Consider the following 55,878-nt stretch of genomic DNA (forward strand, 5'->3'; position numbering starts at 1 on the left):
GCGTGCTGCCCAACGGCCTGTCCCGGCTGCCGGGCCAGCGCCCCGGGTTCACCCCGCACTTCGGCTGGGGCTCCATGGCCGCCCTCGACGGCGGGTCGCTCGCGTACCTGACCATTCGTGAAGGCGAGGACGAGAAGGGCCGGTACTGGGAGGTCGGTGTGATCGGTCACGGCTCGGGCGGCGCCGGCCTCGCCGAGCGCGTCGTGGACGAGATCCGTGCCTGGGACGCGACCGGCGGCAACGACGCCCCCGAACCGGGCTTCCGGATGGCCACCGCCGACTCGCGCGACCGGCTGACGGCGGACGACCCGCGCTTCGTCGTCGACAAGCCCTACAGCCGATTGGTCGTCGACTGGGCGCGCAAGGGCTGAGCCGATGATCCCCGCGATAGCCAGCCGTATCCCTCTGGTCCGCCGTACCAAGGCGCCCGCGCTCCCCTTGGAGGAGCGCATCAACCACCTCACGGGGCTGACCGTCGCTCCCGCAGGTGCGAGCCACCACGACCTGGTGGCCCGCGCCTGCGGGGTACTCAACTACGCCGCGCTGATCGCCTCCGATGTCGGCCTGCCCGACCTGGCCACCGATCTGTGCTGGCGCCAACACCGGGTCTTCGCCGACGCCGGACGCCTGAGCGGACGGGTCGCCGTCATGTCGCTGATGCCGCTGGTCAACCTCTCCCGGCTGCTGACCCGCGACGGCCAAGGGGAAGCCGCCTACGACCTGCTGGTCCGCCTCAACCATGCCGCGCGGCACCAGGAGAAGACCGAGATCGACGGCCGCACCGTCGACCTCTCGGCCCTGACCGGCACGGACGAGGACCACCAGGCGGTGTGCCAGGAGCTGTACGTCACCCTGCTCGTGGACGGCGCCCGCGCCCTCGCCCGCATCGGACGATGGACCGATGCCGCCAACGCCATGGCCCAGCACCGCGGCATCGGAAACCGGCTCCTCGACGGCCGCCAGATCAAGGCCATGGCCCTCATGGAACAGGGACTGGACCATCAGGCCCGCGACCTGATCGACAACACCCAGCCCACCGAGCCCTGGGAGACAGCCGTCGCCCTCCTCCTGCACGCCCACTGCCGACCCGCAGACGCCCCCGTCCCCGAAGCCGACCTCGACCACACCCTTGATGAAGCCGTCCAGCTCCTCGTCCACCCCGATCCGCCGACCGCCGCCTTCCAGACCCGGACGGCTCTGTCAGCCCTGGAGCTGGACCGCACCGGACGCCATGCCGCTCAGATACTCGACGCCCTCGTCAGCGTCGCCCGACTCGACGCCTACGCAGCACGAGACGCGCTGCACCACCCCGGCGCCGCGTCCGCCGTGGACGACCAGGCGACAGCCACACTGACCGCGGTGATCGCCGCGGCCGGACTAGGAGCCGGCGCCCTGTCCGCCCACGACCACGAAGCCCTGACAGGCGCGGTCGGCCACGCCGAGAGGGAGCTGGAGAGGCTGCTGCAGGCCGATCGGGATCCCGGTTAGGAGGGGACGACCGTTGTGCCCCGGCGTACTGCCCACACGGTTTGGCGGTGTCGGCGTTTCGGCCATTTCCTGCCCGCAACCGTTCCAAGCCAGACCTGGGATCGGGCGCCTGCGAGGTCTGCGGACGCAGGAGATAGCGGGCTTCACAGCACGACCGAATGACGTGTGTTCGATATCGCAGCCACGTCGTTAGACCTCACGACTCAGCCGCAGCGACCGTCCTAGGGGGAACGATGACCTCGGCCATTACACAGGACCAGCCTCCGCAACCCTCCAAGGGAACCGCGCCGGACGACGAACAGCAGAGAGCCGGTGTTCGAGAAGAGGAATACCTCTACCGCGACGAGTCGAGGCTCCAGGCCGGCTCCCAACTGACCTCCCGCACCATGGCGCGGCGGCTGCCCGCACTGGTGCGGCGCTCGGTGCAGATGGCCTGGCGCGTGGACCGCCTCGCGACCATCGGCCTGCTCATCTGCCAGATCGGGACCGGAGTACTCGCGGCCCTCGGTCTCCTCGCCGTCACGGGCACGATCACGGCACTGATCTCCTCGGGCGACATCACCGAGCGGCTGTGGGACGCCGCCCCGCAGCTGGCCGTAATCACCGCCGCCGCCGGCCTGCGCGCGTTGCTGGGCATCGCCGTTGTCTGGCTGACCGGCCGTCTGCGCCCGGTGCTCGGACGGGCGGCGGAGCTGACGATGATCGAGGCCGCGCTCGGCGCGGAACTGGCCGCGAACAACAAACCCGGCTACAACGACGCCTACGACATCGCCGACCGCGGCGCCCAGGTCACCCCCGACCTCGTCGAAGAAGCGCAAGACGTCCTCGCAGCCACCGCCACGCTCGCGGCCGGCGCCACCGTCCTGACCGTCCTGCACCCCCTGCTGCTTCCCCTTCTCTTCCTCGCCTGCCTGCCGCAGGCCGCCGCCTACGTCCGCTCCGCCCGTGTGATCTACCTAGCCGGACTCGAGACCTCCGGACGGCGCCGGATGCTGGGCAAGCTGCGCTGGCACATGGCCTATCAGGAATCCAGCGAGGAAATGCGCGCCTGCCTCGCCGGCCCCTTCCTGATCGGCCGGTACCGGCGGCTGGCCGCCTCGGTCAACGCCGCCGAGCGCAAGGCTGCGAACACCGGTGCCTGGATGGGGCTGGCCGGAGCAGTGGCCGGCGGGATCGCCTCGACTGCGGTGTGGGCGGCGCTGCTGTGGCTCCTCGCCTCCGGGCGGATGAGCCTGGCAGCCGGCGGTGGCGCCGTCTTCGCCCTGCAGACCGCCACCGGCTCGGTGCGCGGCATCATCAACGGCGGAGCCCGCCTGGTGCGCACGGGCTGGTACGTGCAGGACTGGCAGAACTTCCTCGACAACGCCCACGGCCAGGCCATGGCCGACTCCCGCGGCGCCGCGACCGTCCCCGCGGCCCCGGAGCGCTTCGAGGTCCGCGACGTCACCTACCGCTACGACGGCGCCCCCAAGGACAGCCTGAGCAACGTCTCCCTGCACGTGCGGCGCGGGGAGATCGTGGCACTGGTCGGGGAGAACGGCTCCGGCAAGACGACCCTCTCGCGCCTGCTGTGCGGACTGCTGCTGCCTACCGAGGGCGACGTCGCCTGGGACCACGCCTCCACCGCGGACCTGGACCCGTGGCGGTCGTGGGAGCACGTCGCCCTCGTGCCGCAGAAGTTCACCTACCTGCCGCTGACGATGCGCGACAACATCACCTTCGGACAGGGCGACACCAGCGACGCCGCCCTGCTCGCCGCCTGCGAGGCATCCGGCGCCGCAGAGATGCTTCCAGGGCTCCGCTCGGGCCTGAACACCCTCCTGACCAGCGAGTGGTTCGGCGGACAGCAGCTCTCCGGCGGGCAGTGGCAGCGTCTTGTCCTCACCCGCGCGTTCCACCGGCAGGCGGCACTGCTGGTGATGGACGAACCCACGGCTGCCCTCGATGCCCGCGCTGAGCACCGGATCTTCGCCGGCCTGCGCGAGCTGGCAAAGGACCGCGCAATCCTGCTGATCACACACCGCCTCACCAACGTGGCTGTCGCCGACCGGATCGTGGTGTTGAACGAAGGGCGGATCGTCCAGGAGGGAACCTACGCCCAGCTCACCCAGCAGCCTGGGCTGTTCCGGACCCTGTGGGAGCTGCAACGCCGGATGAGCGGCGACGCCCCCTGATCACCGGGCCGCGCCAGACCACCGGTCTACCGGGCAGAGGCACCGGCCCGTACCTGCTCCCCTCGCACCACGCCCCAACCGCCCGATCATCCTCGGAAGGAATGCCGTGACGACTTCACCGGCTACCGAAGTGAACGACGCAAGCGAGCTTCGTCGGCAGCTTGTCGAGCAGCTCCGCGCCGACAGCCATATCCGCTCCGCCCCTGTCGAGCGCGCCTTCCGCACCGTGCCCCGGCATACGTTTGCCCCCGAGGTCCCCCTCACCGCTGCGTACGCCAACGACATCGTCGCCACCCGTCATGCACCCGACGGCCATGTAATCAGCTCTATCTCGGCGCCGTGGCTGCAGGCCGACATGCTCGAAGCCGCCCGCATTCAGCCCGGCCAGCACGTGCTGGAGATCGGCTCCGGCGGCTACAACGCCGCCCTCCTCGCGGAACTTGTCGGCCCGACCGGGCAGGTCACCACCCTCGACATCGACCCTGCCGTCACCCGAAGGGCAACCCGCTTCCTCACCGCGACCGGATACAACGGCGTCCGCGTCATCACAGCGGACGCCGAGCACCTGCCCGCCCGGCTGATCCCGGACCGCGGATTCGACGCCATCGTGGTCACCGTCGACACCTGGGACCTGCCCTGGATCGACGCCCTGGCCGAAGGCGGCCGTCTCATCGCGCCACTGCGGCTGCACGGCTACTCCTGGGCCATCGGCTTCGCCAAGACCAAGGGCGCCCTGCATAGCAACGAGCCGCTCATCGTCTGCGGCTTCGTCCCCATGCAGGGCGACGGCGCCTGGAACACCAACCGCCGCACCGTCCCCGGCACCGGCGTCCACCTTTCCTGGGAAGACGGCATCCCGCTGCCTATCGCCCCACTCACCCCCGCCCTCACCCGCGAGCCGACGGTCACCCGCACCGGCGTCACTGTCGGCGGTGAGGAGCCCTTCGACGCCCTCACGCTCTACCTCGCCGGCGCCCTGCCCGGCTTCTGCCGCCTGGACGTCGACCCCGACGGCAACAACGGAGTCCTGAATCCGCCGCCCAAGCACTGGCCCGGAGCCGCCATCGTCCGCGGAGCCTCCCTCGCCCGGCTGGCCACCGAGCGCATCGGCGACGCAGATGGCACGGGCCTGTACGAGTTCGTCGTCCACGGTTACGGCGACCAAGGACACAGTGCCGCTCAGGAGATGGCCGAGCAGGTCCAGCGCTGGCAGCTCGATCACCGCGGGGCCCACTGCCCCCTCATCACCGCCCGCCTGGCTCCTGGCCCCTCCCCGGTGAGCGCGGACCACGAACCGCACGTGTTCGCCAAAAGGCACACCCGCATCTCCGTGGACTGGCCGATCGTGCCCGGCAGCGCTGCCCGCCCTACAAGCCCTGGGAGCTGCGGCGCCGGATGAACGGCGGTGCCTCCTGACCACCGCTCGCTCCTGCGCACTCGCTCGTCCACTGTCGCGAAAGGCAGAGATACGTGCCCTCTCCCGCCTCACCCTCGGATCACGCCACAACGGATGCCGCTGTGCCGGCGGCGCAGTACGCCGCGTCCCGGCATGCGGCGTGGCTCGGCGCGGCCGCGATCATCACCGACGAGATCGGCCGGGTCCTGCTGGTGCACCCCACCTACCGCAAGGACGGCTCGTGGGTGCTGCCCGGAGGCGTCGTCGAAACCGGTGAACACCCCCACGTCGCCTGCCGACGCGAGGTCACCGAGGAACTGGGCCTGAACCTGCCGCTGTCGGCAGTGCTCGCCGTCCACTCCTTCTCCCCGCACCACCCCGATCTTCAGAGGGGCACGCCCTGCCCCGGAGAGATCCGGTTCGTCTTCGACGGGGGAACCCTCACCCCCGACCAGGCGGAAGAGATCCGCCTGCCACGCGAGGAGCTGTCCGATCACGTCTTCCTGGAAACCCGGGACGCGGTGCGGCGGCTGCGCCCCGTGGACGGGCAGATCATGCTCGCCGCCTACCGTGCCCGGCTCGGGAACACCGCCACCGCCCACCTCGCCGACGGCCGGCACATCCTCGGCGTTCCGGCGCTGGACCGCCATGACGTCCACGTCCGATACCGGCCTCTGTGGGACAGTCCTCTTCACCACAGCGCCGTGCCCGAGCGGCTGCCCGTGCGGCAAGCCTGGGCGTGGTGCTTCGTCCCCGACGGCCGGGTCGTCGTTGTGGCGGACCCGGGCCCGCGGGGCGCGCTGCCGATGCTGCCGGGCGGCACCGTGGAAGTGACCGACGCAACCCCCGAGGACACGCTGCACCGTGAAGCGGCCGAGGAGGCCCAGCTCACCCTCACCGATCCTGTACGACTGGGCTGGGTGCTCGACGAGACCGGCGAGGTCTACGGCGGCGTAGGGCCCAACGCGCGCCTCCGCCTGGCCGCCCGGGTCACCGCCATCGGGCCAGCGGCCGTCGACCCCGCCACCGGTCGCCCGTTCGCTCGCCTGCTCGCCACCCCCGCCCAGGCCGCGGCCCTGTTGGGCTGGGGCCCGCCCGGCGCGCGGCAGGCCCGGCTTGCGGCGGAGACGGCACACGAGCGGTGGGGGCTGCCGATCGCGCACACCGCCGCCGTCGAGGAGATCCCGACGGAGGGGATGCGGCTGAGCTGACCCGACCACCGCCCCGCCCGCCTCTCCTCGCGCCCCTTCCCTCTGAGGTAGCCCCATGCCCTTGTCGCACGATCACATCCGCACCACCGTCGATTCCTACCTCGCGCGCCACCCTCACGAGCGCGAGCAGCTCGGCGCCTTCCTGGACGCCCTCGACAGGACCGGCGACGAGATCGCCAGTCGCAGCACCTTCACCGGACACGTCACCTGCGGCGCAATCGTCGTCGACGACCTCGGCCGCGTCCTGCACGTGCTGCACCTGGCGAGCGGGAAGCACCTCGTCCCCGGCGGCCACGCCGAGCCCGCCGACGAGTCCTTGGCCGCCACGGCGCTGCGGGAGCTGCACGAGGAGACCGGGATCCCGGCCCACGCCGTCACGCCGTGGTCCGGCTACGAGACTGTGCCGTTCGACATCGACATCCACGACATCGACGCCCGCCCGGGCAAAGGCGAACCCGGCCACCAGCACTTCGACCTCCGCTTCCTCTTCCGCCTGCACACCACGGCCGACGTGCCCGTCGTGCTGCAAGAGGAGGAGGTCGGCGGTATCGAGTGGCGTCCCGTGGACCGAGTGACCCAACCGCCCCTGCGCGAGAAGCTGCTCAAGCTTCCACTCCAGTCCGGCCAGGAGACGGCCAACGCCTCCGCCCTGATCTACAACGACCGCGGCGAGTACCTGCTCCACCTGCGCGACTACTTCCCTGGCCGGATCTGGGAGCCGGGCATGTGGTCCCTGCTGGGTGGCGGCCGAGAGCCCCAGGACGCCACCTTGGAACACGCTGTGCGGCGCGAACTGGCCGAGGAAGCCGGTCTCGCCATCGACGAACTGACGCCGTTCGGCACCGAGTACGCCTCCGACGAAGCCGGAGCGACCGTACCCATCGCCATCTACGCCGGCCGCTGGAACGGCGATCCCCGCGAACTCCGGCTGACCGAAGGAGTGATGCTGGCCTGGTTCGCGCCCGAGGACCTCCACCGCCTGCGGATCGCGGACACCACCAGCGACGTCGTACGGCGCCACGCCGCCAGCGTCCCGCCCAGCACCGAGCCGCAGAGCGGGTTCTCCTCGCCCGAGGAACGTCGCCCGGCTTCACCGAACGGCACGGTCCTCAACGTCATCGGCGTCCACCTCTACCTGGAGCGCCCCGACGGAACGGTGTTGCTGGGGCTACGCCACCCCGGCTCCGCGTTCGCCCCGTCGACGTGGCACGTGCTGGCCGGCCATTGTGAGCAGGAGAACGCCATCGACTGTCTGATCAGGGAGACACGAGAAGAAGCCGGCCTGCGCATCGAGCGCCAGGACGTCGAACTCGTCCACGTCGTCCACCACATCGACTGCGTCGGGGACCGACCCCGCATGGGCCTGTTCTTCCGCGCTCGCGCCTGGAGCGGCGAGCCGGAGCTTCGCGAGCCCGACAAGTGCACCGAGTGGAAGTTCTGGGACCCCGCCGCCCTTCCCGACGACCTCGTCCCCTACACACGGGTGGCCATCGAGAAGATCCAGAACGGGGAGCTGTACAGCGAGACGGGCTGGCCCGCATGACCGGCACCCCGAGCAGTCCAACGTGGCGTGCGTCCGCTGCAACTGCTGTCGGGCGGCCGGACACCCGCCTCGTCGTCATCCGCGGCAACTCGGCGACCGGCAAGTCCAGCGTGGCCCAGGCCCTACGGGATCACCACGGCCGCGGCATCGCGATCGTGGGCCAGGACGTGATCCGCCGGAACGTACTCAGGGAACACGACACCGCGCGCGGCGCCAACATCTCCCTGCTGGGCAGGATCGCCCGCGACGCACTCGACGCCGGCTTCCACGTCGTGCTCGAAGGCATCCTGTACGCGGACCGGTACGGCCACATGATCACGTCTCTGGTTCGGGACCACCGCGGGGTTTCCAGCTGCTACTACCTGGACCTGCCCCTGGAGGCAACGCTGGTCCGGCACGCGTCGAAGGCGGGCGCCGAGTACCTCGCGCAAGTCACCGACGACCACCTCACCTCCTGGTACCGCGAGCTGGATCTGCTCCCCGGCGGTCTGGAGACCGTGATCCCGGCCGACAGCAACCTGCAGGACACCGTCGCGCGGATCGTGCGCGAAACCGATCTGGCCTCTGGGACCTCCGTCGCGCCAGCGCAGGGCAAGCAGTCGCAGGGAGACTCGATGCCCCCTCTGGTGTTGATGTCCGATCCGCAGGTCGCCGCGATCCCGGTGCGCGAGTGCGGGGAACCGCTCGTCGACATCCGGGACCACGGCTTCCGGGTCGACGCCCGCAAGCAGGATCCGCTGGCCGCTTTCGCCCACGTGCGCGAAGGCGTCCTGGCCCGGCTGAAGCACGCCCGCTCGCTCCTGCCCGCCGGCACCGACCTGCTGTTCATCGAGGGCTACCGGCCGCCTGCCCTCCAACAGCGCTACTTCGCCGAGTACCGGGACGAACTGGCCGCCGGCCATCCCGACTGGACAGCTGAGCAACTGCACCAGGCCGCCAGCCGATACGTGTCGCCGCCGGAGATCGCACCCCACTCCGCCGGCGCGGCCGTGGATGTGACCCTCGTCGACCAGGACGGCCACGAACTCGACCTCGGCACCCGCGTCAACGCCTCCCCGGAGGAGAGTGAGGGGGCCTGCTTCACTCATGCCCCGAACCTCAGCGATCACGCGCGCCACCACCGCACGCTGCTGCTCAACGCCATGGAGACCGCGGGCTTTACGAACTACGGGACCGAGTTCTGGCACTTCTCGGTAGCGGACCGGTACGACGCGCTGATGAGGCAGGCACCGCACGCGCGCTACGGACCGATCGAACGGCATTAGCTCGTTGGCGGATTCGCCCACGTCCTCGCCGCCCGCGCCGATCCGAAGCACAGGAACGCGGCCACCACTCCAAGGCCGGTCGCGACGCATAACCGCGACGGACGAAAGCATCGAACGGAGGCACATATGCCTGACGACACCCTGGCGCTCCAAGCCGTCCCGAGCCCGTCGGCCGGAGACGTACCGCCCGAGCACCACATGCACCTGCTCGGGCGGTCTTACCGGCAAGTGGAAGCAGGCCGCAAAACCATCGAAGTGCGGGTGGCCAGCACGAACAAGCGCAACATCTGCGTCGGCGACACGGTCGTCTTCCACGACCGGGACACCGGACGGGAACTCGACGTCACCGTGCAGCGGATCACCCCGTACGCCTCCTTCGACGACCTGCTCCGCTCGGAGGACGCGCGTCGCATCGACCCGGACGGGCCGCCCGGCACCCTGCTCACCAGCCTCCGCGACATCTACCCGCCGGCCAAAGAAGCCCTTGGCGTTCTCGCTCTCTCCTTCGATCACCAGCCGGCGCGGCCGGGCCGCCCCATGCCGATGACGGCTGAGAAGTACGCGCAGACTGTCCCCCACCACACGGTGTACGGCTGCTTCTACATCCGCGACGAGCTGGACCGGCCGGTCCAGCTCCGCTCGGTCTACGGCTCGAGACTCTGGCAGTTCCCGGGCGGCAACCTCGACTCCCCAGGCGAGGACCCGCTGCAGACCGCCCGGCGTGAGGCGGTCGAGGAGACCGGCCTCGAACTCGGTCTGGACACGCCGCCGCTGCTCCTGACGCACTTCGTGCACGCCGGGCCGCGCCTGCCACTGAACAAGGTGGGGTTCGTCTTCGACGGAGGGCAGCTGACCGCCGACCAACTCCGCCGGATCCGGCTCGACCCTGCCGAGCACGACATGTGGGCCGTCCACAACCTCGGGACCTGGCAGGAGCTGATGGCGCCACGCGCCTTCGCCCGCCTCGACGCCATCGAGCAAGCCCGGCGCGGCGAGGGCCCCGCCTACCTGATCACGCACACCTGACCCCTGAACACCCGCTCACCGGGAGGCGACCGTGCCCACCGAGGACACCAACACCCGCGCCTGGCAGATCTACGGCCAGCGCCAACTCGATCGCGCCTACACCCCACCCGTTCCCGAGCGGCTCGGCTGGACGCCCTGGAAAGGGATCGGACCGGGAGCAGAAGTCCTCGGCGACGTCACCGGACGCCGCGTCCTGGACATCGGCTCCGGGGCCGGCCACCACGCCGTCCACCTCGCCCAAGCACACGGAGCACGCGTCACCGGCATCGAGCTGTCCCCGACCCAGCACGAACGCGCCACCAGCACCCACGCGGACGTGGACGGCGTGGAGTTCGTCCAGGCAGACGCGGCCGACTACCTGGCCGAAGCCGAGCCGTTCGACGCCGCGTACGCGATCGGGACGCTCGCCTTCATCGACCCGCACCGTTCTCTGCCTGCACTGCGCGATGGGCTGCGTCCCGGCGCCCCGCTGATCCTCTCGCTCCTGCACACCGACCTGGACGGCCGCGGGCCGTCCACCGAGGTTGCGCCACGCGAGCAGATGATCCTGCTGCGCGACGACCCGCCCCTGCCGACGCAGATGTGGGTCCTGGCACCGCATTTGTGGGAGGACCTTCTCACCGAGTACGGCTTCCGCGTCGAGGCCATCAATCTGTTCCCGCACCCCGACGAGAACGCCACGGTCATCCAGCAGCTCATCCGAGCCCGGCGCCTTCCCGACCGGCCTGGGCGCGTCTCCAGCAGGCCCCGCAGCACCCGAGCCCCGGTCGCCCACGCAGCCGTCGGCGTCGGCGCGATCCTGCTCAGCGAGCAGGGTCTCCTGCTGGGCCGACACCGTCGCGGCACCCTCGAACTGCCCGGCGGAAGCGTGGAAGCCATCGGGGAGTCCTTCGAGGACGCGGTCGTCCGAGAGCTCTCCGAGGAGACCGGTCTGGTCGCTCGGACCGGTGACGTGGAACTGCTGGGCACGCTCGTCGATCACGTCGAAGGTGTCTTGCGGGTCACCGTCGGCGCGCTCGTCCATGCCTGGCAAGGTCAGCCGACCACGCAGCCGGACGAGAGCGTCGGCGACTGGGAGTGGTACCCGCTCGATCAGCTCCCCGACGGCCTGTTCGTATGCAGCGCTCAGATCCTCACGTGCTGGCGGCCGGACCTTCCCGTCGACCACCCACCGGCGCACTTCACTGCCTTCGCCCCAGCCAAGTAGGGCGCGCTGACACGACAGCCGCCCTAAGCCCTCCCGTGACACGACGAAGGTGCCGCATACCCGGTAGCGGCACCCCCGCTCAACACAAAGCTGGAGTTCTTCATGCCGCATCTCTCCATGCGCCGGTCCATAACCTCAGACAGCGCGGTCGGCACCGACCGACTGCATGATCTGGAGCAGGTTGCCCTACGCCACGGAGTCCCAGTCGAGGACGTGCTGCTGATCGCCGTCAACCTGTACGGGATCACTTCCGACCACGACCGTCACCGGGCCCGGGTCAACCTCCGCCTCGTGCGCCGCCCCGACGCTAACTGGCAGATCATCGTCCCGCTGAACCAGCCGGCCAGCCCGTTCCGGCTCCGTGGAGACGAGTTGTCGCTGAACGGCTCGGTGGTCGCACACGTCGAGCGCATTGACGCCGACGAGGCGGTCGGGGGCTACTTCCGCAACGGCGGAAGGGCCGCGACTCTGAACCCCAACGCCCGCAGTCGGTGTGTCGGATGCGGCTGGTGCCCTAACACCCTGGAGGCCGCCGCCGATCCAAGGATGCAGGAGGACCAGGGACTTGATGCCCTTCTACGGGCCCTCGGCGAACAGCACCCCCGCCGCAACCTGGCCGAGTTGGAGGAGGTCACCGTCTCCACCGGCTGCTTCGAGCGCGAGGGCGCCGCCGTCGCGCACCTGACCGCCCTGCGGCCCGCCCTGGAGCGGGCCGGTGTCACGGCTCGGATCGGCTTCCTCACCTCCGTGCTTCGCAGCGACGAAGCGTTCGAGACCATCGCGTCACAGGTGTCACCGTTCGTGCTCAGGCTGACGGTCGAGCACTTCACACGGCGAGAGGCCCTGATGAAGGCGACCAAGGCCGACCTTCGGCCGCAACAGATGCCGGACCTACTGGCCCGGGCGCGTAGGGCAGGGCTGGACACCTCGTACACGTACATCGTCGGCCTGGACCCGATGGAAGACCTCGCGCGCGGGGTGGACGAGCTGGCCGCCGAGGTCACCGCGTTCCCGAACATCCAGGTCTTCCAGGCCCACACCGTCATCATGCAAGGGATGCGGACTCCGGGCGCGGAGAACCTGGAGTACTACCTGCAGGCACGCACGGTGATCGAGCGGGCCATGGCGCCAACGGGGCTGCGGCCGGTGGGCTGGGAGTGCTACCGGCCGCTGTGGTACTTCACTTTCGCGGGAGAGGACCTCATCGATGGCCCCCGCTAACGCAGTCATCAACCGAGTGCGGGTCGAGCGCCTCGACGAGAGCGTTGCCGGTCCGTGGAAGGCCGGCGACAGTCGGTGCGCGGTGGTGGTCGAAGCCAGCGGGGTGCAGGGGGTGTTCGCCCCGGTCGACGAGATGCCGGCTGCGCTCGTCGCAACCCGGCTCGGCCAGATCGCGCTGGGTCACCCAGTGACAGACCACACGGGCCTTCTGCGCACGCTCCTGGCCGAACTCGGTCCGCACGCGGCGGGGCTCGGACGCTGGGCGGTCGGGGCGCTGGACTGCGCGGTGTGGGACCTGCACGGCCGCCTCGCCGACCTCCCGGTCGCGGCCCTGCTCAGCGACCGGCCCGTACCAAGGGTGCCGCTCTACGCTTCCTGGCTCTCCCTGGACCTGGCCGCCGACTCGGCGGCCGAGTCCGTCAAAGCGACCGCTGGCGAAGGATTCGCCTTCACCAAGTGGGCACTGCGCGGCGGCGCCGAGGCCGCCGAGATGGCGTCGCTGGCCGAACGTGCGGCGAAGTGGGCGGGGCACAGCGTGGCGGTGGACGCCCTGGGCACGTGGGGCCACCTACGGACCACGGAGACCGCGCCGCTCCTTGCCCCGGAGATGGTGCGCTGGGTGGAGGACCCGCTCCCGCGAACCGACCGTGCCGCGTACCGACATCTGCACCGACAGGCGGAAGGTCTGCGAGTCGCGTTCGGTGAGCGGCTGTCTCATGCCGAGGACGCCAACGCCCTGCTGGAGGAGTGCTGGCCCGAGGCGTTTACGTTCGACGCGGTGTGGTGCGGCGGGATCACCGAAGCGCGTGCCTGGCTCGGCGCCGCCCATGAAGCGGGTGTGCCCGTCCACCTGCACGGCCGGGCGTTCTTGCCCGCCGTGCATCTGGCCGCCGCTTTCCCCTACGCGGCGGGCGCGGTGGAGTACCAGGTGGTGTGGGAACCACGCCGTCAGCGGATGCTGCGCGGCAGGCTCCAGCCGGACGGCGGGCATGTCGCCCTGCCGGACAGGCCCGGCCTCGGGATGGAGGTGCGCCGGTAATGCCGAGGCACACAGGCGAGTTGGCGGTCCATGGACGACTGGAGCGCCGCGAGGGCACCGTCCTGTTCGTTGTGCACGAGCCGCTGAGCGGACACGACACCTTCCTGTCCACGACCCTTCGCCTCGACCAACCAGCGCACCTGCCCGAACTTCCGGTCCAGATCCTCACGTTCGACGACGTCACCGTCCTCGCACCCCGCATATCCGTCCTGTCCCAGTCGCAGGCCGGCGAGGAGTGGAGCGGCACTCTGCTGATTCCACACGGCGCCCGCCCGCCGACGATTCCCGCCGACCTTGCCCGAGCAACTGCAGAGGCTGGTGTCGACACCAGCAGCTGGTCACCGGCCGAAGCCCGGCACCTGCTGACCTTCCTCAGCGAAGCCGGCTCCGGTCCCGTGCGCACCGAGCGGATCGACATGATCATCGCGGCTCTGGCGGGGCCGTCGTGAACGCGGCTGCGGTGCGGCTGGTGAGCCTCGATGTCGGATACACCCTGGGCGAGCCATCCGGGACGACACTGACGCAGAGGCTGGTGGACCTGTCCCCGCTCCCAGCCCGGCAGGCGAAGCAGATCGCCCAGCAGCTCCTGCACGTCCTGGACCCGCGCTGCAATGCGACGGCACCGCAGGCGGTGTGTGCCGCTCTAGTAATCGCGCCGTCCGCCTTCCCTCATGACCACCGGCCGTCCGGCTTCGGCCTGTGGCCCGGCGCTGTGGAGGCAGTGGCACGGATCGCCCGGATCGTTCCAGTGGTCACCCTGTCGAATGTGGCCCACTGGGACGAACAGGAGACCGACGTCGCCGCTCTCCTCGCACCTCACCTGCGAGCCCACCATCCGTCGTGGCGGCTCGGGTTCGCCAAGCCGGACCCTCGCGCCGTGCAGACTGTCGCTCGATTGCACGGCCGCGATCCCGCAGAGGTACTACACGTCGGCGACAGCCTCGACTACGACGTGCGTGGCGCCCTAGCCGCCGGCGCCCATGCCCTGTGGATCACCTCGCGTCCGCTGTCGGCCGAGGCCCATCGCCTGATGGCCGAGCACCGCGGACGCATCACGGTCGTACCAGACCTTGCCCACGCGGTCCGATACATCGAGCAGACCCTCAACCCGTCATCCTCTTCAACCAGGAGCACCACATCGTGAGCCAGTTCGACAGCACCGCCCCGTACTACGCCGCCTACCGGCCCGGCATCCCGAAGGTCGCCGTCGACCTGCTCGCGCAGAAGGTGGCGAGCAAGGAGCAGCGGATCCTGCTCGACCTCGGATCCGGCACCGGGCAGGTGCCCCTGGCCCTGGCCGGGCAGGTGACGGAGATCGACGTCGTCGAGCAGGACGCGGGCATGCTCGGCGAGGCCGAGAAGGTGCTCGCCGGGCTACCGATCCCCGTCCGCCTGCACAACGCTGCAGCCGAGGAATTCACCCCGCCCGCCTCCTACCGCGCCGATCTCGTCACGGTCTGCCGCGCCTTCCACTGGATGGACCAGAACGTGGTTCTGTCGCGTCTGGAGGGTATGACCGCGCCGGACGCGACCATCGCGATCATGGGCGACGGCAGCCTGTGGACCGCGCGCACCGCGTGGACCGACGCCTTGCGGGCTCTGATCCAGGAGTACCTGGGCCAGGAGCGACGAGCCGGAATGGGCCAGAAGTACGCGGCGCACAACCGACCGTACCGCGAGGTCCTCGCCGAGTCCGCGTTCAGTCAGATCGAGGAGCACACCATTGCCGTCGAGCGGGAGTGGACCACCGACACGGTGATCGGCTACCTGTACTCGACGAGCTTCGCTGCTAGGCCGCTGTTCGGCGAGCGAGTCGACGACTTCGAACACCGCGCACGCGCTCTGCTCGACAACTACGCCACGTCCTGCGGACTGACCGAGCCCGCTTCCTTCCAGATCGTCCTCGGCCGCCGCGGCTGATCTGCCCTGTCCCTTCGCCGATGGGACGAACCCTTTTACGCCCCGTCGGCGCCCGCCCCTCTGGGAGGAGAAGCACATGCCCCGATCTTTAACGTGGAGCGACGACGAGCGGCGCCGCTTCGTCGATGACGGCGTCCTCATACGGCGGGGCCTGGTTGACGGCGTCGTGCTGTCCAAGGCCCGCGACCTCGTCAGCGGCTGGCTGGCTGAGGAGTACGACCCGGCGCAGCTCACTGCCTATACGGAACGCACCTTTGCCCCCGAGCTGGAGGTACACCGAAACCTCCTCGCCCTCTACTGGCGAAGCGGACTTCACGAGCTCGCAGAAGACCTACTGTGTCCTGCCACGCCCGCCCCGGTCACTCGCGCCCAGATCCAGATCAGGCTTCCGAACGGCGAGCCACAGCCGGTGAAGGCGATGCACGTCGACGGCGTTTCCTGCCCCCACCTCAACCGGCGCGACCTGAGGACGTTCACCTTCATCGTCGGTGTCGTTCTGGACGGCGGCGCCACCGCAGACGGTGGTGCCCTGCACTATGTGCCGGGCGGGCACCACCGGATGGCCGCCTACTTCGCCTCCGACTGGGTGCTGGGACAGGCGCCCCAGACCCCTGACGATATCGATACCCAGGACGGCACAGCTTTCACGGCCGAGCCCGGCGACGTGATCGTCATGCACCACCTCGTCCCCCACCGGGTCGGCATCAACACCAGCAGCACGCCCAGGGTGATGGCGTACTTCCGCATCAGACACGCCCAGCACTTCGACCTCGCGCGCCGCGCTCTGTCGGATCCGTGGCTGGAATTCCCGACGCTCGCTGGCCTGGCCGGCCCCGAAGCAGAGTGAGGAAAGGCAGCGCACCGTGGACGTCCTCACCCCCAACCAACTCCCTGACGCAGCACGGCTCCTGGCTCTGGGGAAAATGGTCGCCGTCCCCACCGCCCGCTGGTACATGCTGTGTGCCCGTGCCGCCGACCCCGCTGCCACGAACGCGGTCTTCCGCGCCAAGCAGCGCCCGCCCGCCAAACCGCTGATGCTGGTGCTCGACTCCCTCGCCACGGTCCAGGCCCTGTTCGACCTGAGCGGCGACGCCCGCCGACTGGCCGACGGCTTGTGGCCGGGGGACCTCGCGCTGCGCCTTCCGTGGAAGACAGGCGCCGAGACCGTTGCGGCGGTCGGCTCCCCGGCGCTCGTCGGATGCCCCGACGGGATCCTGGGCCGACTCGTCGCCCTGGCCGGCCAACCGCTGGCCGCCGCTGTGTGCAGCGTCTCCACCCCAGCGGCCGGCGAGAAGGACCACCCGGCGCTCAGCGCCGCCCAAGTCGCAGGCTTCGAGCGGACCACGGGAGCTGGAATCGCCGGGGTCATCGACGGCGGGATCTGCCCGCAAGGCCGGCACATGACCATTGTCGACTGCCCCGCGGGCGCCGCAGCCCGCTTGGAACGGGAGGGCACCGTCCACACCCGCGCTGTCGAAGCCGCTATCACCCCGGAAGGAGGACCGCATGTGGGCTGACCTCGCCCGCCGAACGAACCGCGTGGTGCCCGACGCATCGGTGGCGGCCGTCTCCGACACGCTCGACTACCTCTGCCTCGCCCAGCTCTACCTGCGCGACAACCCGCTCCTGACCCGCCCCCTGACCCCGGCCGACGTCAAGCCCCGACCGGCCGGCCACTGGGGGGTGTGCCCGCCCGTCAACCGGATGCTCGCCGCCCTGGGCCCGCTCCAGACAGCCGTCCCCGACGGCTACGAACTGCACGTCCTGCACGGCGCCGGGCACGCCGGGCCCTCCGCCCTCGCCCACGCCTACCTCACCGGTCGACTCAGCCGCACCTACCCTGACCTGTCCCAGGGTGAGGCCGGGCTGCGAGACCTCGTAGCGGGCTTTCCCCGGGCCGACATCGGCGGGGAGATCACTCCAATGATCCCTGGGCACTTGCACACCGGAGGCCAGCTCGGGCCCGCCCTCGCGATCGGGCAGGGCACTGTCCTCGACGCACCCCACCGGCTGACCGTGGTCCTGATCGGCGACGGGGAGTGCGAGACCGGGACGACCGCCGCCTCCTGGCTCGCCACCCGCGCACTACACGGAACAGGCGACCACGGCACCGTCCTGCCTGTCGTCCTCCTCAACGGGCTGCGCATGGGCGGGCCGAGCCTGCTGTCCACCCTGAGCCGCACCGAACTCACTGCCTACTTCAACGGCCTCGGCCACCGGCCGGTCTACAGCGATGGGCTCGACTTCGGTCAGCTCCGCCAGGCGATGACCGAAGCGATCGACGCCGCCCGCCCCCTGGGCATCCCGGGGCCCTCCAGCGTCCTGGTGCTCACCCTGGACAAAGGCCACGGCGCCCCCGCCCGCCTCGTCGGCACCCCGGCGGTCCACAAGACGCCGCTGCGCGATCCGGCCGGTGTGCCCGCCGAGTTCGACGCTCTCGTCGACTGGCTGTCCTCCTACCAGCCGGACCAGCTCCTGACCTCCAGCGGCCGTCCCCGACCGCACCTGCTGCCCGCGCTCCCGCCTCCCCAGCCCGAGCCCGACGCTCTCCGTGCGCCGCGCGGCTGCGTCGCCGCCTCCGCCCAGGCCGCTGGCCACTCAGCCGGAAGACCGTTCGCCGAGGTGGTCCCCGAGGTACTGCGGGCATGCGCCGAACAGGGACCGTTCCGCGTGTTCAGCCCCGACGAACTGGCCTCCAACCGCCTCGATCTGACTGACGCTCAGGGCCGCCTTCTGCCGTGGGCGGTCGAGGTCCTCAGCGAGGAGGTGTGCCACGCCTGGGCCCAGGGCTACACAGAGACCGGCCGCCGCGCTCTCGTCGCCACCTACGAGGCGTTCGCGCCGATCGCCCTCAGCCTGATCCAGCAGCAGCTCAAGCACCGGGCAGTGCGCCGCCGCGCCCGTCTCGCGCCGCAGCCGAGCCTGGTCTACCTCCTGACCAGCCTGGGCTGGCACAACACCCTCACCCACCAAAACCCCAGCCTCACCTCCGCCCTGCTGGCCGGCGGCGACCCTACGCTCCACGTCCTCACCCCCGCCGACCCCGCGCGCACCGCCGCCGCCCTCACCTTCGCCCTACGCAAGCTCGACCGATGCACGCTCGTCGTCGCCGACAAGCACACGAGCACCCACCACCCGCTGGAGACCCTCGACGAGGAACTACGGCACGGCATCGCGATCTGGCCGCACCTCACCCACGATCCCGGCCCCGACGAGCCTGACCTGATCCTCGCCTCCGCCGGCGACCTGCCCGCCCAGGCCCTCACCACCTTGGCTCAGCGGCTCCGTGCCGAGCGCCCTGACCTTCGCCTGCGGTACGTCCACGTCCACGACCTCACCGTCCTGGCCGAGGTCGACACCCGGCCCCTCGCCCTCACCCGGGATGCGTTCGCGCGCCACTTCGGCACCCGGGCGCCGATCGTCCTGGCCTCCAGCGGGCACCCCGCCGACATCCACGCCCTGCTCGGCCGCCGCCACCCCGGCCGACGGCTCACCGTCCTCGGCTACCGCGACCCGGGCCGCCCCGTCTCCCAAGGCCACCTTCGCCGGTTCTGCAGCCTCGACGACGACAGCCTGTGGCACCTCGCCTCCATCCTCACCGACGTCCTGAGGGAGTCACCGGCATGAGCACACCTCCGCCCGACACACCCGATGCCGGGATCATCGACACCTTCGACCGCGACGGCTACGCGATCATCCGCAACGCCCTCACCCCCGCCCTGCGCGACCAGCTCCTGGCCGCCGCCGAGAAACTCCTCGCGAGCGACATCATCCAAGGCCGCGACCGAGGAGGCGACGGCAAGGACGGCTTCCGCGGATGCCTCAACCTCGATCGCGCCTTCCTCCCGCTCCTCGCCAACCCCGCCGTCCTACCAACCGTCGTCCAGCTCCTCAGCCCGAACATCCACCTGCTGTCCGCCCACCTCATCGCCCTGCCCAGCGGCCCTCCCCGCACCATCCGCATCCCCGGGCGTCACGGCTGGCACCGCGACATGTTCGGCGTCACCGCCGACCTCGGCTTCCCAAACACCCCCCGGATGGCAATCAAGGCAGCCCACTACCTCACCCCCGTTACCCCCGACTGCGGGCTGACCATGTTCCTCCCCCGCAGCCACCACCTCACCGAAGAAGCCGTCGTCCCCGCCGGTGCCATCGACCCGCCCGGCGCCGTCACTCCCGACATCGCCGGCACCGACGCAGTCCTCTTCGAGAACCGGACCTGGCACACCGGAGGCATCAACTTCTCCGGCCGCCCCCGCATCGCCCTCATGCTCCAATACGGATACCGCTGGCTCCACCCCGTCGACGACCCCGCCACCGACCTCCGGAATGACCCCACGCTCACCCCGATCGAACAACAGCTCCTGGGCCTCCCCGACCGCCACCCTGACGGATCCCTCGCCAAGGGCCGCGGAGCCGCACCCATTCGCTCGTGGTGGCAGCCCGGCCCGCCCATTGCGCACTGCCGGTAAAGACACCTGTGTCCTGTGACAGCGAACCTTGAGCGCGTGCCAACGAACCTTGAGTGATCCTGCGGTCAGTTGCAGCAGTCGCAGCCGGGGCGGCACCCTCAGGCGTCCGCCCCGGCGCTGGCAGACGGCGTCGCCGCAGCTTCGGGTGCGCAGCAGCCCTTGCCCTGCCAGGCGTCGCGGCCCTCCTTCACCGCGATGGCGGCGATCGCGAGGGCGGCGATCGGGTCGGCCCAGGACCAGCCGAGCGTGGCGTTAAGGACCAGGCCGACCAGGAGGACGGCGGAGAGGTAGGTGCACAGCAGCGTCTGTTTGGAGTCGGCGACCGCGCTGGCGGAGCCGAGTTCGCGCCCGGCCTGGCGCTGGGCGGCGGACAGGAACGGCATCACGGCTAGGGAGAGGGCGGCGATGACGATGCCCGGGATGGACCGGTCCGCCTCGCCGGTGCCGGCCAGCGCGCGGACCGCGTCGACGGTGACGTAGGCGGCGAGGGCGAAGAAGGAGACGGCGATGATCCGCAGGGCTGTCTTCTCTCGGGCCTCGCGCACGGCGTGCTCGCGGGCGGAGAACTGCCAGGCGACCGCCGCGGCAGAGGAGACCTCGATAACCGAGTCGAGGCCGAAGCCGATCAGGGCCGTGGAGGAGGCGATCGTCCCGGCGGTGAGGGCGACGCTCGCCTCGATGACGTTGTAGGCGATGGTCGCGGCGACCAGCAGCCGTATCCGGCGGGCGAGTGCCTCGCGGCGGGCCGGACCGGGGCCGAGGGATATGGAGATGTCCACGGTCATCAGCAGCAACCCTTCTCGTCGACGTCCACGCAGGTGCGGTCGGTCTCGACAGCGACCACGGCGGTGCGCAGGTCGTCCAGCGCGTGGCCAAGGCGTTCGTCGGCGAGTTCGTAGCGGGTGCGCCGGCCGTCGGGGACGGTGACGACCAGGCCGCAGTCGCGTAGGCACGCCAGGTGGTTCGACAGCCGGGTCCGCGAGACGCCGAGAGCGTCGGCGAGGTCGGCCGGATAGGCCGGGGCGTCGCGCAAGGCGAGCAGGGTGCGGCAGCGGATCGGGTCGGCGAGCGCGCGGCCGAAGCGAGCCAGCACCTCGATGTCGGAGGCAACAGTCAGCACAGAACGAAAGTACAGGGGATCCTGAATCCAGGAAACCTTGAACTCATGTTGGCGGCGTACACGATCGGACGTCGAGCACCCCGCACCCCTCCCTGACCTGCGCACTCAAAAAGTTCGATGGCACACGACCAAGGTTCGATGGCACGGGACAACACTGCTGTCCTGTGACAGCGAAGTCTGAGCGCGTGCCATCGAACCTTGATCGACATATCCCCAGGTCACGGGGATGCGGGTCCCGCGCGGGCTTCGGGCCTAGCACGCGACTCGGAACTCCGGCGGATCCGACCTCGGCGCGTGGTCCACTCCGCCGAGCCTCTGACCAGGCGTGATCAAACTTCGATGACACGAACTCGCGTCCGTCAAAGTTCGATGGCACGCGATCAAGGTTCGGTGGCACAGGACATACTGCTCACTGACAGGACGTTAGCCGTTGCTCTCACCTTGCCCCGAAATTCGAACACCTGATCTACTAGACGTATGCGCAGCCGTACGATTCCCGACGATCTCGTAGACGCCCAGGTGGAGTGGATGCGCGCGTACCAGGCGCTCGCCCGCAAGGGCGGGCCGTACGCCGCGCTCCGGCGCCGACTGGTCGTGCTGGCCGCCCGCATGGACGCTCATCCGTACTGGGAGGGCCGCACACCCCCTGCCGGGGGCCGTGTGGCGGTGCGGGAGCTGGCCCGGCAGCGGCTGGACTCCTCGGGCGGTGTCCGATCATGAGCTCAGTCCGGCGCCATGGCGGGTGCGGGGGCCGGGATCGGCGGTGAGCACATGACGGAGCAGGGTCCGGAAGAGCGGCTGGCCAAGCACAGGGCCGTCCATGCATGGCTGATCTACCAGCTCCAGCAGGAGGAGAAGGAGATCGCCAAACTGGCGAAGACGATCGCGGAGCTCGCCCGCATGCAGGAGGTCGCCTACCGCGAGTCGCGGTTCACGATCGAGCCGGCCGGCACCGATGACGGGCTGGACATCCTGCACCGTGGTGGTTGCCGCCGGCAGCCACGCCCGCTGGACTACTACAAGCCGGAGGAACTGGCCTGGGTGGTCGGGGAGCGGCGCCTGGATGCATGCGAACTGTGCAACCCGCTGCCCGGCCTGCGCGGGCACCAACTACCTCGAGTGGAGTCCGACACGGGCGCGTAGGCGCTGATCCGCCCGCGTGACCATCACGCCGGGACCGCCGTTCACGAGGCATGCAGTCCTCGATCCCGCGCCTGCGCAATCATCGTCAGGGAGGTGTCGACCGCCACGACCTCGGCCCCACAGCGCGAACGCAGGGCCACGGCGGCGTCCCCAGTACCTGCTCCGACCTCAAGGAGCAGCCCGCCGGGCTCGGCACGTAGGAACTCCCGCAACCGCTGCTTGTAAGCGGCATAGAACGGCTCCGCACTCAATCGGTCCAGGACCTGAACCCACTGCCGGGGCTGCGTATCCACCGACGTGAAACCGTGAGCACGTGAGCAACACCGTGATCGTTCATGGGAGCACGCTAGACGTGCCAACCAAGTCGGTGAACCTTTCCAGTCGGAGCGCTGGGTGATTTCTTCGCTCGGTTCGAACCGCCCGCTGAAGGCGAAGACGTGGTGACGTACGACGGCGACATCGACACCATTCGTTCCATGGCTCAGTAGGGCACACACTTCGGGAACCCAGAACCTTGCCCTTGCGCCTCACTGCGCTCCAGCATGCGTAGCGGCCGACTCAGGCATTCGCTGGCAAGCCCGCCGTCCGTACGAACGGACTGCTGATTACATGAGTCCGTACGCGATGGGAGAGGTTCAGTCGCGCGTCTCCTTATGCGTCGAGCTGCATCAGCGGCATGGGCATGGTGCCGGCGGGGAGGGCCTGGAGGCGGCGAGCCAGGGCTTGGGGGCCGAGTGCGGCCAGGGCCCACAAGGCACTGAGGCGGCGACCGGAGGACCAGATGCCGGTGGTCGGCGGCCGGAACGGAGTGACGGCGATGTTCTGGGCGGTGAACGGTTCAGGGTCGAGATAGGCCATGCCGCCGGTCCCGCACAGATAGGTGCGGGCGCCGGTCGCGACGGCCAGGTCGGCGAGCCGGACTGACCGGCCCGGCCGTGCGGGCAGTTGGCTGCTGGTGAGGATCTGGCCCCGCCAGTCGAGCAGATCTAGCAGGACGCGGGTGGACATCTCAGCGACGGCCGCGGTTCGTCCGATGGAGAAGGCGTCGAGCACGGGGTCCAGGGCCCTCGCGAGGGCGGGCCAGTAGGGGCTAGTGCCATAGTGCTGCCGCAGCATCCCGACGGTCCGGCGGCGAGCGAGGGCGGGGTCGTCGATCACGGCGTCCCGGATGAGGGTGGACCGTCCGCCGGGGAGGTGGGTAGGGATGGTGAGCCACTGCCGACGGGCCGGGTCGTCAAGGTCGGCGAGCCGGGCTCGATGCTGGTAGTCGCGGCGGGCGAACTGCACGTCGTCGAGGACGATCCAGTAGTCCGCCGCGAAGATTTTGGCCAGCGTCGTCAGCCGTGGCAGGAAGTTCGGCTGGTGAACGGCACAAAGTCCGCCCGGCTCGGGCAGGTCAAGAGGCGATGAGCCGGCTGGTGAACCCGGCGCGGATGAGCGATTCGTACGCGGCATGCACGTCCTCCGGGACCTGTTGCTCGATGGCGAACTCGAGCTTCGGATACTCGATGACCCGCTGGAGATCGCCGACGAGCATGTCCAGGACGAGCGTCTCGTCGCCGATGGACTTCAAGTAGTCGTCGAACTCCAGCGGCTCCGACGCACAGAGGATCTCGACGTCGGGCCAGAGCTTGCGGGCGGTCGCGTACGACCGCCTTTCCATGTAGGGCTTGGAAACCAGCAGCACCGTCTTGGGGTGGATGCCTGCGGCGGCGAGGACCTCGCGTGAGAGCGTGATGTTCTGCCCGGTGTTCGTCGCGTTCGGCTCCAGCAGGATCGCCTCAGCGGGGACGCCAAGGTCGATGGCGTGCTCGCGGAAGTGGACGGCCTCCCCGCGCGGGAAGCGGGCCTTGGTGGTGGGGCTATTGCCGCCGGTGAATACCAGGGTCGGGAAGAGCCCGGAGCTGTACAGCTCGGCGGCATGGGTCGCGACGCCAAGGTCGTGGCTGCCCAGTCCGATCGCCACGTTGACGGGCCGCAACTCGTGCTGCATTTGGTGGTAGTCCCAGATCAGCTGGGCCTGGTGCCACTGGTCCTCGGTGATGGCCTGCTGGTCGTTGCTCACGCGTTTCTCCCTGGTTACCGTTGCCGGGGGCCGATCGGCCCCTCACTCATGCGCTTGATGCCCTCGATACTGCGCAGCTGGTGCACAAGTCCGTACTGCGCGGCCACTTTGGCGGCCTGGTCGAGGACGAGGTGTCCATCATCCCGGGTCGCCCTGTCGGAGAGCAGGATGTGGCCATGAGCGGTGTCCAGTCGCACGCGTTGCATCGGCGATTCGGTCGACCCGCTGCTGCGGGCGATGTCGATGAACTGCAGGGCCTGGGTAAGGTCGCCGGCGCCACGGCGGGCGAGGGCGAGCTTTTGGTGGGCCACTGACCAGTCGTCCGGCTCGGTCAGATCTTCGAAGTCGCGGGTGGCAACCTGCATGACCCTGGTCGCATAGTCGTGCTGGCCGCGCTTGCTCAGCGCGGTTCCCACCCACAGCCGTGCTCTTGCCCGGTCGCGGCGGGAGAGCCGGTCGTCGACAGCAAGGGTCTCGTAGTTGCGGGCGGCGACCTCCAGCTTGCCGGACATCTCGGTGACGACCGCGAGGGAGAGGTCGAGCTGGGCTACGCGACGGGGAATGTCGAGCTGGGTGAACACAGCTCGGGCGCCGGCATAGGAGTGCTGGGCGGACAGCGGGCCGAGGACCACGCCCTGGTCGCGCTTGAGGTCGCCGAGCAGGGCGGTCGAGCGGGCGAAGAGATACAGGCCCTTATCGTCCAGCTCGGAGGGCTCGAACCGGCTGAGCCACCGATTCAAAAGGCTGTCGGCGAAGGCAAAATTCTGCCGAGACAAGGCAACAACAACGCGGTCGAGGTCGTCGACCCAGGACTCGTACTCCCAGGCTCTGGGGCCGGAGGCGGTGACGCGGCGCTGACCGGCGTTCTGCGCCGGGCTGGCCATCTCGGACAGGAGCGTTTCAAAGCGCAGGTGGACGGCGGCGCCCGCGCGGCCCAACGCAGTATCAAGGATGGCCTGAGTATCGGGTCTGGGCGCGGTGTCGGTGAGTTTGGACTCCCACTTCGAGACGGTCGCGACCGCCAGGCCGAGATGCTGGGCGAAGGCCCTCACGCTTAGTCGCAGAGCGAGACGCAGAGCCTTGGCCTCCAGGCCAGTCCAATGGTGCACGGTCGCCACGCCTCACTCCCTTCCACACGCCATCGAAGCACGATGAGTGCAGCCGACGGGACGGAAGTGGAACGGAAGTAGAACGGCCGGCGATTGGCTGCGACTTGGCCGAACGCCACGCTCAAGACGTCACCCCTGTCGAGCCTTTTGGACGGTCCTGAGCATGGAACCCCTCACGGAGCATCTCCCGGTCAGCGGCCCAGCCGTATACGGCTTTCTGCGGCTGGTGCGAGTCTCCCGAGCACGGCAGGGCGCGCTCGTCACCTCGCTCGCCGAGTACTGCCGCAGCCACGAACTGCAGCTGTCCGGGGTTTTCACCGACCGTGACACATCCACGGGACCGGCAACAGCAGCGTTCACCGGGCTGCTGGACGTGCTCGCGCTGCCGAACATCTACGGCGTGATCGCCCCGGCCATGTCGCACCTGGGGCCGAAGGCCATAGCCGCTGAACGCAAGCGGCGGATTGAGTCGGCCGGCTCGCGGCTGCTGCTGGTCCGCCAACCCCACATCGCCCACCGCTCCGTCTCCCGCAGCGGCCCCGTCCGCAGCCGCCACCCCAGTACCACCCGCACCCTGGACACCGAGTCATGAGGACCGTGATGCCCCAGACCACCCAGCGATCCTTCGAGGCCCGGCCCGAGGCGGTCGGCCAGGCCCGATCCTTCGCCTCCGAGACCCTGACCGAGTGGGGCCTGCTCGGCCGCGCCGACGACATCCGGCTCTGTGTCTCCGAACTCGTCACCAACGCGCTGGTCCACGGCACTACCTCCGACCGCGGCTTCCTGGTCAAGCTCGACGTCGACGACGACGTCGTACGCCTCGAAGTACACGACAGCCGCCGCCAGCACCCCCAGGCCCGCCAGGCCGCCGCCACCGACACCTCTGGACGCGGACTCGCCCTGGTGAACGCACTCGCGGACGGCTGGGGAGTCCAAGACCGCAAACCGATCGGGAAAATCGTCTGGTCCTGCTTCAAGGCCGCGGGAGAAACAGCCCAATGACCGGGGCTACGGCCTGTCCTTCCGCACCCACGTCTTCCTGTGGAACGACGATCCGGACCGCTGAGCGTCCTTCAGTGTCATCGCATGCTCCTGTTACGACTTACCAACAGGGGCGCGGTGCGCTTCAACGCACCTTCAAACACTGCATCTCCATGAGGCGTGCACCCCCGCTTCCTCCGGCAGTTCAACGCTCCGGTGAGGCCGGACCGTTCGATTCCTCAACACCCGTCAGCTGTGCGTCGCTGGGGACAACAACGACCTCGCATCCGCTGGTCAATCGCCAGTTGAGAGGCGCCCCGGCGGCTTTCCGCGCCCGCCGATAAGTCAAAGCCCATCCCATGTCGCGCTCGATCTTCCCGTCCGGGCCTGTCCGGGCGCGCCACCACAGCCAGCCGACGAAGGACCGCCGCTCTTTGAGGAGAGGCGTGGCGAAGGAATAGGCAGTGGTGGTCATGCGGGCAAAGCCGTCGGCCAGATACTGCATGTCGCCCATCGCAAACAGATCGTGTCGGATATGCTCCCGTTCCGCGCTTACGGCCCCGCGCACAAAGCCCCACATAAACAGGACACCGACGACCCCGAGCAGGGCCCATCCCACAATCACCGTGAACTCCCCACGTCCCACCCCTCCGGTCACCAGCACGTTACCCCTCTCCCGTCGACAAACTCACCCCCTTCTCGGGCCTGCCAATTTCGTGTACACGACAGGCTGTAGGCAGGCACGATGAACTTATGCCAGCCGCCGATCGCGCATCCGACGCCCGCCTAAACCCGTACGCCCTCGATGTGGAACTGAGCCTGCTACTCAGCTCCACCGCTCCCTCTGGATGGCGTAGTGCCGTCGAGGAGGCCGCTCACCTGCTGAGCGACCGGTACAGCGGCGACTCGGCGGAGCTGCGCACTCTGGCCTTGCTGATCTTTGCCCGCACATTCTCGGGTGAGCGCACTCCTCGGGATGTCCCGGTCGAGGAGCTGGTCCAGGCGCTCGACGACCCGTCGGCCGGCGAGAATCGTGTCACGGAGGAGATTCGGCAAGCGCTGAGCACTGCGGGGCAGGGATATGACGCCTGCCGCCCGAGCGAGGAGCCGCCGCTTCGCCTGATCTTCGGGCCGGTTTCGGACCGCTACGGCGGGCCCATCCCCTGGTCTGACGAGTGGGATCCCGTACCTCCGGGCCCTTCGCCGTTGGACCGCGCCGCCAAGCGACTCGTCCGCTACCTGAGTAAGTACAAGGCCGGCCACCGGAACCGTCTTTCGGCCGTTCCTGACGTTGACGACGGGCCATTGCATGTCGAGTCCGACGCGATCATCATGGCGTCCCACAGCGATCTCGTTCCCCCGAGCTGCGGTGTAGATTGTGCCGCTCCGCGCATGCGGCGTCTCACCGTTGACGGCCCGGTGGTCACGCTTCACTGCGAGGGGTGCGGCAGCATCCAACGAAGGCAAGAGCAGCTCGATCCCGCGCAAGTGCGTCTCGCCCTCGCTCGGACTCTAGGGGTGAGTCCGACGGTGCAGGGGGCGTACAGCGTCCCCGGTGAGCTGTACGTCCCGCTTCCTGAGATGGCCCGCGGAGCTGATCCGTACCGGTACAACTGGTTCCTCGCTGGTCGCGACAGGCATTCGCGCGGGTCGACCAGTCACAAGGAGTCCTGAAGCCGCTGTCGGCGCCGCCGGCGCTGGTCCTCGGCGAGTCCCGCACCCGGGGCAGGGCCCGCTACAAGCGGGCCCTGCCCCGGGTGCGCGCGAAGCTCCTCAGTGGCCCAGAAGGATCTCTGCCACGGGCTCCCACCTCATGCGCCACCCGCCGAGTGCGTCATCGAAGGCCCACTCCACATCGAGGAGGTGTACGCGATCGACGAGCAAGGGGGCGCGGCGCGGGCGCACCTTGTTGCGCAACTCGCTGTTGAGCGGGTCGGACGAAGCCGCGCCGTAGCTGTAGCCGAGTGAGATGTGCGGGCGCCCGCCGGAATGCTGAAGTGCCTCGTCTCCCCGGGCTTTCCGGATCGCTGACCGGGTCCGCTCGATGAGGGCGACAGTGTCCGCCTCTGGCCAGACGTCCAGGACGGCGCCCGCCACATTGCCGATCGGGGGACCTGCCTCCGTCGTGAACGCGGGCACGTCCGACAGCTCCGCACTCAAGGCATCCACGACCTCCGTCAGGGCCGCCTCGTCGTACTCGGCCGACGGCACATCTGCGAGCATCTCGCACGTGAGGTGCAGGAGACCGGCGTCGCTCGGGTCAGTGCCGCACTGCAGGTCGATCGGATAGCCGCCCAGGATCGGCCGGCACGTCTCAGCAAGGCCGAGCAGTTCGTCATCCGTTCCAGGCCGAGGCAGCACGTACACGTGAAGGGCTCGCATCCCGCTCACCCATGGCCGCCCCCGAAACTTCGGCACGAACGGTTCCACACATTCCTCCCCGCCAACTCGGACTCCGCTTCGGAGTCCCGTGACCATCCTGACGGCCCTCACCCGGCCGGGGCGCCGCTTTCCCAGATCTTCATCAACTTCCCCTGGAGGAACGGCCGCAGCGGCCAGTCGGGTCCTACCAAGCACGTGGTAGCTATACCGGGGCGAGCAGGTCACCATGGTCGAGAGCGTCACACAGGACGGTGGAGATCTCTTCGGGCAGAAGGTTCACTTCGGCGATGGCCTCGGGGGTGAGCGGGATCTCCTCGAGGAGGTATTCCCCTCGGTCGTCCCGCTGGAACTCGGGGCCGCTGCGGTTGGCGAAGTTCCATGTCGTGATGCGGGCGATGTAGAAGTGCTCGGTCTCGCCGGCGGGGTTCTTCAGCTCGTGGAACAGGCGCACGATGTCCGCTTCACCGGCGATCTCCTCGCGGATCTCGCGCCGGAGAGCGGCCTCATGGTTGGCGTCGGTGTCTTCGACGCCACCGCCGACGACTACCCAGTAGGGGGCGCGCCCGGGGCGGATGCGCTTCATCATGAGCGTGGTGTTGTCTGGGGTGATCAGGATGGCGCGCACGCGGGTCTTCATCGGGTTCGGTCTCCCTTGCTGGCTGGGCGGTGGGCTAGTTCATGAGCCAGCCGCCGTCGATGTGCAACGACTGGCCAGTGATGAACGATGCGGACGGGCTGACGAGGAAGGCAATGGCGGCGGCCACGTCGTCGGGCTGTCCTCGGCGGGGGACGCACTGGCGGGCGATCTGGTTTTCGGGCCGTGCGCGGTGGTGGATGGGCAGGGCGTTCTCGGCGTCGACCTGGATGGCGCCGGGGAGGACAGTGTTCACGCAGATGCCGTGGGGGCCAAGTTCCCTGGCCAGGGACCGGGTCAAGCCGATCAGGCCGGCCTTGGCGGTGCTGTAGGCCGTCAGTCCGGGGCGTCCGGCGCGGGCGTTGACGCTGGAGACGTTGATGATGCGCCCCCACTGCTGGCGAACCATCGCGGGGGTGACGGCGTGGCTGGCGCGGTAGTGGATGGTCAGGTTGACTTCGAGAACGCTCGCCCAGGTTCTTTCGTCGGTCTCCTCCCAGGAGTGACGAGGGTAGGCGCCAGCGTTGTTGACCAGGATGTCCACCGGGCCGATTTCGCTGGTCACCTGGCTGACCATCAGGTCCACCGCATCCGGGTTGGTGAGGTCTGCGCTCACTTCGATGCCGTCGGATCCGAGGCGGCGTACCTCGGCCAGGACGCTGCGTGCTTCGTTGATTTGGGTGAAGTGGCTGAGGGCGACGGTGGCACCGGCGGTGGCGAGCGCTCTGGTGGTGGCCGCTCCGATCCCGGTCGCGGCGCCGGTGACCAGGGCGACGCGTCCCTGGAGCGGGCGGGCCGTGAGGGGGAGGTCGAGCAGGGGCGTGGTCACGATGCCTCCACGGGGCTGATGAGGGCGGCGAGGGGACGGGTGGACGTGAACGCGGTGTCGTCGTGGAGGTGTTGGGCCTGGGCGAGTTTGGCCAGGACCAACAGCAGGTCGGTGGTGGTAAGGAGGTGGGGAGGGATGACACCGAGGATCCGGAGAGTGAGGAACGGGGTGAGCGATGGCAGCCGGTCTGCCGGTAGATCGGCGGCGTCGCCGAGGTCAGCGGTAACGCGGGCGAGGAGACGGGTGAGGGCGGCGTGCCGTCCTGGGCCGATGTGCCAGGTGGAATGGATCTCCAACCGGCGGTGGCGGGTGGAGAGTTCGGCGTGCTCGACGGCGGGGGCCGCGACCGGGGGGAGGTGGTGGGGCAGGGTACGGGTGTAGACGTCGGGCTGGTAGGTGGGGACGAGCCAGCCGCCGAGGGCGAGGAGGTACCACAAGAGGTTGGCGATCTCGCCCGGCAGGGTGTTGCGGCCGGCGTATTCGAAGTCGAGCCAGCACGCCCCGGAGGCGCTGGCGGCGATGTTGGGTTCGGTCGGGTCGCCTTGGGTGACGGCGGTGGCCCACTGGCTGTCGGGGTGAAGCGCGGTGCGCGCGGCGTCGATCGCGGCGGGTACGTCGAGGCGGAGGGGGCTGTCGTTGACGGCGGCGGAATAGCCGGTGAGCGAGGCGACTGGAATCCGCTCGCCGGTGTGGGAGTCGGGAAGGGTGAGGTCCGGGCTCAGGTTCCAGGTGTCGATGCGGCCACTAGGACGGATGCGGTTGGTGTACAGCGCGGGCACGCAGGTCGAAAGGGGCATGGTGCGGCCGGTTGCGGCGACTGCGGCGATCAGGTCGTCGCAGACGGCGTCGATGAGGTCGGCGACGTCGGCAGGGTCGGCGCGGCCGTGGTCGGCGAGCGCGATGAGGTCGCCGAGCAGCATCTGGCAGCGACCGGAGGTGAAAACGTTCTCGTATGTGATGACGTCGGTGCGGGCGTCGAGCCGGGTGCGGTCGAGGAGGGCGGGGACCTGGAGGCGACCAGCGACCTGGAGCCAGCCGAACTCCTCGGCCGTTGCCTTCTCGGTGCGGAGCGTCTTGCGGAAGTGGGGTGTTGACGGGTGGGTGGTCATGCCGCGGCCTCGACGGGCGGCATGGTGGCCATCCAGCGGTCAAGGACGAGCTGGGCGAGGGTCTGAGCGGCGGCATGGTCGGTGCGAGCGTGCTGCACCAGGTCCTCGTGCCACTCGCCGGTGGGGTGGATGAGGAGGTTCAGGGCCTCGGAGTCCCCTGCGCACTCGACGCCGTCGAAGCGGAGCAGGACCTTGGCGAGCAGCGCCGTCACCTTGAACAGGGCTCGCAGGTCCGGGGCTCCCATGAGGAGCTGGCGGCGGATCTCGACGGCCGACTGTACGCCGGCCTTCAGGCTTGCGGCGACGTCATCCGCGAGCGGCGGGGCGGGGATCGTCAGGCCCGGGCGGGCCCACAGCGGGTGCAGGGAGCCGGCGCCGAGGAGGGTCAGGACGTGCAGCAGACGTGAGGTGACCGCTCCGCCCCGGCACTCGGCCTGGTTCAGGACGGTCAGGCCAAGCTTTACGTCACCGAGCTCGCTCTGGACCTCGGCCAGGGCCTGACGCAGGTCCGGTGTGCGGTCGGGCTCAGCTATGACGAACACGTCCAGGTCGGACCAGCCGTGCTGGTACTTGCCTCGGGCGCCGCTGCCGGTGACCGCAAGCAGGTCAATCAGCGGCTGAGCGCGGCTGGTGGTCCGCTCAAGGAGCGCGGTCAGGAACGCCTCCAGCGGGACGGGCAGGCCAAGGCGGTTTACCGGGGTGGTGGCCGGGACGATGGTGGGCCATGCGGCATCCAGCGCGATCCGGTCGAGCCGGCGCTCCAGCGCGAGGCGGCCGCCGTTGTTGTCCACCACGGTGTCGGCGATGCTGGCGATCTCCGGCGCGCCCCGGGACGCCTTCACCTCGTCCCGTTCGGTCACATCCAGGGGGCCGGCGGTCCCGCGCACGGCCCGCAGTTCGACCGCGGTGTCGATGTAGGCGATAGCCAACTGATCACCGAGCATGCGGCGCAGCTCTGTGGTGATGTCGAACTCGTGGAGGGACTCCAGGGTGAAGCGGTCGTGGAAGTGGTGCGCGCCCGCGTACCGGTCCAGGCCGTCCAGGAGAAGCTCGGCACGCACGATGGGCGCGATGGCGTACGGGTCGTCGATCCCGGCTCGCTGGGCGGCGTCTTCGATCAGGTAGCCGATCTTGAGCCGGGCGTACCCGTGGCGGGTGCGCAGGTACTCCGCCGCGGTGCTCTTGCCGCTCTCGGACATGCCGCCGAGCGCGACGATCCGCACGCCCGGCAGACAGGAGGCCGGCACCAGCTCTGTGTGGGGGTGCAGCCGGCGGCGCAGATCGTCCTGGACCGCGACGACGGGACGGCCGTCGACGACGACGACGTCGTCGAAGCGGTCCTCGGCGACCAGGCGGTGGATCTGCTCATGCAGATGGCGCTGATAGGCGGTGTAGGTGGACGTGACGCTCCTCTCGTGGGAGAGAGCCCGGGTGGTGCCGATCGCCGGGTCGGCGTGGTGCAGGAGGAGGACGCCGTGCTCGGCAGCCTCGGCGGTCTTCAGGTCCTGGGTGTAAGGCTCCAGCAGCATGCGGGCTCGCTCGGCGGCCTGCTCGCAGGTGAGGTCCTCGCGGACCGCGACGGTCGCGGCCAGGGACGCCTCCAGCATCGGGATGCCGCGATCCATGAGCCGCACACCCGCCGCCGGACCGCCTCGGGAGCGCTCGATGTAGGAGGCAGCCAGGACGTTGGCGACTTCCTCGACGGGGCCGGTGTCGAACCACCAGGTGCCCATGCCGTTCTTCTTGATTCCGGCCCAGCGGGTGTCGTGGGCGTCCAGCGGACCGGTCGGCTCGGCCGCCGAGCCGATCCGGCGCGCCAGGATGCCGAGCTGCTTGGTCTTGCCGGTGTTGTCCGCGCCACTCAGCGCGACTGTCACCACGTCGGCCACGTCGGCCCTCCGATCTGTTCTGGGCCTGCTCGAAGGCGGCCGGCCCGGGCAGACGAGTAGACCCAACACGCCCTGACAGAACCAGCGTTCGAAGGTCATGCAGGGGTCATGCGACTCTTCCGATCCGGTCCCCGGCCGGCCGGTCGGGTGCTGTGATGGACGTGTGGACGCGCTCCCCCAGCACCCTCTCGCCATCGCCCGGTCCCTTCACGGCCTGTCGCAGAGCGACCTCGCGGACGGGATCAAGACGGCGGCGCGCCGCCGCGACCGGCGAGCTGGCACGACCAAGCAGCAGATCTCCGTGTGGGAGCGCCCCGGGGCCCGGCCGCCGGGCCTGTGGTACCAGCAGCTGATCGCCGACGTCTTCGGCGTCGGCCCCGACCAGGTCACCACGCTCGGCTGGCCGTACTGGCTGCCCGGAAACGAGGCGCCCGTCCCCCTGGGAACCGGGGCGACGGTCGCCGCACTCAGAGAGGCACAACGCCGCGCCATGCTCAACCGCCGCACCCTCATCGGACTCGCTCCCGCAACCCTCGCCACGCTCGCGCGACAGTGGGCCACCCTCGACCCCGCCTTGGCGGCGTCCGCTGCTGAAGGCCAGGTAGTCGCCTCGGAGTTCGTCACCTGGCTCGAGACCAGCGTCCAGCACCTCACGAGCATGGCTACCGCCGACCGCCAGCACACCACACAACTCCTCGACAGCTACTACGACACCATCGTCGGTCTGCTCGAGAACGCGCTCTACGACGAGGCCACCGGAATCCGCCTGCATCAGCTCGCCTCCGGCCTCGCGCAGACAATCGGATGGCACCGCTTCGACCACGAAGACCACATTGCCGCCGGCCACTACTGGACCGCCGCCCTCCACGCAGCCCACCAGGCAGTGGACACCGACCGCGGGGCGGGCGTCTTGGCCGATCTGGCCTACCAGAGCATCTGGCTCGGTCAGGCGGCTCCTGCCGTCGATGTCCTCGACCACGCACTGACCCGCACCCAGAACTCCACCGCCCGCTCCCTGCTCCACCTGCGCAAAGCCCGGGCCCTGGCCATGAACGGCGATGCCCGCGGCTGCCGGCGCTCTCTCGACGCCGCGGAACACGCCCTCAGCACCGCCGCCGCCGCCCCGCCGGCCTGGTGCTCGTGGATGAGCCCGGCCGACCTCGCAGTCGACTCCGGCCGCTGTCTCATCGACCTCGGCGAAACCGGCCCCGCCCTCCACCAGATCACCCAAGGCGTCGCGCTGTTGCCGACCTCCCGTGACAAGACCCGCGCAGTGTTCCTCGCCTACGAGGCCGAAACCCTCCTACGCCAAGGAGAGATCGACCACAGCGCTGCCACCGCCCACGAAGCCCTAGTCCTCTCCCACCGGATCGGCGCCACCCGCTGTACTCGGCAGATCAGCAAGCTCGCTCCGAGCTTCGAACGCCACCTTGAAGTACAGGGCGTCCAGCAGTTCCTTCACACCGTCCACGGGACGCAGTTGCGATCCGCGTAGACGCATCTCGCCGCGCGACGTGGCGTAGGCGGCCCCGGTCCATTCCTCGATCTCCTGGGCGCCGGGGGCGACGTGGACGAGCGCCGGTTGCTGCAGCATCGGCTCACCGCCCGTGATGACGATCAGGGTGGGCCGGTGCCGTATGTCCCACAGGGCCTCCAGCTGGGCCAGGACAGCGTCGCCGGACATGTCCTTACGCCCGTGGAGGGGGTCCGCGGCGTCGTAGAGGTTGCCGCTGCGGGTCAACCTGGCGCGTTCCGGCGTGACGGCCCAGGTGTAGGCGGTGTCGCAGTAGGTGCAGGTCTGATCGCAGGCGAAGGTGCGGACGAAGAGGGCATGCCGGCCTGCGTCACTGCCCTCGCCCTGGAACGTGGGTACGTGAATCTCACTGATCTGTATGGGCGGATCCCAGGTGCCGTGGTGTGTGGTGGGTGCCGGTGCGCGTCACTGGAGCGTCCGGCGTGGGGAGGGGACGATCTCTTGAAGGGCGGTTGTGATCAGGTTGATCTGCAGTCCGGCGCTGGCTGCCAGAGGAAGCGGCTGGGGGCGCAGAGCCCGCTCAGTCTCGGCCAGCCACGCGCTGAAGTGCACCTCGATCTCGGCGGCCGCGTGCGCGGCCGGGACGGGTTGCCTGCGCAGTTCGCGCAGGAGCATGCCCGCGGCCCTCAGCGGCGAGAGGTATGCGATGTCCTGTCCGGTGGCCGCGGCCGTCGCGCGGTACTTCGCGGCGGTCTGCGTCATGATGCCGAGCGAGTCGTTGACCGCCGTCAGGAACGGGTCGCCAGGCTGCTCGGTGAACCGGTCAGCGACCGGGCGCAAGGCATCGACCGCGGTCTCCAGCCGGTGGGCCGCCGCCTCGGCGGACAGCTGGTGGATCTGACTCGCCCACATGGGCACTTCAGGCATCAGGACGAGCTCGGCGCCGTGTGCGAGCGCGGCGTGGGCAGGACTGGCACCGAACGGGCGCCGTCCGGGCGCGGTGGGCTGCATATCCTGCACGGGCGGCAGGACGAAGACGCCGGGCCCCGGACTGGTCCAGGAAAGCGCGTCGGAGGGAGCCGCGTCGACCGGGATCCGGCTGGCGTGCGCGGCCTTGTCCAGGACGGAGACGAGACGGGCGTCGTCGTGCCCCGCGATGAGCCAGGCGCCTTTCGTGTCGCAGTTGTGCAGGTCGACCAGGGCGGTCGGGCGGATCTCGTCGATGAGGTCCTGGACGGCCAGGGCCTCGGGCAGCGGTGCGGTGAATCCGGGGCGGGGCAGGGTCCAGTCCGGCTGGGTGTCCTGGGACGGACGGTAGAAGCCGCGGTGGTAGCTCTCCAGTGTCAGCTCCTCCCCTGCCGTCCACCATGTCTCGTTGAGAAGAGCGCCGTCCAGGTCGAGGGCGGGCAGGAAGTGCCAGGTGACATCGGGAAAGTCGTGGGGGTGGTGCGCCTGGTGGTCGGCCAGGGCCGCGATCGTGGCGAGGCCGAGGGGTTCGTTGGGGTGGGGCATCCCGATGACGAGGACGTGGCACGGCCCGTGCCCGACGGTGAGCAGTTCCAGGGCCCGGCCCGAACGGGTTCGTCCGATCGTCCGCTGGCGGCAGCGTTCGGGCAGCCGGGAGGCGAGATCGCTCAGTGCGGCGGCCAGTTCGCTCGTCGAGGGCAGGCGCGGGGGCAGGTGCTGCAGGGCCGGGTGTCCGGTATTAGGCATGGAGGTACCCATCTGTGTGCTGAAGGGGTGCTTGCGGGGCTGGTGGAGGCGGCTACACCGAGGGGGTGCCGTGCGGTGCGGCCGGAGTGGCAGGCTGGGCGGTCAGGCGAGCGTGTGGAAATGTCGGCGGTCGATGTCGCTGACCTGCTGGTGGTGCGCGTCGTCGATGGCCCGGGCGAGGGCCGTGTAGTGCGTCACGGCGCTGTGCCCGAGAGCGCGGCGGGCTAGGTCACTGTTCTCGAACCGGGCGGTGGCGTCGTACAGGGTGCGCGGCAGCGGGGTGCTGTCGTCGGTGTCGTATCCGCTGCCTGCGACCGGGTCTGGGCACTTTCCGTGTTCCGTGTGGCCGTCCACGATCGCTGCGATGGCCGCGGCCACGAGCAGGTAGGGGTTGGCGTCGGCTCCCGCCAGACGGACCTCCAAGTGCTGGGCGTCACCGTTGCCGACGACCCGGACCGCGCAACCTCGGTTGTCCCAGCCCCAATTGAACGCGGTCGGGGCGAACGAGCCGGGACGGTGACGGCGGTAGGAGTTGGGGGTGGGGGCCAGCAGCGGCATGAGATCGGGCAGGGCGCCCAGCAGGCCGGCCACCGTCCGCTGAAGCAGCTGCCCGTCCGCGTGCTCGGCCAGGAGCGGCCGGTCGTCGGCCTTCCACAGGGACAGATGGAGGTGGAGCCCATTGGCGACCCCGGTCTCGGGGGCTGCCATGAACGAGGCGGTCAGGCCCCGGCATTCGGCGAGGCGCGTCGCGGCCATCTGGAACCGGATGTGGGTGTGGCAGGCGTCCAGGACGTCACCGTAAGGAAAGGTGACCTCGATCTGCCCTGGGGCCCCCTCGTATTTGATCGCCTCGACTGGGTGCCCGCAGGCGTCCAGGGCGCGCGCGAGTTCCGCGGAGTAGTCGTCCAGGACGGATGGTGCGGCCGTCGAGTAGTCCAGGTCGCGGGTCGCGACCCGCTCCGGGGTGCGGTAGCCGGCCTCGTGCAGCTCCTCGCGGGTGCCGCGGTAGAGCATGAACTCAGTCTCCAGGCCGATCTTCAGCCCGTACCCGAGTCGGCTCAGCCGTGCGAGCTGGTTGGCGAGGATGGTCTGCGGGTCGACGTCGAGGTACTCGCCCTCGGGGGTCATGGCGCGGCCGAAGCAGTGCACAACTCCCGGTTCTCCGGGGCAAGGACGCAGGCTGTTCGTATCCGGTTTGATGCGAACGTCGGGGAACCCGGACCTCCACGATGCCAAGGAGGTGACGGGGACGTTGTGGCCGTCGCTGGCCATCAGGTACCCGCACATGTCCGCACCTTGTGTGGCGACATGGTCCAGGAAGTGGCGGATGCCGTACCGCTTGCCCTTGGGGCGGCCATGCGGGTCCACTACCGTGAGCAGCACAGACTCGACCGGCTGCTCGGTGCTTCTGGCCCGCTGCTTCAGGTCGTCCAGTGTGATGGGCGGGCGTCGTCTGGAGAGCCCGCCGGCACGGTGCTCGGCGGCCGGGGTGAGCTGGTGGTCGGGCATCTCAGATCGTCTCGTAGTCGGGGTCGGCGTCCTTGCCTGAGCCGGACCGCTCGGGCGGCAGGTTGTAGTTGTGGTGACCGGCGACGCGGTACCAGAACCACGCCATGAGCAGCACGACGGCGAGTGCGATCGGCGCGTAGTTGAAGGTGTCGACGTTGATCGGGTTGCTCTGAGGCAGGAGGAACAGGATCGTGACCGCTGCGATCCATACGACGGCGAAGGCCGAGACCGGATCACCCCAGCGGCCCAAGTTCCACGGGCCGCGCTTGAAGGTGCGCCGTTTCCGCCAGCGCAGGTAGATCGGAATGCCGTACGCCGGCGTGATCCCGATGACGTTGATGCTGGTGATAGCCGCGTACGCGGTGGCCGAGTACAGACTCGGCACGGCGAGCAGCGCGGCGGCGCCGACCGAGAGCCACACCGCGGCGACCGGTGTTCCGGTGCGGGCACTGACCTTGCGCCACAGACGGGAGCCGGGCAGGGCGCCGTCGCGCGAGAAGGCGAACACCATTCGCGCTGCCGCGGCTGTCTCTGCGTTGCCGCAGAACAGCTGGGCGCCGATGACGACCAAGAGCAGCACCTTGGCCGCGCCCAGCCCGAGCGCGTCGATGAAGATCTGCGCGGGGGGTACCCCGGTTGCAGTGGCCTGGGTGCCGGCGTAGTCCTGGATGGCCAGCAGGAGGGAGGCGATGAGGACGAATCCGGCCAGCCAGGACCAGCCGATCGCGCGCACGATGCCTCGGGCCGCCGTCACTGAGGCGTTCTTGGTCTCCTCCGACAGATGCGCGGACGCGTCGTAGCCGCAGAACGTGTACTGGGCGAGGAGCAGGCCGAGAGCGGCGGCGTAGATGGGGCTGGAGAACCCGGTGTCGTTGACCAGGGTCGTGAATGCCCAGTGCGGGCTGCGGTGGTGGGCGGGCCACAGGAGCAGGGCCGCTGCGATCACTGCGACACCGACCAGATGCCACCACACGCTGATCGAGTTCAGCAGGGACACCAGCCGCACGCCGAAGAGGTTCAAGGAGGCGTGCAGGACCAGGATGCACAGGTAGATGACCATGATCGTGCCGGTGCTGGGCGTGATGCCCCACTGCAGGTTGAGGAATGCGCCGGTGAACAGGGCGCACCCGTAGTCGATGCCCGCGATCGCGCCGAGCAGGCCGAGCAGGTTCAGCCACCCGGTGTACCAGCCCCAGCGCCGTCCGTTCTTCCCGCCGAGCTTCTCGGCCTGGAAATACAAGGCGCCGCTGGTCGGGTAGGCGCTGGTGACCTCGGCGAGCGAGGCGCCGACCAGCATGACGGCACCGCCCACCGCGATCCAGCCCCACAACATCACGGCGGGACCGCCGTGCCCGAGACCGAATCCGAACAGGGTCATGCAGCCCGACAGGACGCTGATCACGGAGAAACTAATGGCGAAGTTACCGAAACCGGACATGCGGCGGTGCAGCACCGGTTTATAGCCCAGCTCTCGGAGCCGGGTGGCGTCCGCGTCCAGGGCGCCGGCTCGGCCAGAGCGTATGTCGTTCATGCGGAAGAACCTCCAAAGAGTCGTCGGGGACGTGCGGATGGGGCCGGATGGCCCGCGGCGCTCCGGCCGAGGTTGCGCGCCTCTGCCTGCGCCTGGTCGAGAAGGTGTGCGGCCTGTGCCGAGTTGCCGTCGGCGATGGACCGCCAGGGCTCACGCGACGCGTACGGAGCCATCGCCGCGAACGCGCGATCCGCGCCCTGGTGGTCGCGAGAGGCCCACAGGCTCAGCGCCAGATGGCTCAGGTCCTCGATGAGGCACTGGCCGCGCGGCTCGTCGCACTCCAGGAACCAGCTCCGGTCGGCCTGTTGGATGACGCGACGGATGCCGTCCTGCGACCACTCGTGACGCCAGAGTGCATAGCTCGCATGGAGACGTTCCTGGGGCACCAGGGCGTAGACCGGCAGCAGGTGCAGCGGGGATCCCGCCGGAGCGTGCGAGGCCGCCCAGGTGCCGACGTCGTAGGCGGGAGCGCCGATCGCGTGCGCGAACTGCAGCAGCCGGTGGTATGCCTCGCGGTTGTACGGATCACGCCGCTCGACCTCGTACAGCAGCGACCAGGGACCGTGGGGCAGCAGCGGCTCGGGAGGCCGCACCTGGTGTTCCGACCGGGAGCGGGCGATGTCGAGCTGTGCCAAGGCCAGCAGGCACACCCACGGCACCGGATCCTCGATCCAGGCGGAGGCCGCTTGGCTGCTGAGGCGGCGGGCCTGCGCCTCCATCGCCACAGCCTGCGGGTGGCCCATGCGTCCGGCGCGCAGAGCGCGGTGGACGGCCACTCGGGCGCGCAGCAGCAGGGCGGTGTAGCTGGTGGGCTCCTCGGTTACCCAGGCGTCTACGACGGTGCTCTCGGCGGCGGCCGCCGCCAGGACCTGGGAGCGGTACGTGCGCCGCGCCCAGGAGCCAGGGCCCTCCAGCAGGTCACGGGCGCTGGTCCAGCGGTGCGCCGCCAGGTCCTCTACGGCAGCTCGCAGGGCGTGGTCGTGGCCGGCAGGATCGTACGAGCGCCGCATCACCGCACCCTGAGGGGCGGCAGCAGGGCGGACGGTGACAGGCCGCGCCAACGGCGGCTGGCATGGGGGGTCATCAGTGGGGTGGTCCTTATCCGGACAGGGGCGGTGTGGAGGTCAGGCGGGGTGGGCGCGCACGAGGGCCTTCTCGATCTGGGTCTGGTAAGCAAGCAGCGTGGTGAGGGCGTTGAGCCACGCGCGCCACGCACTCTTGCTGTCACCGACAGGGCGGGTCAGCAGGTCGAGGGCCGCGATCCGACCCAGGGCGGCGATTTCAGGGCGGAGCAGGCCGGAGGGGTGACTGCGGTGGTACTGACGTGCCATCTCGACTGCGTCGTGCAGCCACCGCGGATTGCGGCACAGGGACTGCGGATGGAACGCGATGCGGGCGAGCTCCCAGGCAGGGTGCCCGGTGCACGGGCGCGGAGCGCCGATCCCCGTCAGCGTGATGCCCCAGTACAGAGAGGAGGGCTCCCAGGCCCCGTGAAGGGTCTGGGCGCGGTCTCGCAGCGTCGGGCACAGAAGTGCGACCCGCCGGCGCAGGCGGGCCAGCGCGGCAACGGTCTCACGCCGCATCGACGTCAACTGGAGCACGCGGCCGTTGTCCTGTGAGTTTGCGTTCAGCGCCCGGTCTGCTTTGCCTTGGTCGGCCAGCACCTCATCCGATGGTTTGTCGAGCCAGCCCAGCTCGGTGCGTGACGGCTTCGGATACGCGGCGAGCGCGCGGTGCACTCGCCCCAGGTGCATGCCTGCCAGGGACATCTGGACGCTGGTGAGTGTCCCGTGTGAAGGGTTTCCCCGCGGGCGGGCCAGGAGCGCGCATGCTGTGCCGTCGTCGCCGAGAGACACGAGACGTTGGTGCTGGTCCGGCCGTGCCTGCTCGATGCGGATGTCGGCGGCGCGCAGGAACGCGGCCGCATGCCACACCGCCGTGGCGTCGCTGACGGCCTCGGGCGGGTAGGCGACGAGTTCGTAGGCGTCGCCGATACCGCGCGCCGGATCTACTCTCCAGCGCCCGTTTTCAGCCAGTGGACCGTGCGGACCGTCCTGGGAGAACGGGGCTGTGATGGCGACGTGTCGAAGGCCGTAGCGGTCCTCGAGGACGGCTGCCACCTCCGGCAACGTCCATGCGGTCCCGGCCATCCGTCCCCCCTCGTCTTCGGCGACTACCGGCCACAGCAACGTGTCTTGTGATCAACGAAGTTGACTGGTGGTGAGCCAATCAGCACCATGTCGCCAGTTCCACGCCTACGGGCGTATGCCTCTGGGCATAACGTGCGGGCCTGCGTAAACGGGCGGAAGGAAATTTGTGGCCGGCAATCGAACGCCGATCTCTCCACACATCTGGGCGACCCCTCAGATGCGGGACGCTCTGGCGGCGCTCCCGATCGACGCCGGGGCGATCGTGCGCGAACTACGCAGGTACGGCATCACCCAGGGGCACGTCGCCGAACTGACCGGCCTGCACCAGGGCACCGTGTCTCGGCTGGCCCTCGGCGAGAGGAACCTCACGGACTACGAGAAGATCGTCTATTTCCTGGACGGACTCGGCGTCCCCCCGGACCTCTCTCCGGTAGCCCTTCCCGGCAAGACGACGGCTGCCCCGCGCACCGCGACGGCGTGGGAAACACCGGCCGAAATCGCCGCCGACCTCTCCCGCGTCATGGAGACAAACACCGCACGGCAGTCACTCGACCTGGTCGAACTCGCCCTTCACGACGTCCTGCAATCCTACGAGGCGGACGGCCCCACCGGCCCTCTGTGCCTGGCACACTCTGCGGCCGAGCTACGCCGATCCCTGAGCACCCTGGCCCAGGGGCGTCAGCCAGCGTCCGTCCACACCGACCTGTTCCGGCTCCTCGCACAGACCTCCGCTGTCCTGGGATACATGGCCGTCAACGCCGGCCGTCCCGCCTACGCGACCGCCTACTGCACCGCCGCGCTCACCCTGGCCGACGACATCGGCGACACCGCCACCATGATGTGGGTCCACGGCACCCTGTCCCTCGCCGCCTACTACCAGGGCACGTACGACCGAGCCGTCACACACGCGCGCGACGGCATCGCGCTCGCCCCGCATCACCCACAAGCGGTGCGGCTGCTGTCCAACGGCTCCGCGCGGGCCCTCGCCAAGCTCGGCGACCCGCGCGCCACAGACGACATCCAAGAGGCACTGCGCCTGAGCGAAGAACACGGGCTCGGCACTGGCCTGACCCCGTGCATCAGCCTCGCCCCCTACGGGCGGGCCCGCACCCTCGCCAACGCGCTGACCGCGCATGTCTCCCTCGGCGAAGGTGACTTGCTCGCTTACGAGACGGAGATCGCCGACGCCATCGAGGCAGCCGACTCCGCGTGGAGCCGCACTCTGGTGACCCTGGACCTGGCCGCGGCCCAACTCGCGAACGCGGAGATCGAGCACGCCATGATCCTAGGAGAGCGGGCTCTCGCCACCCACCGAGACGCCCCACCCATCCTGTCCGTCTACCAGCGCGCCCATGAACTGCACCGCCAGGCGCAGCCGTGGGCATCTCATCCCGCCGTCGAGGACTTCGCGCACGCCCTGCACCAGCTGGACGCCGCAGGGCACGGCTTCCAGCACACGACGCCGCTAGCTCGCCCCGGCGCGACGATGAGCCGCATCGAGTCCGCCTCGCGGCCGCGCGCCCACAGCCGCCGCTAACTCCAGCCCGCCGGTCTGCGACGATGCCCCTCACCTGCCGCCGACGAAGGGGTGCTCGTGATCCGGCCTGAGCCACACGCGAAGTCATTCCCTGCGATGCCGCCTCCCTACCCCGACGACCTGGAAAGCGTGGCGAGTCACGACTGGGCGGCCTTCTGCCAGCTCGAGGCGATGACGAACCACTGGGACCGCCCAGGCTGGTCCCCGACGACCCGCGCCTACTACTGGATGCTGACCTTCCAGGCTGACGCGTTCGGAGAGCAGCTCGATCAGTGCCGACAGGCCATCAAGCACCTACCGTTTGACCTGATCGACGACGACGGCCTCCACCTCACCCTCGGCAGAGTGGGCCTGACACGCGACGTGAACCAGTCCGCGCTGGAACGCCTCGCCCGCCGCGCGCAGCACCGCATACCCGCGCTCTTCGAACTGGAGGCCGCGCCCATCACGGCCTCACGCGGCGCAGTACGCTACAGCGTCGCGCCCTGGACACCGCTCCTGGCGCTGCACGAACATCTCTCCCTGGCCACGGCCACGAGCGGGCACTCCCCCCTCGCACCCACCAGCCGTCTGCGCCCCCACATCGGCATCGCCTATTCCTCCCAGGCCCAGGCGTCCCGCCCCGTGCGCGACGCCCTCGCACCGCTGCGCACCACCCCCCCAGTGACCATCGTCGTAGATCGCGTTCAGCTCGTTGAGCTGCGCCGTGAACTTGGCGCCTACCGCTGGAATCCCGTGCTCTCGCTCCCCCTTCGGTGAGCACCGGCGCCGGCGCCTCACCTGCGCACGGCCAGTCTGTCCCCCACGGCCGGCGGATGGTCGCGGCCCAGTAACTCGTGCGGGTCGCACCCCTGCGCGGCGGCGATCTCATCCACCGAAGACGCCTCACTGTCGGCTGGTCCGCGGAGCGACAGCGGGTGGCGACGCTCAGCTCTGCAGCATCGCCTGGAGGTCGCTCAGCGTCAGCTCGTTCGTTCCGCGATCGGCCGCGCCGCTCTGGGTCCAGGCGATGATCGCCGGGTGCGCATCCTCGTACGGGGTGCCGGCGGGAGTGGTTCCGCCGTCGTTGCGGGCGATCTGGGTGAGGTAGGCGGCCAGAGCGTGCGGGCCGCCGCCGCTGTAGCCGATGTTGTATTCGACGGCCTGCTTCTGCGGCAGGATCGCCAGGAGCCCCTTGTCGGTCCGGGCCCAGAACAGACCGCGGCCGGTGATGAAGCTACTAAAGATGTCGTCGGGGCGCAGCTCGAGCGGGGCGTATGTCGTGTAGCTCCACTGGTCGGTGCCACCGCCGCCTACGTGCTTGAAGTGCTCACCCACGACGGGCAGTCCGAACGCGGGGTCGTAGAAGGCCCGGCGGCAGGTACAGCCCGATCCGCGTGCGGCCGACGGACTGTTCTTGTCCTCCGTGACGCACGGGTGGAACAGCGACGGAATCTTCGACGACTCCACGAGCGTGCAGTGCATCGCGTTCGGCTCGCAACGCTCCAGCCTGCTCAGCCACTCCTGGAAGTGAGGTGTCACGGTCTGGGATGCCTCGATGTCCAGTTGGGCGTTCAGCGACGACGAAGCGATCCCAAGGCGGGCCTCGGTGTAGAGGACGAAGTGCAGGTACCCCGTGGTCGGGTCGGTCAGGTTCAGGTCGACTGGCTCGAAGGTCAACGTGGCGCTCCAATGCGGTGTGCTGGGGCGGCGGGGTCAGGAGACGCGGTGTTCCGGGCGCAGGGTCAGTCCGCGGTTGAGGAACTGCGCGGTGTCGTCCGGTCCCAGTCCGAGGGCGCGGGAGACGGCGGTGCCTTCGTCATTGCGGACGAAGGCGAGCAGAATCTTGCCGCTGGCGGGGTCGGCCATGGCCCGGCGGGCGGCTTCGACGGTGTGGGCGACGCACCCGGTGGTGCCGTCCTCGACGATGTCCCGGCGTGTGGTGTCGTCCCAGACGTTGAGCTGGAGGCCCGCGCCCTCCGCGGAGCAGTCCTCTTTGGAGTCTGCACCCAGGACGCACCGCCCGAGCAGCGCGGCGTGGGCGTGACGTTGGAGATAGACGGCCGTGCCCAGGAGCCGGTCGACTTCCTTCTCCATGTTCTCGCGCGCTGTCTCGGGGCTCACGAGCGAGGTCTTCGGGTCGTAAGGCTGCAGCCGGCTCTTCAGCGCCGCCAGGTTGCGGGCGAGGTCGTCGGCGACACTGAGCAGGCCCACCATGTTCACGTCGCCTCGCTGGCGCGGTGGCGGCAATTCGTCGGGGTAGCTCTCCAGCGGATCCAGCGGCTCGTGCAGGTCGGTCAAGGTTCCTCCCGTGTCGGTGCCAACGCCACGATTGTCAGCGGGTGTTGCCCGTGTTCGCGGGTGAAGTCGCAGATCGGCCACGTCTGGCCGGATGGCACCTCTGGCGGGCCTTGCCCCTCCGCTTCGAGGGCATCGAACACCCGCAGGGTACAGCTGTGGTGCGACACCATGTGGACCCAGCGGATCCGACCACGGCGTCACAGCAGGCGGCCTGCGGCTGCAGAAACAGGCACGGACACCGCAGGCGCGGCCGCGCCCCAGCCACCAACCAGAGGCACGACGGCGACGGGACAGCGCGGGGGCCGGCAGGCCGCGGCCAGAGCAACGGCGATGCGGCGCGAACGCGGGGGCGGGAGGCGGCGGGCCGGCCGCGGACCGGAGGCCGGAGACCGGAAGCGGGGACACGCGGGCGGAGCGGACACGACGAGCAGACCCGAGGGCGGGTGGCTTCGGACGTGTCAACGACCGCCTGTGGCATCGGGGTGCGACAGGGGGCGTTGTTCAGGTGATCAAGGCCCCGGCGATCCGCTGGACGGGCCCGGCCGGCCCGCACGGCCAGGACGAACGTTGGGCCGTCGCCCGGCGGCTACTGAACGACGAGTCCATCGCCACAGCGGACCGCGTCGCCGGTCTTCTCGTGCTGCTATACGCGCAGACAGCCAGCAGCATCCATCGCCTGACTACCGACCGCGTCACGCAGGACGCCGACCACATCCTGCTCCACCTGGGCGACCAGCCCATCCAACTGCCGGCGCCCCTGGACCGCTTCATGCTCGACCTGGGAGCGTCACGGGACACCGACACCCTGATCCGACACGAAGGCAACTGGCTCTTCCCGGGCCGCTCAGTAGGCCGGCCCATCCACGAGTCGCAACTGCTGCGACGGCTTCGCAGGGCGGGCGTCAAGTCGCGCCAGGGCCGCAGCACGGCGTTGTTCGCGCCCGCCCAGGAACTTCCCGCCGGGCAGTTGGCAAAGATGCTCGGCGTTCACGTCGGCGTGACCGTCACCTGGCAACGCGCGAGCGGCGGAGACTGGATGACGTACGCTGCCGCAGTCGCCGCTCGATCCGCAACCCGATCCGCCGCAGACGTCGACAACGCCTCCGGGACTTAATCAAGTTGGACCTCTTCGACCACGTCCCACGTGTAATAGCCAAGGTCGGGGCGTTGGTACTGATTGACGAGGTGGACGCGGTCGATGGTGACATCCACCCGAGGGGGCCGCAGCGCACGCAGTGCCCGGTTGAGCTCTCGGTCAGAGAAGTCCTCACGCACGTACGCTAGCGACGAATGAGCCCAAAACCGCAGCTCCCGGGCCCTCAACGTGATGCCGGGGACCTTCTCCATCGCGGTGCGGACGCGGCCGTTGAGCTCGGCCATGCCGTCCTCCGGGTAGACGGCGACGGTGACCGCGGTGACGCCGGGCCATACTGGGCCGAGCTGGACCTGGAACGGCTTCATGCCGGCCATCTCGGTGCGCAGGGTGTCGCGGAGCTGGTCCAGTTGGTCGTCGTTGATCGTGTGATGGATGCCCTGGACCGTGGAGTGCAGCCACTGCTCGGGGATCACGCCGAGCTTGTCGCCGTACTCGGAGAGCAGCTCGTGGTGGGCACGGGCGTACTCGCGGAATTCCGGGTACTCGCTCAGCAGCACGAGGGCGTGCGGGAAGGGGCCTCCGCCCTGCCAGATCTTCTTGGGGACGAAGAAGTTCTCCAACGCCGTTCTCCTGTCGTCTGGTCAGCTTCCGCACCGGACGGTAGTGCTGCCCGCAGCCCCTGTCACGCGGAGCGTTCACGAAACGTCTGTGATCGGAACCGCTGCCGTTCTCCCGCGGATGCGGCAAACACCGGACGATGCCTCCCTGAGCTCCACGGGCCGCACTGTCCGGGGTGGTCGCCGACCAGACCGAGGCCGAGCCCTCCGGTTGAGCCGGCACCGCCCCGCCCGGATGAGATTTCCGAAATTCGTATGCTCGTTTCTTGAATCCTCTATGGTGGCGACCAAAAGGGTTCCCGGAACCCGAATGTCGCGATGCCGGAGGGCAGTTGTATGTCGAGGTTTGAGAGCCTGCCGGAGGTCCTCACCCGGTCCGACTTCGCCTCGATGGTGGGGCGTGAACCGCGCAGCATCGAGCTGATGGCCAGCCGCGGACTCATCGCGGACCCGACGCACCGCAACCGCGGGAAGTTCGTCTGGGAGGAGGAGCCCGCGATGGGCTGGTTCCGGACGCTTCACGAGCACGCGGTGGTCGTACCCGCGAACGAACTGGCCGAGGAGGAACTCGCCAGGCACGGCGTCTATCTCTGCCCGCTCAGCAGCAGTCACGTGGGCCTCGCCCGCCCCCAGCTCCTGGTGATGTACCGGCCGGGCGGCCAGGGCAAGGTCTTCGATGTGACCGCGGTGGAGACCATCCACCAGCAGGTCCCCGGAACCCGGGACACGGCTGCGGCGACCCAGAGCATCGTGCGCGACGGCGAAACGCTGAACGCCTCCGGGAAGCCGTGGACCGTCTTCTACCTCACCGAGATCGGCCCGATCGAAAGGATCACGCCGGTGATCCAGCAGGGGCGGTACCTGCCCGTCGACCGCGTTCGGAAGGCGCTGACGTCCGGCCACCTCGTCGTCCCCACCCTCGACGAGGCGTTCCCCGCCAGGAAATGACCTTCGCAGGAACGGGCAGCGGGATGCCTCGCTGCAAGTCGTCCCCGGCTCCGTTCGGACAGGGAGGGATGCCGACCTGGCCAAAGTCCCCGTTCAGGTGATCCATCTTGAGATCACCGATCAGCGTCTGGATTCGAGCGTTGTCCAGGACGCAGGGATTGCCCTGTATGGACGGCCAATTCCTGCTGGAGACGGTCAAGAACGGGCAGCGCCTCGATCATCGCTTGCTCGGCTTGTTCAGCCAGAGCCCATGTGGTGACGGTGGACGGCTGCGGGAACTCGGCACTCATCTGACGGTAGGAGTTGACGTCGGCCGGTGGGACGGTGCCCGGCGGCGGGCCGCTCCCTTGGCTCTGGGCCCAGTGCTCCATCCAATTCAGGCGTAGGGCACGCAGTCCCTCGACTGCAGCGGTTGCCTCCACCACCATGCTCCGCAGCCCGGCCGAGATCGGAGCGGCAGCCAGGTCGGTCAACGCTTCATACAGTTTCTGGCTGTGATGGACTGCCTGCACAGCCGCATACCCGGGCTCGCTCGGCACCCCCCACAGGCTCACCGGGGGTGTAGTGCAGATCACCCACTGCGCCCGCCACCTTGAATGCCGCACGTCATCCGCCCGACCGTCGTCAAGGTTCATTTCGCCTCCTGCCGCCGAGTGTCGCAGTCAAGGTAATTGGATTCGGTCAGATCTCAGCGAAACCGAACACGAGCCCCCGCTCAAGAACCGGGCGCCCGTAGGCTCAGTCCACGGCGGTTTCGTCGGCGCCCGGGCTGAGTTGCGCCGCAGGGGAGATCCTAGGTGAGGGAAGAAGTGGGCGGACCGGATGCTCGAGGACCTGGAAAGGCTGCACAAGGACGGCGCGTACTGCCCACCCCTCTATCGCCGGCTGATAGGTCGCCTGCGCGACGGGGCTGCTGAGTAGTGGGCGGCTGGAGGAAGCTCGGCAGCGAGCAACTGCACCGGGGACCGTTCCTGTCCTTGCAGAGGGACGACGTCATACGGCCGGACGGAAGCACCGCCACCTACGAACACGTCCTCGTCCACGACACGGTCAGGGTTGTGGCCCTGGACGGCCGGGGACGTGTACTGCTCGTCGAAGACGACTTCTACCTCCAAGGACGCCGGATGATCCACCTACCCGGCGGCGGCACCGACGGAGAGGACCCCGCGAAGGCGGCCCGACGAGAGCTCGCGGAGGAGACCGGGCTCGTGGCCGACCGGATCGTCCAGTTGGCCACGCTGGACCCGTTGCCTGGAGTCAGTTCCGCTCGCCTGCACCTTTTTGTGGCAACGGGCTTTACTGCTGCGGATGTGAGCAACGTCCGCTGCGACGTGACCGAGGTCGGCATGACGGCGGAGTGGTGGCCCCTGGGAGACGCGAAATCAGCGGCGCACTCCGGGCGGATTACCGAGGCCGGGAGCGTGGCCGGTCTCCTCCTGACCCTCCATGAGAATGCCACTTCTCCGGCCTGACCGGAGCACATCGCTCTTGCCTGTCACGCACTCCGAGCCCGAGCGGCCCGTCACAGCAGACTTCGTGGAGGAGCTGGTCGCCCCGCAGCATCAGAGCAGCGCCCGGCGGCAGTCCACGCACGACGGGCCCGAGCACGCACGGGAGCGTTCCAGTTCCAGACCCTGCTGGACGGTCAGTTCGCGACGTGGAATCCGAGCGTGCCACGCACCCGATCCAGTCGAACTTATGATCCGAGATTCGTGATACCGATACCGTGAGCCGGTGGATGACGACCTCCTGCAGCAGATCGAGACGGTTCGGTTCCCCTCGGCGTGGGCGGGCAGCATCGCCTGGCGCAGGCCCTGATTGGATGGCATTTCAGCATCCCGTTGCCGCGGTGCACGCGATGGCCGCCCTCGTCGCCCGCCTGTACGACCAGCCCGAGGTGGTGCCAGATCGCGGGAGGGCCATCCTCGAACTCGCTGAAATGACAGGGAAGATGGGCAAGCACATCTTCTAGCTCAGACAGGGGAAACCGGAGCCATCCATGAGCAGTCGGAAAGCGGCAGACGCCGGACCATGGGCGGAGGCTGTCCGCCGTTCCACGGCGGCAACCACCGCTGCGCGCCCAAACGACATGGCCGAGAACTGCTGGGATGGCGTCGCGATGCGCAACATCATCGCGATCGTGCTCTACGCCAAACATGTGCGCGACGGACAGCCGATCGAATCGATCACCTGGAACGCGGTGCTCTGGCAGCTGCACGATGACCGGCGCGTCGAGGCGCTGGCCAACGAGGTGCTGCCAAGGGCCGGCCACAACCTCGCACGCACGGCCGCAGCAGGCGATCCGGTGGCCGAGACGTGGCGCTGGCTAACCCGAACTTGGGACCCCCACGCCCCAACGAATGGCTTCAGCCCTGTGTCCGTGGGCCAGGCGCAGCGCGAGGTGACCAGCTGGGCGCCGGACACTCCGGAACCGCGGTGGGGCGGGCTGACCCGGGGAATCGGGCGCGGTCTACCCGACCCGGCCCTGAAAATCTGCACACCTTGGGCAGCTAGCGTCATCCAGACGACGATTACCGCCGAGCGCGGTGGACACCACACGCACGCCCGTGTCGAGGTCACCGCCGGGCCCTTCGTAGGACAACGCGGGTACGTACGGGACTCGGGATGGTTCTTCAACGACGAGAACGAAACGACAGAAGGGCCAGCCGGGTACGTGGTCGACCTCGACGACGTCGAGGGTACTGAGGACCTCGATGCCGACCAGCTTCAGGCATGCGGGGACCTAAGCTGGCCGTACCGGCGCGACGGCACGCTCAAGGCCCCGTCATGCCCACCGGGTTCGTGACCGCATCCGCCGAGAACACGTCGGCAGAAGAGTCCAGGGCGGCGCGAGCCGAGGAGAGGAACGCGGTCCTCGCCTGCTCCACCTCGTTGGACGGGCTGCCGCCAGCACGTTGAGCGAGCGAGGCAAGGTGGCGAGCAGCCTCGACGACGTCAGCGGGACCGACCAGCTCCAGGACGCCCAAGGCGCCGGCGACCGCCCTCCGGTCCTCCACCGCCGGTACGCCGATGGTGCCGAGCGCGGCATCCACGCGTACAAGGAACTCAAGGTAGGCCGGCCGGCGTTCGTCCCGCTGCCGCTGGTCTCTCGCAGCGTCAATCCTCAGCGCTAGGAGGGCCGCCACAAGTGGCTGTGCGCCCGCCGCAAGCGGCTGTGCGCCCGTGGGCGTCTTGACCTTAATGGGCCTGGCGAACCATGCAGTGGTCAGGCCGCCCGCTATCGCCGCCGCTGCAACCAGGAGCACCGTCCCCCAAGGAGTCATGCCGCAATGCTGCCAGAGCGCGGCGCTCCCCGTACCGGCATTCCCGTTCTGCCCCTCGTCCACCGCGGTGCGGGACGCCACTGCTACTTGCGCGCAAGACCTGGCAACTTCCCGCTTCGGCAGGCGGTTTGGGTGCAAGTCTCGGCAACCTACGGGAATCACAGCAGAATTCGGCGCAACTATCCGCAACTCCAGGGTCACGGATCATGCCGGTCCACGAAACTCACGGCGACCGCCCCGCTCCCCTTGGAGGATCCCATGAGCCGTGCGCACTCCTACCTCGGCGACCGTCCACCTACCGTCGACGAGCTGTATGCCGAGGTCGCCGCCCTGGCCCGAGCGCACGCGGACGTCTGCGAGCTCGTGACGATCGGGAAGTCCCGGCGCGGCGACGACCTGACCATGCTGATCGCCCCCGGCGACGGGCCGACCATCCAGGTCATCTGCGGCCCGCACTGCAACGAGCCGGTAGCTCTGGCGACAGTGTGGGCGCTCGCGCGGTACGTCGTGACCGTCCCGGAGGCCCGGCGCTGCTCCTGGTACATCCTGCCGTGCATCGACCCCGATGGCGCGCGCCTCAACGAGGCTTGGTGGAAGGCCCGCGATCCGACACTGGAGTCGTTCCACCGTGGGTTCTTCCGCCAGGCTCAGGCCGACCAGCCCGAGTGGACTCTGCCCCGCACGGGCTTCGACGGGGTGCTGCCCGAAGGGCAGGCCGTTGCCGATGCCATCGACCGGGCCGCTCCAGACTGCCTGGTCAGCCTCCACAACAGCGAAACGGGCGGGACGTTCTGCCTGGCGGCCGAACCATATGCGGCACTCGTGCCGATCCTGGAACAGGCTTCCGCTCGGCACGCACTGCGGGTGGAGGTCGAGCCGTCGGACGCGCTCGGCCTCGAGTCGCCAGGCCCCGGAGTCCACGCCTTCAAGCCCATCGAGCAGATGCTGCCCGCTCCCGGCAGCGGCCGTCGGACGTTCGGCAACAGCAGCGTGCACCACGCACGTGACCGGGGCGCCACCCTGGCCTTCGCGACCGAGATGCCGATGTGGACGAGCCAGCCGCACCAGTTCCCTGCCGCGGATGCCGCCCGTCACCTAGAGACCACGGCAGCAGTACTCGCACCCGTCGCTGCGCTCCTGCCGGAACGCGAGAACGACCCGTACCTGCCCGCCATCATCGACCGGCTCGGCATCCACGCCCTGATGGCCGCCGCCTACCGGAACAACCCCGAAGCGGGCGCCGGCCAGGACCTCGCTCACCTCGGCCCACTACGCGGAGCCGGTATGCTGCTGCGCGCCCTCGACGCCGAGCTGGCCCGCGGTGCCGACCCGGCGCTCAAAGCAGCACGGGACGAGATCGACGCCCACTTCGTGCGCTGGCTCGCCGCTACCGAGACCGCGCTGCGGCCCGAGCCGATCTCCCTCGCCCGTACGGCCGGGTTCCAGCTCGACATGATCCTCTCGGCGTCCGAGACTGTGATCGGCTGATAGACGCTTCCGCCGCCGGGCTTAACGTTCCGACTGCACTAGGGAGGACGAGATGTCCTGGCTGCAACTCCTACTGAGCGACCCGGATCGTTATTCTGCGGCCCATCCACTCACGTGACACAGGGGTCCTCATGGACGCACTGCTGGACTTCGTCGCGGCAAACCTCGACGCCGACGAGACCGTGCTGCTCGGTGAAACACCCCCAGCGAGACGACGACCGTCGACGACGCAATCCTGTTGTCAGAGGACTGGAGGCACATCGTCCTCGGAGAGAAGCGGGCGGCGACGCCTGAGTGCAGGACAACGATCCAGGCCAGGCGCCGCGCTCTGTCGTACCACGAGCACTGGTGCGAAGGAGATTGCATGGGCGCACTCGGGGCGAACATCCTTCTACGAGGCCGTCCGGATCGTGGCGTGCAAGTACGCCGACCGGCCGGGCTTCCAGACAAGGTGGCGCGTCGCGCGACGTCCCGGTGGCCGAGGCCCCGGCCACTCCAGCAACGCCAGTTGACGACTTCCGTCGACGGCCGCGCCCGACCGCTACCGGGTCGGGCGCGGCCGTCGTTCCATGTTCAACGTGCCGACCGGGCGAAGGCGCGGCACGCCTCGGCCGTGTCAGTGAGCATCGGGCCTTGGCGGGACGTAGCTGATCTGCGTCGCCGCGTCGTAGGGCGCGAAACTGATCACACCGCCTTGTAGCGCGCGAAGAATTCGCTCTCGGCCTCTGAGATGCGGCGCGGAGCGCCCGTTTCCAGGTTGTAGGCGGCCATTTTCGTGGTGGCCTCGGCGTACGTGTGCTCGCCGTCCCTGATCGTGTACGCCAGCTCGAGCCGCGCGCCTCGACAGGTGACGACCCAGACATCCACGTGTACGGGCTCATCGCGGTAGTCCAGTGGCGTCTTGTAGTCGATGACGGACTGCTGGACCACGAAGGCGTGCCGTCGTCGCTCGGCCTCGTCCGTCGGCAGCAGTTCCTGCACCATCCTCGTACGTGCTTCTTCGAGGTACGTCAGGTAGCGGCTGTTGTTGACGTGCCCGTAGCTGTCGGCGTCGGCCCAGCGCAGCGGGAGGGAGTAAGTGAACGTGGGCATGAGGTTCTTCCTGGCAGAAGGCGGGTGGCTTCGGAGGGTGCACGTTGGGGAGCAGCACGGTCGGCGGCTTCCCGAGGGCTTCTGATGGTCTAGGACTGGCTTGTCTCCCGGGTTACAGACCAGCCGTCGTCACCATTTTCGATCTTGTGCAGGACTTCACGCAGCACTCGCTGCTCGGTGTCGCGTTCCTGGAGGAGCTGTCCGATGCGTGTGGTGGCCGCGTTCGGCTCGGCCGGCAGCGCCGCGCGTACGAGCTGGAGCACTTCAGCAAGGCACGTTCCGTGTACGGCTTCCCGCGGTACGCGGGCGATGACGGTGGCCGGCTGTACGTGCGTGACGGACCAGCAGCCGGTCGCCTCCTCGACTGCCCAGACAACGGTGCGCTGGTCGGGCGCGAGCGTCAGCTGCGCGTCGGGGCCCATGAGCTTGCTGATCGCCGGTATCGGGACGCCGTTGCTCCCGGCCAGCGCTGCGGCCTCTCCCGGAGTCGCTACGACCATGCGCGATGAGAGGGCCGCGGCCTCCCGCCTCCAGCGGGTGGCCGCGTCCTCCGCCACCCGATTCTGCGTGTGCCACTGCGCTGCTTCGACGTCGTGCTGGTCGGACGCCGTGGCGGCCCAGGCGTTCCGGGCGCCTCCGAGTGCGTCGTGCTCGTCCTCGCCGCCCTCGACCCAGGTGATCACCACGAACCGGCACTCAGGCATGGATGCCGGGTACAGAACGTGGCTGACGACTTCGACCGTCTCCCAATCCAGCGTCGGTATGTTCATTCGGAAGACGTGGCCGTCGCGGGTCTCGCCCATGTCCTTCTCGGTTTCCCAGAGGTGGCGGACGTCCGGGTCCTTCTTGACCTTCTCGATCAGTTCGCGCAGTTCGGGGTCGTGCCGCCGTGTGGCCTCGGCGAACTTGAGTATCTTCACGTAGGCCGAGGCGTGCAGATCCCAGTCCTGGTACTGCGTACGCGCCTCAGGCGACAGCAGGGCCCACAGGATGAGGTTGGCTCCCGGCTCCATCACCCAGGGCCACCATTCGGCCATGGCGGTGTTGAATCCGAGGATGTTCCAGTGCTGGTCGCACAGGTAGGCAGGGCTGGGCATCTGCCGGTCGATGAGCAGCCGCAGAGCTTTCTGCAGCTCTGGCTGGCCGGCACCACGCGGTGGTATCAGGGCCGAGCCGATGTTGTACAACAACAGCGCGTGACGCTCGTCGCGGTCCAGCCCGAGCAGGTTCGCCAGTGATTCGCACTGCGCGGGAGTGAAGCGTGGTGGCGTGGCGCCTTTCTCTATCTTGCGATAGGTGCGCTCGCCCATGCCGAGCGCTTTAGCTGTCCTGGGCTGCGTGACGCGCGCGTCACGGCGCCACCGGCGTAGCAGGGCGCCGAACCCCATGAACTGGCCAGCGAGTTGCTTCGCGCTTCCCTCTGAGGAGATCTCCGCTTCCGCTTCACCGGCGCGGTCGTATCCCGGTTCCTTCGCGGTCATGAGGCCCTCCCTTGTCGCTCTACCGGGGAGACACCTGTTCCTGGGCACAAAAAAGGAGGTCGACACGATTGCCGACCCCCCGCCTTACTGCTCCCCGCTAAAGACGATACGCAAGATCTGAGTGATCTTGACCAGCTGTGGCATGGGCCACAAAGCGCTTACGTGATCTTGTGCCGCCGTAAAACCTGCACGTCAACCCCCTCAAGGGCACCTGCATCGAATGATGCATCCCCTCCAGCGATCCATGATCGCTCCGCAAAACCGGCAAATGTTTGCCGGTTTTCGTCCGCCCGCGAATTTGCCGGTCTAGACCAGTCCTGAGGAGCCTCCTCGCAGGACTGCAAGATTGCCTCATTCCGCTTGCCATGCAAGCGACTTGCCCCATTCACGCAGACACGAACAGACTCCGGCAGCCGCCGCCACTTACGTGAGCAAAATGGGGCATTGGCGACCCG

The 55,878-nt window shown here is 69.2% G+C and carries 57 protein-coding genes (1 of these 57 only partly in view); 33 read left to right on the forward strand and 24 right to left on the reverse strand.

Features of this window, described 5'->3' with window-relative positions; genetic code table 11:
- From fxlM (ACZ4E1_RS29310) to ACZ4E1_RS29395, 18 genes are all read left to right on the forward strand, one after another.
- Window positions 1–371, forward strand: partial view of a methyltransferase, FxLD system gene (gene fxlM / locus ACZ4E1_RS29310; RefSeq protein ID WP_467544981.1) — the final stretch only. 1,675 nt of this gene lie to the left of the window's left edge; 371 of the gene's 2,046 nt are visible here — the last part of the coding sequence; the start codon falls outside the window, past its left edge; its stop codon occupies window positions 369–371.
- Window positions 372–375: 4 nt separating this feature from the next.
- Window positions 376–1,488: a hypothetical protein gene (locus tag ACZ4E1_RS29315; protein ID WP_467544985.1), complete on the forward strand. Its 1,113-nt coding sequence runs from the start codon at window positions 376–378 to the stop codon at window positions 1,486–1,488.
- Window positions 1,489–1,721: 233 nt separating this feature from the next.
- Window positions 1,722–3,662, forward strand: a complete 1,941-nt coding sequence (locus tag ACZ4E1_RS29320) for an ATP-binding cassette domain-containing protein (protein WP_467544988.1) — start codon at window positions 1,722–1,724, stop codon at window positions 3,660–3,662.
- Between the two features lie 130 nt (window positions 3,663–3,792).
- Window positions 3,793–5,061: a methyltransferase, FxLD system gene (gene fxlM / locus ACZ4E1_RS29325; protein WP_467544991.1), complete on the forward strand. Its 1,269-nt coding sequence runs from the start codon at window positions 3,793–3,795 to the stop codon at window positions 5,059–5,061.
- A gap of 119 nt (window positions 5,062–5,180) precedes the next feature.
- Entirely contained in the window at window positions 5,181–6,269 is a 1,089-nt protein-coding gene (locus ACZ4E1_RS29330; RefSeq protein WP_467544994.1) for an NUDIX hydrolase, read from the forward strand.
- A gap of 55 nt (window positions 6,270–6,324) precedes the next feature.
- Window positions 6,325–7,812 carry an NUDIX domain-containing protein gene (locus ACZ4E1_RS29335; RefSeq protein WP_467544996.1) on the forward strand — a complete coding sequence of 496 codons (1,488 nt, stop codon included), beginning with the start codon at window positions 6,325–6,327 and terminating at the stop codon, window positions 7,810–7,812.
- Window positions 7,809–9,077 carry a M15 family metallopeptidase gene (locus tag ACZ4E1_RS29340; protein ID WP_467544998.1) on the forward strand — a complete coding sequence of 423 codons (1,269 nt, stop codon included), beginning with the start codon at window positions 7,809–7,811 and terminating at the stop codon, window positions 9,075–9,077. Before ACZ4E1_RS29335 ends, ACZ4E1_RS29340 begins: the two co-directional genes overlap by 4 nt.
- Before the next feature lie 126 nt (window positions 9,078–9,203).
- Entirely contained in the window at window positions 9,204–10,103 is a 900-nt protein-coding gene (locus tag ACZ4E1_RS29345) for an NUDIX domain-containing protein (protein ID WP_467545000.1), read from the forward strand.
- Window positions 10,104–10,134: 31 nt separating this feature from the next.
- Complete coding sequence (locus ACZ4E1_RS29350) at window positions 10,135–11,310, forward strand: bifunctional class I SAM-dependent methyltransferase/NUDIX hydrolase (protein WP_467545004.1); 1,176 nt, start codon at window positions 10,135–10,137, stop codon at window positions 11,308–11,310.
- A gap of 213 nt (window positions 11,311–11,523) precedes the next feature.
- Window positions 11,524–12,531 carry a hypothetical protein gene (locus tag ACZ4E1_RS29355; protein ID WP_467545007.1) on the forward strand — a complete coding sequence of 336 codons (1,008 nt, stop codon included), beginning with the start codon at window positions 11,524–11,526 and terminating at the stop codon, window positions 12,529–12,531.
- Window positions 12,518–13,570 (forward strand): enolase C-terminal domain-like protein, encoded by a 1,053-nt coding sequence (locus tag ACZ4E1_RS29360; RefSeq protein ID WP_467545010.1) that lies wholly within the window; start codon window positions 12,518–12,520, stop codon window positions 13,568–13,570. The genes ACZ4E1_RS29355 and ACZ4E1_RS29360 overlap by 14 nt, the downstream gene beginning before the upstream one ends.
- Window positions 13,570–14,019: a hypothetical protein gene (locus ACZ4E1_RS29365; protein ID WP_467545013.1), complete on the forward strand. Its 450-nt coding sequence runs from the start codon at window positions 13,570–13,572 to the stop codon at window positions 14,017–14,019. The genes ACZ4E1_RS29360 and ACZ4E1_RS29365 overlap by 1 nt, the downstream gene beginning before the upstream one ends.
- A 20-nt stretch (window positions 14,020–14,039) precedes the next feature.
- Window positions 14,040–14,714 (forward strand): HAD family hydrolase, encoded by a 675-nt coding sequence (locus tag ACZ4E1_RS29370; RefSeq protein WP_467545016.1) that lies wholly within the window; start codon window positions 14,040–14,042, stop codon window positions 14,712–14,714.
- Window positions 14,711–15,490, forward strand: coding sequence for a class I SAM-dependent methyltransferase (locus ACZ4E1_RS29375; RefSeq protein WP_467545019.1), 780 nt, complete (start codon window positions 14,711–14,713; stop codon window positions 15,488–15,490). The genes ACZ4E1_RS29370 and ACZ4E1_RS29375 overlap by 4 nt, the downstream gene beginning before the upstream one ends.
- 76 nt (window positions 15,491–15,566) lie before the next feature.
- Window positions 15,567–16,337 carry a phytanoyl-CoA dioxygenase family protein gene (locus ACZ4E1_RS29380; protein WP_467545022.1) on the forward strand — a complete coding sequence of 257 codons (771 nt, stop codon included), beginning with the start codon at window positions 15,567–15,569 and terminating at the stop codon, window positions 16,335–16,337.
- 16 nt (window positions 16,338–16,353) lie between these two features.
- Window positions 16,354–17,007: an L-threonylcarbamoyladenylate synthase gene (locus ACZ4E1_RS29385; RefSeq protein WP_467545025.1), complete on the forward strand. Its 654-nt coding sequence runs from the start codon at window positions 16,354–16,356 to the stop codon at window positions 17,005–17,007.
- Window positions 16,997–19,117: a phosphoketolase family protein gene (locus ACZ4E1_RS29390; RefSeq protein ID WP_467545028.1), complete on the forward strand. Its 2,121-nt coding sequence runs from the start codon at window positions 16,997–16,999 to the stop codon at window positions 19,115–19,117. The genes ACZ4E1_RS29385 and ACZ4E1_RS29390 overlap by 11 nt, the downstream gene beginning before the upstream one ends.
- Complete coding sequence (locus ACZ4E1_RS29395) at window positions 19,114–19,962, forward strand: phytanoyl-CoA dioxygenase family protein (protein WP_467545031.1); 849 nt, start codon at window positions 19,114–19,116, stop codon at window positions 19,960–19,962. The genes ACZ4E1_RS29390 and ACZ4E1_RS29395 overlap by 4 nt, the downstream gene beginning before the upstream one ends.
- Window positions 19,963–20,060: 98 nt before the next feature.
- Here the strand turns inward: ACZ4E1_RS29395 and ACZ4E1_RS29400 are convergent, their stop codons facing one another.
- Window positions 20,061–20,747, reverse strand: a complete 687-nt coding sequence (locus ACZ4E1_RS29400; RefSeq protein ID WP_467545034.1) for a cation efflux transmembrane domain-containing protein — start codon at window positions 20,745–20,747, stop codon at window positions 20,061–20,063.
- Window positions 20,747–21,082 carry an ArsR/SmtB family transcription factor gene (locus ACZ4E1_RS29405; protein ID WP_467545037.1) on the reverse strand — a complete coding sequence of 112 codons (336 nt, stop codon included), beginning with the start codon at window positions 21,080–21,082 and terminating at the stop codon, window positions 20,747–20,749. The genes ACZ4E1_RS29400 and ACZ4E1_RS29405 overlap by 1 nt, the downstream gene beginning before the upstream one ends.
- A gap of 477 nt (window positions 21,083–21,559) precedes the next feature.
- On the opposite strand from ACZ4E1_RS29405, the gene ACZ4E1_RS29410 reads away from it, so the two are divergent.
- Both ACZ4E1_RS29410 and ACZ4E1_RS29415 read left to right on the forward strand, forming a co-directional pair.
- Window positions 21,560–21,802, forward strand: a complete 243-nt coding sequence (locus ACZ4E1_RS29410) for a hypothetical protein (RefSeq protein ID WP_467545041.1) — start codon at window positions 21,560–21,562, stop codon at window positions 21,800–21,802.
- Between the two features lie 51 nt (window positions 21,803–21,853).
- On the forward strand, window positions 21,854–22,225 hold the full coding sequence (locus ACZ4E1_RS29415; protein WP_467545044.1) for a hypothetical protein: 372 nt from the start codon (window positions 21,854–21,856) through the stop codon (window positions 22,223–22,225).
- Between the two features lie 41 nt (window positions 22,226–22,266).
- Here the strand turns inward: ACZ4E1_RS29415 and ACZ4E1_RS29420 are convergent, their stop codons facing one another.
- From ACZ4E1_RS29420 to ACZ4E1_RS29435, 4 genes are all read right to left on the reverse strand, one after another.
- Entirely contained in the window at window positions 22,267–22,722 is a 456-nt protein-coding gene (locus ACZ4E1_RS29420) for a methyltransferase domain-containing protein (protein WP_467545048.1), read from the reverse strand.
- A 154-nt stretch (window positions 22,723–22,876) separates the two neighbouring features.
- Window positions 22,877–23,680: a WbqC family protein gene (locus ACZ4E1_RS29425; RefSeq protein ID WP_467545051.1), complete on the reverse strand. Its 804-nt coding sequence runs from the start codon at window positions 23,678–23,680 to the stop codon at window positions 22,877–22,879.
- Entirely contained in the window at window positions 23,622–24,290 is a 669-nt protein-coding gene (locus ACZ4E1_RS29430; RefSeq protein WP_467545054.1) for a YdcF family protein, read from the reverse strand. Before ACZ4E1_RS29430 ends, ACZ4E1_RS29425 begins: the two co-directional genes overlap by 59 nt.
- Before the next feature lie 14 nt (window positions 24,291–24,304).
- Complete coding sequence (locus ACZ4E1_RS29435) at window positions 24,305–25,408, reverse strand: helix-turn-helix domain-containing protein (protein WP_467545056.1); 1,104 nt, start codon at window positions 25,406–25,408, stop codon at window positions 24,305–24,307.
- 154 nt (window positions 25,409–25,562) lie between these two features.
- On the opposite strand from ACZ4E1_RS29435, the gene ACZ4E1_RS29440 reads away from it, so the two are divergent.
- Entirely contained in the window at window positions 25,563–25,991 is a 429-nt protein-coding gene (locus tag ACZ4E1_RS29440) for a hypothetical protein (RefSeq protein WP_467545060.1), read from the forward strand.
- 8 nt (window positions 25,992–25,999) lie between these two features.
- Window positions 26,000–26,401, forward strand: coding sequence for an ATP-binding protein (locus ACZ4E1_RS29445; protein ID WP_467545063.1), 402 nt, complete (start codon window positions 26,000–26,002; stop codon window positions 26,399–26,401).
- 184 nt (window positions 26,402–26,585) lie between these two features.
- On the opposite strand, the gene ACZ4E1_RS29450 is transcribed toward ACZ4E1_RS29445, so the two are convergent.
- On the reverse strand, window positions 26,586–27,044 hold the full coding sequence (locus tag ACZ4E1_RS29450) for a hypothetical protein (protein WP_467545066.1): 459 nt from the start codon (window positions 27,042–27,044) through the stop codon (window positions 26,586–26,588).
- Between the two features lie 89 nt (window positions 27,045–27,133).
- Here ACZ4E1_RS29450 and ACZ4E1_RS29455 point away from each other — a divergent pair, with 89 nt between their 5' ends.
- Complete coding sequence (locus tag ACZ4E1_RS29455) at window positions 27,134–28,054, forward strand: hypothetical protein (RefSeq protein ID WP_467545068.1); 921 nt, start codon at window positions 27,134–27,136, stop codon at window positions 28,052–28,054.
- Window positions 28,055–28,153: 99 nt separating this feature from the next.
- Here the strand turns inward: ACZ4E1_RS29455 and ACZ4E1_RS29460 are convergent, their stop codons facing one another.
- The 5 genes from ACZ4E1_RS29460 to ACZ4E1_RS29480 form a co-directional block, all read right to left on the reverse strand.
- Complete coding sequence (locus ACZ4E1_RS29460) at window positions 28,154–28,810, reverse strand: hypothetical protein (RefSeq protein ID WP_467545070.1); 657 nt, start codon at window positions 28,808–28,810, stop codon at window positions 28,154–28,156.
- A 154-nt stretch (window positions 28,811–28,964) separates the two neighbouring features.
- Window positions 28,965–29,399 carry an NUDIX hydrolase gene (locus ACZ4E1_RS29465; RefSeq protein ID WP_467545073.1) on the reverse strand — a complete coding sequence of 145 codons (435 nt, stop codon included), beginning with the start codon at window positions 29,397–29,399 and terminating at the stop codon, window positions 28,965–28,967.
- Window positions 29,400–29,433: 34 nt separating this feature from the next.
- The gene (locus tag ACZ4E1_RS29470; protein WP_467545075.1) at window positions 29,434–30,225 is read right to left on the reverse strand and encodes a 3-oxoacyl-ACP reductase family protein; all 792 of its coding nucleotides are present in this window, start codon (window positions 30,223–30,225) and stop codon (window positions 29,434–29,436) included.
- A complete protein-coding gene (locus ACZ4E1_RS29475) occupies window positions 30,222–31,334 on the reverse strand; it encodes a hypothetical protein (RefSeq protein ID WP_467545077.1) in 1,113 nt (370 codons plus the stop codon). The genes ACZ4E1_RS29470 and ACZ4E1_RS29475 overlap by 4 nt, the downstream gene beginning before the upstream one ends.
- Window positions 31,331–33,223, reverse strand: a complete 1,893-nt coding sequence (locus tag ACZ4E1_RS29480; protein ID WP_467545079.1) for a nucleotidyltransferase domain-containing protein — start codon at window positions 33,221–33,223, stop codon at window positions 31,331–31,333. Before ACZ4E1_RS29480 ends, ACZ4E1_RS29475 begins: the two co-directional genes overlap by 4 nt.
- A gap of 163 nt (window positions 33,224–33,386) precedes the next feature.
- Between ACZ4E1_RS29480 and ACZ4E1_RS29485 the strand changes: the two genes are divergently transcribed.
- Window positions 33,387–34,718: a helix-turn-helix transcriptional regulator gene (locus ACZ4E1_RS29485; protein ID WP_467545082.1), complete on the forward strand. Its 1,332-nt coding sequence runs from the start codon at window positions 33,387–33,389 to the stop codon at window positions 34,716–34,718.
- Window positions 34,719–35,162: 444 nt separating this feature from the next.
- Here the strand turns inward: ACZ4E1_RS29485 and ACZ4E1_RS29490 are convergent, their stop codons facing one another.
- The 5 genes from ACZ4E1_RS29490 to ACZ4E1_RS29510 form a co-directional block, all read right to left on the reverse strand.
- Window positions 35,163–36,410, reverse strand: coding sequence for a M14 family zinc carboxypeptidase (locus ACZ4E1_RS29490; protein ID WP_467545084.1), 1,248 nt, complete (start codon window positions 36,408–36,410; stop codon window positions 35,163–35,165).
- A 102-nt stretch (window positions 36,411–36,512) separates the two neighbouring features.
- Complete coding sequence (locus ACZ4E1_RS29495; protein ID WP_467545086.1) at window positions 36,513–37,919, reverse strand: glutamine synthetase family protein; 1,407 nt, start codon at window positions 37,917–37,919, stop codon at window positions 36,513–36,515.
- Window position 37,920: 1 nt separating this feature from the next.
- A complete protein-coding gene (locus ACZ4E1_RS29500; RefSeq protein WP_467545089.1) occupies window positions 37,921–39,450 on the reverse strand; it encodes an amino acid permease in 1,530 nt (509 codons plus the stop codon).
- Window positions 39,447–40,460 carry a hypothetical protein gene (locus ACZ4E1_RS29505; RefSeq protein WP_467545093.1) on the reverse strand — a complete coding sequence of 338 codons (1,014 nt, stop codon included), beginning with the start codon at window positions 40,458–40,460 and terminating at the stop codon, window positions 39,447–39,449. Before ACZ4E1_RS29505 ends, ACZ4E1_RS29500 begins: the two co-directional genes overlap by 4 nt.
- A gap of 114 nt (window positions 40,461–40,574) precedes the next feature.
- Window positions 40,575–41,600, reverse strand: coding sequence for an aminoglycoside phosphotransferase/kinase family protein (locus ACZ4E1_RS29510; RefSeq protein ID WP_467545096.1), 1,026 nt, complete (start codon window positions 41,598–41,600; stop codon window positions 40,575–40,577).
- Between the two features lie 217 nt (window positions 41,601–41,817).
- On the opposite strand from ACZ4E1_RS29510, the gene ACZ4E1_RS29515 reads away from it, so the two are divergent.
- Both ACZ4E1_RS29515 and ACZ4E1_RS29520 read left to right on the forward strand, forming a co-directional pair.
- Window positions 41,818–43,137 carry a helix-turn-helix domain-containing protein gene (locus tag ACZ4E1_RS29515; protein ID WP_467545099.1) on the forward strand — a complete coding sequence of 440 codons (1,320 nt, stop codon included), beginning with the start codon at window positions 41,818–41,820 and terminating at the stop codon, window positions 43,135–43,137.
- A gap of 96 nt (window positions 43,138–43,233) precedes the next feature.
- Window positions 43,234–43,896 carry a 2'-5' RNA ligase family protein gene (locus ACZ4E1_RS29520; RefSeq protein ID WP_467545101.1) on the forward strand — a complete coding sequence of 221 codons (663 nt, stop codon included), beginning with the start codon at window positions 43,234–43,236 and terminating at the stop codon, window positions 43,894–43,896.
- 168 nt (window positions 43,897–44,064) lie between these two features.
- Here ACZ4E1_RS29520 and ACZ4E1_RS29525 read toward each other — a convergent pair whose 3' ends face one another.
- Complete coding sequence (locus tag ACZ4E1_RS29525) at window positions 44,065–44,796, reverse strand: hypothetical protein (RefSeq protein WP_467545103.1); 732 nt, start codon at window positions 44,794–44,796, stop codon at window positions 44,065–44,067.
- Between the two features lie 36 nt (window positions 44,797–44,832).
- Entirely contained in the window at window positions 44,833–45,417 is a 585-nt protein-coding gene (locus ACZ4E1_RS29530) for a hypothetical protein (protein WP_467545107.1), read from the reverse strand.
- A gap of 505 nt (window positions 45,418–45,922) precedes the next feature.
- Here ACZ4E1_RS29530 and ACZ4E1_RS29535 point away from each other — a divergent pair.
- Complete coding sequence (locus ACZ4E1_RS29535; RefSeq protein WP_467545110.1) at window positions 45,923–46,531, forward strand: hypothetical protein; 609 nt, start codon at window positions 45,923–45,925, stop codon at window positions 46,529–46,531.
- On the opposite strand, the gene ACZ4E1_RS29540 is transcribed toward ACZ4E1_RS29535, so the two are convergent.
- Window positions 46,528–47,133: a 2'-5' RNA ligase family protein gene (locus ACZ4E1_RS29540; RefSeq protein WP_467545113.1), complete on the reverse strand. Its 606-nt coding sequence runs from the start codon at window positions 47,131–47,133 to the stop codon at window positions 46,528–46,530. The two genes, ACZ4E1_RS29535 and ACZ4E1_RS29540, sit on opposite strands and share 4 nt — an antisense overlap.
- 333 nt (window positions 47,134–47,466) lie before the next feature.
- On the opposite strand from ACZ4E1_RS29540, the gene ACZ4E1_RS29545 reads away from it, so the two are divergent.
- The gene (locus tag ACZ4E1_RS29545; RefSeq protein WP_467545115.1) at window positions 47,467–48,078 is read left to right on the forward strand and encodes a hypothetical protein; all 612 of its coding nucleotides are present in this window, start codon (window positions 47,467–47,469) and stop codon (window positions 48,076–48,078) included.
- A 113-nt stretch (window positions 48,079–48,191) separates the two neighbouring features.
- Here ACZ4E1_RS29545 and ACZ4E1_RS29550 read toward each other — a convergent pair whose 3' ends face one another.
- Window positions 48,192–48,713 carry a hypothetical protein gene (locus ACZ4E1_RS29550; RefSeq protein WP_467545117.1) on the reverse strand — a complete coding sequence of 174 codons (522 nt, stop codon included), beginning with the start codon at window positions 48,711–48,713 and terminating at the stop codon, window positions 48,192–48,194.
- A gap of 342 nt (window positions 48,714–49,055) precedes the next feature.
- On the opposite strand from ACZ4E1_RS29550, the gene ACZ4E1_RS29555 reads away from it, so the two are divergent.
- The 3 genes from ACZ4E1_RS29555 (at window position 49,056) to ACZ4E1_RS29565 (ending at window position 50,884) form a co-directional block, all read left to right on the forward strand.
- The gene (locus ACZ4E1_RS29555; protein WP_467545119.1) at window positions 49,056–49,550 is read left to right on the forward strand and encodes an NUDIX domain-containing protein; all 495 of its coding nucleotides are present in this window, start codon (window positions 49,056–49,058) and stop codon (window positions 49,548–49,550) included.
- Between the two features lie 350 nt (window positions 49,551–49,900).
- The gene (locus tag ACZ4E1_RS29560; RefSeq protein WP_467545121.1) at window positions 49,901–50,050 is read left to right on the forward strand and encodes a hypothetical protein; all 150 of its coding nucleotides are present in this window, start codon (window positions 49,901–49,903) and stop codon (window positions 50,048–50,050) included.
- A gap of 147 nt (window positions 50,051–50,197) precedes the next feature.
- A complete protein-coding gene (locus ACZ4E1_RS29565) occupies window positions 50,198–50,884 on the forward strand; it encodes a hypothetical protein (RefSeq protein ID WP_467545125.1) in 687 nt (228 codons plus the stop codon).
- Here ACZ4E1_RS29565 and ACZ4E1_RS29570 read toward each other — a convergent pair.
- Window positions 50,853–51,362: a hypothetical protein gene (locus ACZ4E1_RS29570; RefSeq protein ID WP_467545128.1), complete on the reverse strand. Its 510-nt coding sequence runs from the start codon at window positions 51,360–51,362 to the stop codon at window positions 50,853–50,855. The two genes, ACZ4E1_RS29565 and ACZ4E1_RS29570, sit on opposite strands and share 32 nt — an antisense overlap.
- Window positions 51,363–51,620: 258 nt before the next feature.
- Here ACZ4E1_RS29570 and ACZ4E1_RS29575 point away from each other — a divergent pair, with 258 nt between their 5' ends.
- Window positions 51,621–52,850: a M14 family zinc carboxypeptidase gene (locus ACZ4E1_RS29575; RefSeq protein ID WP_467545132.1), complete on the forward strand. Its 1,230-nt coding sequence runs from the start codon at window positions 51,621–51,623 to the stop codon at window positions 52,848–52,850.
- A 131-nt stretch (window positions 52,851–52,981) separates the two neighbouring features.
- Complete coding sequence (locus tag ACZ4E1_RS29580; protein WP_467545135.1) at window positions 52,982–53,362, forward strand: DUF6221 family protein; 381 nt, start codon at window positions 52,982–52,984, stop codon at window positions 53,360–53,362.
- A gap of 172 nt (window positions 53,363–53,534) precedes the next feature.
- Here ACZ4E1_RS29580 and ACZ4E1_RS29585 read toward each other — a convergent pair whose 3' ends face one another.
- Both ACZ4E1_RS29585 and ACZ4E1_RS29590 read right to left on the reverse strand, forming a co-directional pair.
- Window positions 53,535–53,942, reverse strand: coding sequence for an acyl-CoA thioesterase (locus ACZ4E1_RS29585; protein WP_467545137.1), 408 nt, complete (start codon window positions 53,940–53,942; stop codon window positions 53,535–53,537).
- An 89-nt stretch (window positions 53,943–54,031) separates the two neighbouring features.
- The gene (locus tag ACZ4E1_RS29590; RefSeq protein ID WP_467545140.1) at window positions 54,032–55,423 is read right to left on the reverse strand and encodes a helix-turn-helix transcriptional regulator; all 1,392 of its coding nucleotides are present in this window, start codon (window positions 55,421–55,423) and stop codon (window positions 54,032–54,034) included.
- Between the last annotated feature and the right edge of the window lie 455 nt (window positions 55,424–55,878).

This window comes from Streptomyces sp. NPDC025806, from assembly GCF_055558275.1.

Excerpts from the sequence above, each read along its gene's own strand:
- ACZ4E1_RS29315 (WP_467544985.1), top strand. The coding sequence starts at position 376 with ATGATCCCCGCGATAGCCAGCCGTATCCCTCTGGTCCGCCGTACCAAG.
- ACZ4E1_RS29320 (WP_467544988.1), top strand. The coding sequence starts at position 1,722 with ATGACCTCGGCCATTACACAGGACCAGCCTCCGCAACCCTCCAAGGGA.
- ACZ4E1_RS29335 (WP_467544996.1), top strand. The coding sequence starts at position 6,325 with ATGCCCTTGTCGCACGATCACATCCGCACCACCGTCGATTCCTACCTC.
- ACZ4E1_RS29340 (WP_467544998.1), top strand. The coding sequence starts at position 7,809 with ATGACCGGCACCCCGAGCAGTCCAACGTGGCGTGCGTCCGCTGCAACT.
- ACZ4E1_RS29345 (WP_467545000.1), top strand. The coding sequence starts at position 9,204 with ATGCCTGACGACACCCTGGCGCTCCAAGCCGTCCCGAGCCCGTCGGCC.
- ACZ4E1_RS29360 (WP_467545010.1), top strand. The coding sequence starts at position 12,518 with ATGGCCCCCGCTAACGCAGTCATCAACCGAGTGCGGGTCGAGCGCCTC.
- ACZ4E1_RS29365 (WP_467545013.1), top strand. The coding sequence starts at position 13,570 with ATGCCGAGGCACACAGGCGAGTTGGCGGTCCATGGACGACTGGAGCGC.
- ACZ4E1_RS29380 (WP_467545022.1), top strand. The coding sequence starts at position 15,567 with ATGCCCCGATCTTTAACGTGGAGCGACGACGAGCGGCGCCGCTTCGTC.
- ACZ4E1_RS29390 (WP_467545028.1), top strand. The coding sequence starts at position 16,997 with ATGTGGGCTGACCTCGCCCGCCGAACGAACCGCGTGGTGCCCGACGCA.
- ACZ4E1_RS29395 (WP_467545031.1), top strand. The coding sequence starts at position 19,114 with ATGAGCACACCTCCGCCCGACACACCCGATGCCGGGATCATCGACACC.
- ACZ4E1_RS29400 (WP_467545034.1), bottom strand. The coding sequence starts at position 20,747 with ATGACCGTGGACATCTCCATATCCCTCGGCCCCGGTCCGGCCCGCCGC.
- ACZ4E1_RS29410 (WP_467545041.1), top strand. The coding sequence starts at position 21,560 with ATGCGCAGCCGTACGATTCCCGACGATCTCGTAGACGCCCAGGTGGAG.
- ACZ4E1_RS29415 (WP_467545044.1), top strand. The coding sequence starts at position 21,854 with ATGACGGAGCAGGGTCCGGAAGAGCGGCTGGCCAAGCACAGGGCCGTC.
- ACZ4E1_RS29425 (WP_467545051.1), bottom strand. The coding sequence starts at position 23,680 with ATGCCGCGTACGAATCGCTCATCCGCGCCGGGTTCACCAGCCGGCTCA.
- ACZ4E1_RS29440 (WP_467545060.1), top strand. The coding sequence starts at position 25,563 with ATGGAACCCCTCACGGAGCATCTCCCGGTCAGCGGCCCAGCCGTATAC.
- ACZ4E1_RS29445 (WP_467545063.1), top strand. The coding sequence starts at position 26,000 with ATGCCCCAGACCACCCAGCGATCCTTCGAGGCCCGGCCCGAGGCGGTC.
- ACZ4E1_RS29455 (WP_467545068.1), top strand. The coding sequence starts at position 27,134 with ATGCCAGCCGCCGATCGCGCATCCGACGCCCGCCTAAACCCGTACGCC.
- ACZ4E1_RS29465 (WP_467545073.1), bottom strand. The coding sequence starts at position 29,399 with ATGAAGACCCGCGTGCGCGCCATCCTGATCACCCCAGACAACACCACG.
- ACZ4E1_RS29475 (WP_467545077.1), bottom strand. The coding sequence starts at position 31,334 with ATGACCACCCACCCGTCAACACCCCACTTCCGCAAGACGCTCCGCACC.
- ACZ4E1_RS29490 (WP_467545084.1), bottom strand. The coding sequence starts at position 36,410 with ATGCCTAATACCGGACACCCGGCCCTGCAGCACCTGCCCCCGCGCCTG.
- ACZ4E1_RS29495 (WP_467545086.1), bottom strand. The coding sequence starts at position 37,919 with ATGCCCGACCACCAGCTCACCCCGGCCGCCGAGCACCGTGCCGGCGGG.
- ACZ4E1_RS29500 (WP_467545089.1), bottom strand. The coding sequence starts at position 39,450 with ATGAACGACATACGCTCTGGCCGAGCCGGCGCCCTGGACGCGGACGCC.
- ACZ4E1_RS29505 (WP_467545093.1), bottom strand. The coding sequence starts at position 40,460 with ATGCGGCGCTCGTACGATCCTGCCGGCCACGACCACGCCCTGCGAGCT.
- ACZ4E1_RS29510 (WP_467545096.1), bottom strand. The coding sequence starts at position 41,600 with ATGGCCGGGACCGCATGGACGTTGCCGGAGGTGGCAGCCGTCCTCGAG.
- ACZ4E1_RS29515 (WP_467545099.1), top strand. The coding sequence starts at position 41,818 with ATGCGGGACGCTCTGGCGGCGCTCCCGATCGACGCCGGGGCGATCGTG.
- ACZ4E1_RS29520 (WP_467545101.1), top strand. The coding sequence starts at position 43,234 with ATGCCGCCTCCCTACCCCGACGACCTGGAAAGCGTGGCGAGTCACGAC.
- ACZ4E1_RS29545 (WP_467545115.1), top strand. The coding sequence starts at position 47,467 with ATGTCGAGGTTTGAGAGCCTGCCGGAGGTCCTCACCCGGTCCGACTTC.
- ACZ4E1_RS29550 (WP_467545117.1), bottom strand. The coding sequence starts at position 48,713 with ATGAACCTTGACGACGGTCGGGCGGATGACGTGCGGCATTCAAGGTGG.
- ACZ4E1_RS29560 (WP_467545121.1), top strand. The coding sequence starts at position 49,901 with ATGGCATTTCAGCATCCCGTTGCCGCGGTGCACGCGATGGCCGCCCTC.
- ACZ4E1_RS29565 (WP_467545125.1), top strand. The coding sequence starts at position 50,198 with ATGCGCAACATCATCGCGATCGTGCTCTACGCCAAACATGTGCGCGAC.
- ACZ4E1_RS29570 (WP_467545128.1), bottom strand. The coding sequence starts at position 51,362 with ATGACTCCTTGGGGGACGGTGCTCCTGGTTGCAGCGGCGGCGATAGCG.
- ACZ4E1_RS29575 (WP_467545132.1), top strand. The coding sequence starts at position 51,621 with ATGAGCCGTGCGCACTCCTACCTCGGCGACCGTCCACCTACCGTCGAC.
- ACZ4E1_RS29580 (WP_467545135.1), top strand. The coding sequence starts at position 52,982 with ATGGACGCACTGCTGGACTTCGTCGCGGCAAACCTCGACGCCGACGAG.
- ACZ4E1_RS29585 (WP_467545137.1), bottom strand. The coding sequence starts at position 53,942 with ATGCCCACGTTCACTTACTCCCTCCCGCTGCGCTGGGCCGACGCCGAC.
- ACZ4E1_RS29590 (WP_467545140.1), bottom strand. The coding sequence starts at position 55,423 with ATGACCGCGAAGGAACCGGGATACGACCGCGCCGGTGAAGCGGAAGCG.